General features: G+C 33.2%; 52 protein-coding genes. 1 reads left to right on the plus strand and 51 read right to left on the minus strand.

Annotated elements, in window-relative coordinates; genetic code table 11:
- The first annotated feature begins 238 nt into the window (after positions 1-238).
- Positions 239-1,396, plus strand: a complete 1,158-nt coding sequence (locus tag P9M13_06740; protein ID MDP8262981.1) for an AAA family ATPase — start codon at positions 239-241, stop codon at positions 1,394-1,396.
- Between the two features lie 114 nt (positions 1,397-1,510).
- On the opposite strand, the gene P9M13_06745 is transcribed toward P9M13_06740, so the two are convergent.
- The 51 genes from P9M13_06745 to P9M13_06995 form a co-directional block, all read right to left on the minus strand.
- Positions 1,511-1,612, minus strand: a complete 102-nt coding sequence (locus tag P9M13_06745; GenBank protein ID MDP8262982.1) for a CoA-binding protein — start codon at positions 1,610-1,612, stop codon at positions 1,511-1,513.
- The gene (locus tag P9M13_06750; protein ID MDP8262983.1) at positions 1,609-2,418 is read right to left on the minus strand and encodes a YdcF family protein; all 810 of its coding nucleotides are present in this window, start codon (positions 2,416-2,418) and stop codon (positions 1,609-1,611) included. The genes P9M13_06745 and P9M13_06750 overlap by 4 nt, the downstream gene beginning before the upstream one ends.
- Positions 2,419-2,716: 298 nt before the next feature.
- On the minus strand, positions 2,717-2,938 hold the full coding sequence (locus P9M13_06755; GenBank protein MDP8262984.1) for a type II toxin-antitoxin system HicA family toxin: 222 nt from the start codon (positions 2,936-2,938) through the stop codon (positions 2,717-2,719).
- Positions 2,931-3,152, minus strand: a complete 222-nt coding sequence (locus P9M13_06760; GenBank protein MDP8262985.1) for a type II toxin-antitoxin system HicB family antitoxin — start codon at positions 3,150-3,152, stop codon at positions 2,931-2,933. The genes P9M13_06755 and P9M13_06760 overlap by 8 nt, the downstream gene beginning before the upstream one ends.
- 274 nt (positions 3,153-3,426) lie before the next feature.
- Complete coding sequence (locus P9M13_06765) at positions 3,427-4,491, minus strand: DUF4325 domain-containing protein (protein ID MDP8262986.1); 1,065 nt, start codon at positions 4,489-4,491, stop codon at positions 3,427-3,429.
- A gap of 312 nt (positions 4,492-4,803) precedes the next feature.
- A complete protein-coding gene (locus tag P9M13_06770; protein ID MDP8262987.1) occupies positions 4,804-5,670 on the minus strand; it encodes a nucleotidyl transferase AbiEii/AbiGii toxin family protein in 867 nt (288 codons plus the stop codon).
- A complete protein-coding gene (locus P9M13_06775) occupies positions 5,667-6,293 on the minus strand; it encodes a hypothetical protein (protein MDP8262988.1) in 627 nt (208 codons plus the stop codon). The genes P9M13_06770 and P9M13_06775 overlap by 4 nt, the downstream gene beginning before the upstream one ends.
- Before the next feature lie 168 nt (positions 6,294-6,461).
- Positions 6,462-7,115 (minus strand): EpsI family protein, encoded by a 654-nt coding sequence (locus P9M13_06780; protein ID MDP8262989.1) that lies wholly within the window; start codon positions 7,113-7,115, stop codon positions 6,462-6,464.
- Positions 7,108-7,947 carry an exosortase/archaeosortase family protein gene (locus tag P9M13_06785; protein ID MDP8262990.1) on the minus strand — a complete coding sequence of 280 codons (840 nt, stop codon included), beginning with the start codon at positions 7,945-7,947 and terminating at the stop codon, positions 7,108-7,110. The genes P9M13_06780 and P9M13_06785 overlap by 8 nt, the downstream gene beginning before the upstream one ends.
- Before the next feature lie 10 nt (positions 7,948-7,957).
- Positions 7,958-9,637, minus strand: a complete 1,680-nt coding sequence (locus P9M13_06790) for a hypothetical protein (protein MDP8262991.1) — start codon at positions 9,635-9,637, stop codon at positions 7,958-7,960.
- A gap of 23 nt (positions 9,638-9,660) precedes the next feature.
- Positions 9,661-11,508, minus strand: a complete 1,848-nt coding sequence (locus P9M13_06795) for a nucleoside-diphosphate sugar epimerase/dehydratase (protein ID MDP8262992.1) — start codon at positions 11,506-11,508, stop codon at positions 9,661-9,663.
- Positions 11,509-11,514: 6 nt separating this feature from the next.
- The gene (locus tag P9M13_06800) at positions 11,515-12,558 is read right to left on the minus strand and encodes a glycosyltransferase family 4 protein (GenBank protein ID MDP8262993.1); all 1,044 of its coding nucleotides are present in this window, start codon (positions 12,556-12,558) and stop codon (positions 11,515-11,517) included.
- Between the two features lie 15 nt (positions 12,559-12,573).
- Positions 12,574-13,560 (minus strand): NAD-dependent epimerase/dehydratase family protein, encoded by a 987-nt coding sequence (locus tag P9M13_06805; protein MDP8262994.1) that lies wholly within the window; start codon positions 13,558-13,560, stop codon positions 12,574-12,576.
- A gap of 111 nt (positions 13,561-13,671) precedes the next feature.
- Positions 13,672-14,799 carry a UDP-N-acetylglucosamine 2-epimerase (non-hydrolyzing) gene (wecB, locus tag P9M13_06810; protein MDP8262995.1) on the minus strand — a complete coding sequence of 376 codons (1,128 nt, stop codon included), beginning with the start codon at positions 14,797-14,799 and terminating at the stop codon, positions 13,672-13,674.
- A 31-nt stretch (positions 14,800-14,830) separates the two neighbouring features.
- Positions 14,831-15,898, minus strand: a complete 1,068-nt coding sequence (locus P9M13_06815; GenBank protein MDP8262996.1) for a polysaccharide biosynthesis protein — start codon at positions 15,896-15,898, stop codon at positions 14,831-14,833.
- Position 15,899: 1 nt separating this feature from the next.
- Positions 15,900-16,757 (minus strand): SDR family oxidoreductase, encoded by an 858-nt coding sequence (locus tag P9M13_06820; protein ID MDP8262997.1) that lies wholly within the window; start codon positions 16,755-16,757, stop codon positions 15,900-15,902.
- Positions 16,754-17,992 (minus strand): glycosyltransferase family 4 protein, encoded by a 1,239-nt coding sequence (locus P9M13_06825; protein ID MDP8262998.1) that lies wholly within the window; start codon positions 17,990-17,992, stop codon positions 16,754-16,756. The genes P9M13_06820 and P9M13_06825 overlap by 4 nt, the downstream gene beginning before the upstream one ends.
- Before the next feature lie 42 nt (positions 17,993-18,034).
- Complete coding sequence (locus P9M13_06830; GenBank protein ID MDP8262999.1) at positions 18,035-19,162, minus strand: glycosyltransferase; 1,128 nt, start codon at positions 19,160-19,162, stop codon at positions 18,035-18,037.
- A gap of 129 nt (positions 19,163-19,291) precedes the next feature.
- The gene (locus P9M13_06835; GenBank protein MDP8263000.1) at positions 19,292-20,401 is read right to left on the minus strand and encodes a radical SAM protein; all 1,110 of its coding nucleotides are present in this window, start codon (positions 20,399-20,401) and stop codon (positions 19,292-19,294) included.
- A complete protein-coding gene (locus P9M13_06840) occupies positions 20,398-21,495 on the minus strand; it encodes a hypothetical protein (GenBank protein MDP8263001.1) in 1,098 nt (365 codons plus the stop codon). Before P9M13_06840 ends, P9M13_06835 begins: the two co-directional genes overlap by 4 nt.
- Before the next feature lie 454 nt (positions 21,496-21,949).
- Positions 21,950-22,795 carry a glycosyltransferase gene (locus P9M13_06845; protein ID MDP8263002.1) on the minus strand — a complete coding sequence of 282 codons (846 nt, stop codon included), beginning with the start codon at positions 22,793-22,795 and terminating at the stop codon, positions 21,950-21,952.
- The gene (locus P9M13_06850; protein MDP8263003.1) at positions 22,785-23,723 is read right to left on the minus strand and encodes an NAD(P)-dependent oxidoreductase; all 939 of its coding nucleotides are present in this window, start codon (positions 23,721-23,723) and stop codon (positions 22,785-22,787) included. Before P9M13_06850 ends, P9M13_06845 begins: the two co-directional genes overlap by 11 nt.
- Positions 23,723-24,163: a dTDP-4-dehydrorhamnose 3,5-epimerase gene (locus P9M13_06855; protein ID MDP8263004.1), complete on the minus strand. Its 441-nt coding sequence runs from the start codon at positions 24,161-24,163 to the stop codon at positions 23,723-23,725. Before P9M13_06855 ends, P9M13_06850 begins: the two co-directional genes overlap by 1 nt.
- Entirely contained in the window at positions 24,151-25,242 is a 1,092-nt protein-coding gene (gene rfbG / locus P9M13_06860; GenBank protein MDP8263005.1) for a CDP-glucose 4,6-dehydratase, read from the minus strand. Before rfbG ends, P9M13_06855 begins: the two co-directional genes overlap by 13 nt.
- Positions 25,243-25,247: 5 nt before the next feature.
- Positions 25,248-26,015, minus strand: coding sequence for a glucose-1-phosphate cytidylyltransferase (gene rfbF, locus P9M13_06865; protein ID MDP8263006.1), 768 nt, complete (start codon positions 26,013-26,015; stop codon positions 25,248-25,250).
- Between the two features lie 119 nt (positions 26,016-26,134).
- Positions 26,135-28,048 (minus strand): hypothetical protein, encoded by a 1,914-nt coding sequence (locus P9M13_06870; GenBank protein ID MDP8263007.1) that lies wholly within the window; start codon positions 28,046-28,048, stop codon positions 26,135-26,137.
- A 25-nt stretch (positions 28,049-28,073) separates the two neighbouring features.
- A complete protein-coding gene (locus P9M13_06875) occupies positions 28,074-28,715 on the minus strand; it encodes an HAD-IA family hydrolase (GenBank protein MDP8263008.1) in 642 nt (213 codons plus the stop codon).
- Between the two features lie 12 nt (positions 28,716-28,727).
- Positions 28,728-29,630 carry an NAD(P)-dependent oxidoreductase gene (locus P9M13_06880; GenBank protein MDP8263009.1) on the minus strand — a complete coding sequence of 301 codons (903 nt, stop codon included), beginning with the start codon at positions 29,628-29,630 and terminating at the stop codon, positions 28,728-28,730.
- Positions 29,605-30,270 (minus strand): DapH/DapD/GlmU-related protein, encoded by a 666-nt coding sequence (locus tag P9M13_06885; protein ID MDP8263010.1) that lies wholly within the window; start codon positions 30,268-30,270, stop codon positions 29,605-29,607. The genes P9M13_06880 and P9M13_06885 overlap by 26 nt, the downstream gene beginning before the upstream one ends.
- On the minus strand, positions 30,267-31,331 hold the full coding sequence (locus P9M13_06890; protein MDP8263011.1) for a histidinol-phosphate transaminase: 1,065 nt from the start codon (positions 31,329-31,331) through the stop codon (positions 30,267-30,269). Before P9M13_06890 ends, P9M13_06885 begins: the two co-directional genes overlap by 4 nt.
- A complete protein-coding gene (locus tag P9M13_06895; GenBank protein ID MDP8263012.1) occupies positions 31,324-32,145 on the minus strand; it encodes a sugar phosphate isomerase/epimerase family protein in 822 nt (273 codons plus the stop codon). The genes P9M13_06890 and P9M13_06895 overlap by 8 nt, the downstream gene beginning before the upstream one ends.
- Positions 32,145-32,885, minus strand: coding sequence for a hypothetical protein (locus P9M13_06900; protein MDP8263013.1), 741 nt, complete (start codon positions 32,883-32,885; stop codon positions 32,145-32,147). Before P9M13_06900 ends, P9M13_06895 begins: the two co-directional genes overlap by 1 nt.
- Complete coding sequence (locus tag P9M13_06905; GenBank protein MDP8263014.1) at positions 32,882-33,883, minus strand: radical SAM protein; 1,002 nt, start codon at positions 33,881-33,883, stop codon at positions 32,882-32,884. The genes P9M13_06900 and P9M13_06905 overlap by 4 nt, the downstream gene beginning before the upstream one ends.
- Entirely contained in the window at positions 33,884-34,801 is a 918-nt protein-coding gene (locus P9M13_06910) for a phosphoglycerate dehydrogenase (GenBank protein MDP8263015.1), read from the minus strand.
- 42 nt (positions 34,802-34,843) lie between these two features.
- Positions 34,844-36,406, minus strand: coding sequence for an oligosaccharide flippase family protein (locus P9M13_06915; protein ID MDP8263016.1), 1,563 nt, complete (start codon positions 36,404-36,406; stop codon positions 34,844-34,846).
- A 186-nt stretch (positions 36,407-36,592) separates the two neighbouring features.
- A complete protein-coding gene (locus P9M13_06920) occupies positions 36,593-37,753 on the minus strand; it encodes a hypothetical protein (protein ID MDP8263017.1) in 1,161 nt (386 codons plus the stop codon).
- Between the two features lie 21 nt (positions 37,754-37,774).
- Positions 37,775-38,467 (minus strand): acylneuraminate cytidylyltransferase family protein, encoded by a 693-nt coding sequence (locus P9M13_06925; GenBank protein MDP8263018.1) that lies wholly within the window; start codon positions 38,465-38,467, stop codon positions 37,775-37,777.
- Between the two features lie 24 nt (positions 38,468-38,491).
- Positions 38,492-39,571 carry a sugar phosphate nucleotidyltransferase gene (locus P9M13_06930; protein ID MDP8263019.1) on the minus strand — a complete coding sequence of 360 codons (1,080 nt, stop codon included), beginning with the start codon at positions 39,569-39,571 and terminating at the stop codon, positions 38,492-38,494.
- Positions 39,572-39,585: 14 nt separating this feature from the next.
- Positions 39,586-40,749, minus strand: coding sequence for a UDP-N-acetylglucosamine 2-epimerase (neuC, locus tag P9M13_06935; protein ID MDP8263020.1), 1,164 nt, complete (start codon positions 40,747-40,749; stop codon positions 39,586-39,588).
- The gene (gene neuB, locus P9M13_06940) at positions 40,742-41,770 is read right to left on the minus strand and encodes an N-acetylneuraminate synthase (protein ID MDP8263021.1); all 1,029 of its coding nucleotides are present in this window, start codon (positions 41,768-41,770) and stop codon (positions 40,742-40,744) included. The genes neuC and neuB overlap by 8 nt, the downstream gene beginning before the upstream one ends.
- Before the next feature lies 1 nt (position 41,771).
- Positions 41,772-42,407, minus strand: coding sequence for an acetyltransferase (locus P9M13_06945; GenBank protein MDP8263022.1), 636 nt, complete (start codon positions 42,405-42,407; stop codon positions 41,772-41,774).
- A 2-nt stretch (positions 42,408-42,409) separates the two neighbouring features.
- On the minus strand, positions 42,410-43,594 hold the full coding sequence (locus P9M13_06950) for a LegC family aminotransferase (protein MDP8263023.1): 1,185 nt from the start codon (positions 43,592-43,594) through the stop codon (positions 42,410-42,412).
- On the minus strand, positions 43,573-44,574 hold the full coding sequence (locus P9M13_06955) for an NAD-dependent 4,6-dehydratase LegB (GenBank protein ID MDP8263024.1): 1,002 nt from the start codon (positions 44,572-44,574) through the stop codon (positions 43,573-43,575). Before P9M13_06955 ends, P9M13_06950 begins: the two co-directional genes overlap by 22 nt.
- Positions 44,575-44,589: 15 nt before the next feature.
- Positions 44,590-44,964, minus strand: coding sequence for a MarR family EPS-associated transcriptional regulator (locus P9M13_06960; GenBank protein ID MDP8263025.1), 375 nt, complete (start codon positions 44,962-44,964; stop codon positions 44,590-44,592).
- Positions 44,965-45,064: 100 nt separating this feature from the next.
- Positions 45,065-45,805, minus strand: a complete 741-nt coding sequence (gene truA / locus P9M13_06965) for a tRNA pseudouridine(38-40) synthase TruA (protein ID MDP8263026.1) — start codon at positions 45,803-45,805, stop codon at positions 45,065-45,067.
- A gap of 222 nt (positions 45,806-46,027) precedes the next feature.
- A complete protein-coding gene (locus P9M13_06970) occupies positions 46,028-47,002 on the minus strand; it encodes a polysaccharide deacetylase family protein (GenBank protein ID MDP8263027.1) in 975 nt (324 codons plus the stop codon).
- A 10-nt stretch (positions 47,003-47,012) separates the two neighbouring features.
- Positions 47,013-48,071, minus strand: a complete 1,059-nt coding sequence (locus tag P9M13_06975) for a hypothetical protein (GenBank protein ID MDP8263028.1) — start codon at positions 48,069-48,071, stop codon at positions 47,013-47,015.
- A 355-nt stretch (positions 48,072-48,426) separates the two neighbouring features.
- Positions 48,427-49,191: an SDR family oxidoreductase gene (locus P9M13_06980; GenBank protein ID MDP8263029.1), complete on the minus strand. Its 765-nt coding sequence runs from the start codon at positions 49,189-49,191 to the stop codon at positions 48,427-48,429.
- A 17-nt stretch (positions 49,192-49,208) separates the two neighbouring features.
- Positions 49,209-49,448 (minus strand): acyl carrier protein, encoded by a 240-nt coding sequence (locus tag P9M13_06985; protein ID MDP8263030.1) that lies wholly within the window; start codon positions 49,446-49,448, stop codon positions 49,209-49,211.
- Between the two features lie 16 nt (positions 49,449-49,464).
- Positions 49,465-50,463, minus strand: coding sequence for a ketoacyl-ACP synthase III (locus tag P9M13_06990; GenBank protein ID MDP8263031.1), 999 nt, complete (start codon positions 50,461-50,463; stop codon positions 49,465-49,467).
- A 78-nt stretch (positions 50,464-50,541) separates the two neighbouring features.
- Entirely contained in the window at positions 50,542-50,865 is a 324-nt protein-coding gene (locus tag P9M13_06995; GenBank protein MDP8263032.1) for a nucleotidyltransferase domain-containing protein, read from the minus strand.
- Positions 50,866-51,137 lie beyond the last annotated feature (272 nt).

Below are 51,137 nucleotides of genomic sequence, written 5' to 3' on the forward strand. Positions count from 1 at the left end.
GAGATAGTCATCTTTATTAAAGAAAGTTTGTTGCCGTCTATTACCCCTCTGGATAATATGATGAGGAATATCAGGTATTATAATTCGTGCTATTCTAACCATGTTAAGTATTATATTTTAAATAAATAAATTCGTCAAATAATTTAGTATGGTGTCCCTGAAATACTAACACATTGACAAGTTTTCCGAAATTGACTATACTCCTAAATAGTAAGACTAATATGGAGTTTATTCCGAAATGGAAAACATTAAAAGAATACTAAAATTAAAACTTCCAGAAAAGCAATCTGCTTTTTTATGGGGACCCAGAAAAACAGGTAAAACCACGTATCTAAAAAATCATTTTCCGCACAGTTTAATATACGACTTTTTGAAAACAGACTTTTTTTTTGAAATTTCAAAAAATCCAGCACTATTACGTGAACGTATACTCGCAAAAGACAAAGAAATCCTCCAGTATCCAATAATATTAGATGAAGTACAAAAAGTTCCTAAAATACTTGATGAAATACACTGGTTGATTGAAAATAGGAATTTAAGATTTATTCTCTGCGGATCAAATACCCGAAAACTGAAAAGAGGACATGTCAACCTGCTGGGAGGAAGGGCATGGCGTTTTGAAATGTTTCCTCTGGTAAGCGCAGAAATTAAAAAGATAGACCTTTTACGAGCATTAAATCACGGAATGATTCCAATACATTATCTGCAAAACGATTACAAAAGATCATTAAAAGCTTATGTTCAAGACTATCTAAAAGAAGAAATCTTTGCGGAGGGGCTAACACGAAATCTTCCCGCTTTCACGAGATTTTTAGATGCCTTTGGATATTCACATGGTGAACTTACAAATTATTCTAATATTGCGCGCGATTGCGGGGTAGATTCAAAAACAGTAAAGGAATACTATCAAATTCTTGTTGACACACTGTTGGCCGTAAGAATTGAACCTTTTAAAAGAAAGCAATCCCGCCAAATTATAACCAAATCTTCAAAATATTACATTTTTGATGTAGGAATAGCCGGATTTCTAACAAAACGACATCTCGTAGAAGAAAAAGGGGCAGAATTCGGAAAAGCGCTTGAACACTTTATACTCATGGAAATTGCTGCTTATCGATCTTACAGTGCATTAGATTTTGAAATAAACTTTTGGAGAACAAAGTCAGGAATTGAGGTAGATTTCATATTAAACGAAGGAGAAATTGCTATAGAAATAAAAGGATCAAGCCGGATTGATAAAAAGGACTTAACCGGACTATCTGCCTTTATGGATACCTATTCTCCAAAAAGATGCATCATTGTCTGCAATGAAAAGGAAAAAAGACTGCATGGAAAAATAGAGATAATTCCGTGGAAACAATTTCTAGATGGACTGTGGAACAATACTATTTTATAAATATACGGAAAGAGTGAGTAAAGCGGGGGCAGAATGGCAGCCTGCGAAATTAATATAAAAATGCGCAGACTAAAGTCTGCGGCTACCTGTGCTTTTTGTTTTACCCCGGTTTACTCACCGGTTACAGACTTCATGCCCTTTTTCTTTTAAAAGCGTCACGGTCTGATAGGAATACCGATCAGGTTTATTTGACGCTCCTATCACTGCCACTTTCATACATTTACCTCTTTTGGGAATAAAGTATCAGTATATCCCGCGACATAATATGCGATAAGTCCAAGCCATTCGTGAGCAATGGAATTGAAAAGTCTTATATTTTCAATTTTCGGCCAAAACGATGATGCTTTTATCTTATTATATTTTTCTGTTTTGGTTTTAAAATCTACCGGATATGGTATTACTTTTACCCCGACCTTATTAAAACAGCCAACTGACCGCGGCATGTGAAATGCGGATGTAATGAGCACCCATCTTCCAGACCTGCTATCAGGTACAGTCTTTGCAAACTCTACGGCACCTTCATAGGTATTACGTGAATTTCTCTCAGCAATGACCCTATCTTCATCAATTCCAAATTTAACCGCCAGCCTCTTAGCATAATCTGCTTCCCGCAGACCATTACTTTGATCAAAGGTACCTGACCCACCAACGATGATTAACTTCGCTTCTGGATGCTTTCTTGCAAGAATAACACCCTCAATTATCCTGTCCGCATTACCACCAAGCTCCACAAAACCGTCTCGTGATGCTTCCATATGAATAATACCAGCTTCGACAATGATACCCGTAATTTCTTCCGGTATTTTTCCCTTCTCGATTCTGTTTTCCAATATCTTCGCTAAGTATGGTGTCAACAAGCTCTGTCCGGTTACAAAAATGAGGAGCACTCCAATGCCTATAAAAGTATTTCCTACCCTTTGCCCTTTTATTAATAAGAAAAAAAGACCTGCAAGCAATAGGATTATAATCACATTGAAAGGATTCACAAAAAACCAGAGTATTTTAGAAAACACAAAAAACATTTTAAACACCTGTATCAAAGATTAATCGTCAAAAGTATATTAAAAATAAATCGCACAACGCAAAGCGAAAACCGCAAGCCGAGCATTATTGTTCGGTATCTTTCATATGTTCAATTATAGGATACATCTCTTTAAAAAACTCTGTCATTGTTTTCATACTACCACTCACGCTTTTATCTATATGTGCGGAATTATAAGTGAACTGGGGTATAGAATTATAAATATGTGCCTTCAAGGAAAAATTGCTCTATCTTATTACTAATTTGTTATTTTTTTAATAAAACCGTCTCAAATTTCATTAAATTTCAAATTCACTTCTTGGAAGGCCTGATTGGCGAATAATTGATTGTAATGTTCCTATTCGAATTTCTTTATGATTAGGAACGGGTACAGTGGTTGTTCCCTGAGATGTTCGTTTTTGCATTGCAATATGACTTCCATGCTGCCTTACCTCAATAAAATTATGATTGGCAAGAATTTGACAGACATCTCGTCCCGAAAGAATGCGTAATTTACCCAACAGCCACCTCTAAATGAGTTATATAAACTTCTTCATGAAATCTTCCTTGTATCTCTTGCCCCGAAGCTGTTTCTAAAAATAACTGAATCGCTTCAATTAAGTTTTTTCGGGCTTTTTCTATTGTATCACCTTGACTTGCGATATCTAATTCTGGACATAAAGAAACATATCCATTATCTTCCCGCTCTATAACTGCTGTTAATTGGTATTTCATTTTGTTCCCTCCCCCCATTTTTTTATTATTATACTATGCCGGATTTTATCATAAAACACATGTACGGCGATATTTTTATTTATAATAGCATAAAATAAGCATTACGTATAATATGGATTTTTCAACAGCTTCTATCCGCTCCCCAGGAAATTTTATTAACCAATATGCCACATTCGCTTCTTTTAACTTTCTGTTGTCTCGAGATCCATACGCACTATCTATTGAAAGAATTTACTAAATACCACATTATTTTTGATAAAACAAAAAACATACTTTACTCCTCAGTATCTTTCATATGCACACCTGTCTTTGAACATTGTGCCCTTTTAATCATGAAAAGCGTGTTCTCGTTTGCATTTTCTACGCAAATCTTTATATCCAAATGACTAGATTGCCATACTCGAAATATCTCATCAGCAAAAGCTTGCCCAACAGTTTTGATCCCTTTAAAATCGAGAATGATTGTTTTAAAAGCGTCAAGCCCTGTCACTAATCTCCTTGCCTGAGAACGAGAAACGTATTCGACGCCAAGTTGGTAGAGCCGTACAGTTACCTTTGTTTTGCTGAATTCAAAGCTAGAATCCGTGTATTGCCTGAATATTTCATCAAGGTGCCGTTTTGTGTTGAGGCTGATAGAGAAAACAACTTTAGTCCCAATACGTTCTTTTATATCCTTTACCACAATATCCTCTAACAGGTTATCAAATATGAGTTTCTTATGAGAACTTTGTATAATGAATATATCAGCGGCTTTTGAAGTAAAGAATATGCCTTCTCCGCTATGGCTTTCAGGAGCAGTTGTTTGTTTCCCTTTAAGCAAATCCTGTATAGCTTCCATTTCACCATTCAGGTTTTTCTTACGAATAATATTATTGAAGAGACCTATACCTGTATCTGTTACTTCAAAAGACACAGTATCTTGACCTCGATCAACTGTTGTTTTTATCTTTTTAGATATGGAATGTTCGATAGCATTGTTGAGCATTTCAAGAAACGCGTAGGATAAGATCCCGGATACATTTTCCGGCATATCTAAGAAAATACCTGTTTGCTTTTTGATGTCTTTGAGAACAGCGTCTTCTTCTACGGGCTTTTGATTATTTATAAGACTTGTTATGTTAAGTTTCTTTTTTTTCGCTTTAGTAACGGCCTGTTCTGTTGCCGGAACATATTTTGCATTGTTTGCCTTTCCAATCAAAACGATCTTTCCTTCATCTCTTAATCTTTGAAAAAATCTGTTTACATACCCCCTCGAAAAGCCCGTTATTTTTACAATCTCAGCGGAACCAACCTCACCTTTTTCATGTAAAGTCTTTAAAATAAGGTTTCTTATATCCATATCCATCCTCTCACTAAGTATACAACTTTTTATTATTACACAAAGAAATAGTTGTATACAATATCACTAATACAATGAAAAATAGGCCTATTATGTTTACAACTTTAGTATATTTTAGAATTGGAAAGTTGTCAACACATATAGTTAGAAAAACGTAGTGCGGAACTTATCAGCTATAGAGCAGATCTGCCGTCACGTTGCGGCAGAAGCCCACCTAATCACATACCAAAAACCGGGCATACGATATATCTATCTGCTGATCAGGCACTTAAAAAGAGTGTCCCGTTTAAATCCGGCCATGTCTAGTACAAGCTAAGCAACATTAATATTATTACAAACTTCTTGAAAAAATCCCTCTGACCATATTTTCAAAGAAGCTCGATCCAATAATAGATTCTCTACATCAATTTTGGCCCTATCAAAATCTACGGTCTTAATCTTTTCACGAAGCATTTGTTTTAGGTATTCTTCCGTCAAAGATTCATCCAGCTCAAGATGACCTGTCTGTTTCATTCTACTTTCCAAATGTTTAATACTAACAGGCACTTTCATTCCAAGATACCAGACTAAATCATACCAGTCCCGTCCCTTTACCCTACTAGCCCACGACCTACATAATAAGGCATGCATCTTCCCTGCGAAAAGACAAGGTAGCGTATATGTGTTAACAGAAAAAGGTATTGGTTGAAAAAGATACTTAGCCTCAGTCTGGAAGTTCCCCGGAGGATTTTTATCAACTTCTAGCTTAATTTTTATTATTTTCTTTGAATGGATTTTTTCTCTTAAAGAGCTCACAGCATCAACAACTAACAAATTTTCCAACGTTCCAGCCTTAATAAATGCAGAATCAATATTAGATTCAATCTTCTTCTCTTTCTTTTCAACTGTTGTGTTAAAGCCAAAGCTTCTCAATTCTTCTTCAAGTGCAGCACAGTAATTTCCAAAAGAAAAATCTTCATCCTTTTTTAAAAGCGAGAAATCTAAATCTTCTGAAAATCTATTAAGTCCATATAATATTCTTAATGCAGAACCACCGTAGAAGGCGGATTTTTCAAAAAACTTCGATCGCCAAAGTCCAAGCAATGCTATTTCCTGAACAATTTCTTTTAAGGCATTTTCGTAGTCATTTATACTCTGACATTTATATTTACCCAACATCACCTTCAAACCCTCATTCATTTTAATTCCTCCAAAAATTTATAAAGAAGACTAACATTTCCTCCATAATACCTGGCTAGTACTTTTACCTTATTCATATCAAACCCCGCAAGAACAGTCTTTTCGATTCGTAAATTATCTAATAAATATTCTTCTATTTGACACACGTTGTTTATCTTATTCTGAAAATACAACATATCTGAAAGCGCCTTTTCTCTTGTCGCGATTAAAATTGAATGATATTTATCTATATCATGAACAGTTATTCCATATGGATAAATCGAAGAATTTATATATCTATAAGAAAAAGCACCTACTGGAGTATTGAAAAACTTTTTTCTTTTATTAGTAATACTTGTCACCGTTTCTACACGCTCTGGAATTAAATCATAATAATAGAGAGCATACTCAAGAGAAATATATGAAGGACCATATATTAAATTCGCCAAAACCTCGTTCGAATAAGGCTGTCTAGCCCATTCAGGGCCAAATACGTAAAGTCCTTTCTTAACACGAATAATTAAGCCTTTTTTCAGAAGATCATGTATTTTAACACGTGGATTTTTGTATTCATGAAGTAAATACTTAAGGAAATTGTAATCAAATTCTTCTGTCAAAATTGAATTTCTAATACTTAACATCACAATACGCCTCCAGTATGTTAGCATTCTACATACTTACTGGTTTCTTGTCAAGTGAATTTGGAGGGATGAAGATTAGACTTCTAACGTGGCAGGTACTCGGACAATAGAAATTAGTCAATCAACGACGAACAATGAACGACAAACTATTGATAAAAAAAGTGTTCCGATTTACCCTTCTGTATCTTTCATATGTTTGATTATTGGATACATATCTTTAAAGAACTCTGTCATTGCCTTCATGCTATCATCTACACTTGTTACAATATGTGTCGATAATCTTACCATAGCCCATTTAAATTTTTTACCATACATAACACGGTAAGCAGAATTATATAACACACCTTTGTAATGCTTGCTGAAATTATTATGATATATCGGATACCAGTACCAAATCAGCTCTCTCTGCACACCCTTATCTTTTGTTGGAATATGCGTCACTATAACATTAACAGGAACAGTTTCTCCTCCCAAATAAATATTATCGACTTTCATTTCTTCTATTATCCACCCCTGAGCTGGAAGACAATCTGTTGGCGGATGAAGCGAACTTTTTAGATCGCTTACAACCATAGTTATTTCAACGTCATTTCCCGCCTTATCCTGATACACTCTTCTGGATATATCGCTCTCCGGCAATCCTTTTATTTCTACTTCGGTTGGTCCGAGATCTTTTAACATCTTCCAGTTATGTATATCTCTTTTGTTGTAGTAAAATGCCGTATTAAAATTAGCGCCATCCTGACATTGCACAAATGGGGTCATATAAAGTACTGCATTTGCTATTATTAATACTGCTATAAACACATATAGTTTTTTATTCACTCACAACATCCTTCTTGATTTTTATTCCATCCAATATTTTTTTCTCAACGTAGAGCAAACCCAATGACATAATAAAAAGAAAATACCCTGAATAATCATGATATATTGATAGTGCTATATCCTTATTAAGGCTTTTAGCTACAAGTCCTATAGATACCACTCTCAATATATTTACAAATACCGCTATAGGGATTGCGGATAAACTTAAGACTATTCTCTTGATAATACTTTTCTCCGTTATATACGCAAATACGACTGCAAGGGCAAACAAAGAAACAAGAGAATTAATTCCGCTGCACGGTGCTGCAATATCAAAAGAGAAATAATCCAAATAAATACTTGTCCCCTTTTTCATAACATTAAAGCCAAGCATATCAAAAATTCCGACAGAAACAGAGGTAACAAAAAAACGTAGTGGGACACCAATAGTTTCTCTCATAAAACCAATAGGTATAACAAAAAAAGTATATGCAATAGGAAACCACAATAAAAGTAAATATCCAAAACCAAATAATAATACAATCGAGGACAGCATAAATAGGATAAATGAGACGTGATACATTTGCGACAGACCTGAACGTAATCCGGCAAAATAAATCAGTATACTAAAAATAACACCCGCAAGACCAATCCAATTCGGTTTAATAGCTACTGATTTTAGTTTATCAAAATTCATCCAAATAATGTAGGCCGAAACAAGAAAAATAAATGGGCCCAACGAATCTCGAGCAAAGCTAAAACCAATTGCGGATATATACTTAAAATCAAAATAAAATAAGATACCCGCCAACACAGCACTTATCGCTAATAATATTTTTGAATATAATGACATTCTTTGCTTTCTATTTCTTCAATGCGTTATAACAGCTTAAAATTTGTTCCACAATCATCTCTCTGAACTTTACCAAATCAGATTCTGTAAGTTCTTCCAACGCCCTAAGACAATCACAATTTATTTTTGAATCAATGTAGTTTAACACATTTTTACTCTCTTGTATTAATTTCTCGTTTTGCTTATAGATATCTAAATATTTTTGGGTTCCAATGCTTTTTAATTTTACTACTTTGTTATACGGAATGAGTTTATCGATATAGGACTCGAGTGTCGCAATATACTTCATATCGTTAATACCTTCTATTATTGCCTCCCACTGCAAAGTATCAATCGGCCCTTCTTTAGATGGATATGTAACAAGATGTGGCCGCCATTTCTTCCCACACCATTCCCAAGGTGTAAAATCATCATAAGGATCCTCCGTATTAAGCATTTGATAGCAGTATGGAAATATACCGTCAAGTTTTGATTTCCAAAGATAGAAACCTGACATGAAGCGGGCTGTTTTTGGCCTCTCTTTATTGATTTGCCAGTAATACAGCTCTTTCTTCTTATTCTTATTAATTGTCCCTTCATTTAATCCTTTTATATAGGCATCTATCTCGGGATCACAAAGTGAATAAATTGGAACATCTATCGAGTCCCATATCATATCTGCATATTTTTTCTTTATCGCAGTAGTAGTTACCCCCCCTTGCTCCTTAATTCTAAGAAACATATCTCTGCACTGTTCAGCTTTTTTTGGATTATTCGGCTCATCTAATCCATAATACATTAATGGAAGCAGTTTGTTTTTTTTAATGATTGCATTATTCGTTTTCACTACATCTCGCGGCCCACCCAAATATGGAATTCGTGAAGTAAATCCTACATCTTGGTACAGCATTAATATTTTAGTCAGATATTTCTTGCCGGAATAGATGCTTGCCCCCGTAAAGCCATGTGCCTTGATATTCTCTATTTGTTTTATAAAGTCTTTTTCATTTTCGTACTCTACTCCACTATTTGGATCAAGTTTTGCACGATAATAGATTAGAAAATCTTTTTTGGGATCCACAAGTTTAAACGGAAGAACATTTACTTTTAACTCAATAGATTTATTCTTTTTCCCTGATATAAATACATCAACAGCTCCCTTGTATTTCCCAGTCTTGGCATCATCAGGTATTTTTACAGTTATCCAAAATTGCTTTGAAGTTTCTTTTGAAATATCTGTCCTAATCTTACTAATCCCCCCGGCAGAAGGCCTTCTGCCTTTTAATATAACTGAATCGTCATACAGTAAAAGTTCTGGAACATCCACAGGCTCATCAACCCACATATTATCACCTGATTGCTTCCACACCTTAACAACCCTTACATCGATATTATCTCTTGATATAAGATCTTTTGAAGATTTAAGATCCGTCATACGTATTGATATATCTTTAAGAGATTTGTGTGCGTATATCGAAAATGTACTACAGGCATATTCCCCACGAACGGCATTAATGCTGCAGAAATCGATAGATTCATTTTCTGTGGGCTTATATTGATATGTGACTTTTTTGAAAGGAGTTATCGAATATACTGTTGCTTCTTCATAATTATCGGTATCAACCTTACATCCAGCTATTAAGAATATGACGGTTGTTACTAATAATGGTCGAATGCATTTAATAAAAGAAAATGAATTTTTATGCAGCATTATTGAACACCTATGCAGGAACATTATGGTGATGTTGAAGAGGTAAATTCGGGTACTATCTCATGCAATATTTCAATACATTCGCGAACGTTTCTCTCTTGCGACGCATTCTCAAGCTTTTTTATACATTCATCTATTCTTTCAATGTTAAGAAACCCTTTCTTAACATGAAATATTTTTGCATTTTGTGTTTTTTCTGCTTCTTCATATTTATACCATAATTCCTCTTTGAGCTTCTCTCCTGGGCGCAAGCCAATGTACTCAATCTCTATATCATGACTACCTGACAGCTCTATCACATTTCTTGCCAGTTCAAGTATCTTTACAGGTCTTCCCATATCCAGAATAAATAAATCCCCATTTTTCCCGATAGCAGAAGCCTCTAGTGTTAACTGTACTGCCTCAGATATGGTCATGAAAAACCTTTCTATGTCAGGATGAGTTACTTTTACGGGACCTCCATTTTTTATTTGTTCTTCGAATAATGGGATCACGCTTCCATTACTACCTAAGACGTTACCAAAACGAACAGCAATGTAAGAAGTTTTAGATTTACACCCCATATGCTTTATCAAAAGCTCGCATACTCGTTTTGTAACACCCATAATATTGACAGGACCTACCGCTTTATCTGTAGAGATTAAAACACATTTCTTCACTCCACACTTATCTGCAATCTCTATGACATTTTTTGTACCGAAGATATTATTCTGTACCGCTTCAATAGGATCTTTCTCCATCATGGGTACATGCTTATACGCAGCAGCATGATAAATGATCTTAGGATTTGTCTGTGTTATCACTTCTTTCAATTTAACCTTATTCTGCACATTTCCCACTCTTGAAACATATTTTATATAGGGAAAATATTCTGCCATTTTAAGCTCTGTTAGAAACAGATTGTTTTCATTATTATCGTAGAGAACAACAGTCGAAGGATTAAACTTCGCTATTTGCATGGCAAGCTCGCTACCGATAGAGCCGGCCGCACCAGTTATCATCACATTATTGCCTTTTATATATTTTGATATCGTCTCTAGATTAATAGATACAGCCTCTCTAAACAACATATCTTCAGGATTGACCTTATGTATTTGACTGTATAATTTGCGTTGTATGATATCAGTCATCGAAGGCAGTGTCATCGTTGTAATGCTGTTTGCAACACAAATATCTGAAATTTGTTTAATTGTTGCTTTATCTGCGGTCGGTAAAGCAATGATCACTTCTAAAATTGAGTTATCCACTATGAGGGCGTTAAGACCAGACAACATGCCAAGAATAGGGCAACCCATTATATTAAGTTTCTGTTTATGTGGATCATCGTCAACAAAACCTACCACTTCATACTCCATTTTTTGATTATTGCGAATTTCTTTTAAAAGCATTACGCCTGCATCCCCAGCACCCACAATAATTGTGTTCTTTTTCTTGGATTTCACAGTCATAAAGCGCCATTCCCTAAAAAACCGCACGGCAACACGCATTCCACCAATAAGCATAATTGATATCATCCAGTCCAATATGAACACAGTCTTAAAAATAATGACATTATGCCTAAAATAGAATAAAAGGAATAATACGAGCGCAGAAATAGTTGAAGCTATGGTAAGTTTAAACAAGTCATATATTGTTGTATAACGCCAAAGCCCTAGATGCATTCCCAACATATAAAAAACTATCAATTTCACAATAACAAAAGTTATTGATGTTTTGATAATCAATAGTGTCATTTGTGTCGGAATTCTAAACTCAAAGAAAATCAATAAAGCGCATACAAATGATACTATCATCAAAAATGAATATGCCAAGAATACAAAAATCTGTCTATTCTTCTGCATCATGTTATAGAGCCGATTAAAATATCTCATTTATAATTATTCTCCAATAGTACGTTTTGCTTCTAATTCCTTTATTATCACCCAATAGCTTAACAAGGACAATATTACAAAAGATAGTAATGTTACAACAATCTGTGTTTTATACCCAGATAATAAATACACAATCGATAGGATTCCTAAAACAATCGATATAGCACACATAAACAAAGTCACGTGTTTATGTGTATACCCGCAAGAAATGGCTCTTTGATAGAAATGCGTCCTGTGAGCCTTATACCATTTCTCTCTCTTTATTATTCTAATAAAAAGCGTAATGGCCGTATCATATATAAAAGCCCCCATTACTATAGTTATGGGAAACAATAATATCGGCTGCATTACAGCAATAACCGCTATATAAAAACCTATTACCGTACTACCCACATCACCCATGAATATTTTTGCATTTGGGAAATTAAACCATAAAAATCCTATAATTGCAGAAGATAAAACTATACCCATTATAATAATACTAGGCTCTTTAATTATATGCCCCATAATAGCTATAAAAACACCTGTAATAACACCCTGCAAGCCAGCAAGGCCATTTATGCCATCCATAAAATTATAGGAATTAATGAATCCTACTATCCATAGGATATATATTCCCACGGCAACTATACCTAGTGATACTTTAATACCATAAATAACCATGTACTCAGGACGACCGACAATGAATATGATGCTTAGAGCTAAAAAAAACTGACAAACAATCTTCACCGTTTCTGACAAGGTATGCTTATCGTCCAAAAAACCTATAAATGCTAAAATAATGATAGAGACAATATATCCATAGAGTTGAAACACTGATATGATCAGAATTCCAGCATAGAATGATAACGTTAACCCGCAAACTAAAGCGCAGACTATACCTATACCCCCACCTCTTGGAACCGGATTTTCGTGAGAGCTTCTTTCATTGGGTATATCTATTAACTTTAACCGCTCAGCATATTTGATGACTTTGTTAACTATGTTGTAAGAAATCAACATTGTTAGGGGAATTATGAATAATATTTTTAAAATAGTTATGGGATTCATTTCAGATTACCAGTTCTAGATAATACCTTCTTCACGCATCCACCGTACTTCTTCCCTAATACCATCTCTCAAAGTATAAGGTGGCTTATACCCTAAATCGTTTTTGATCTTCTCAGAGGAAAATGTTAATGAAGATGATAATTTCAGGACACGATCACTATCTATAGGAACCTTATTACCAAGAAATATTTTTGCAACATCTCCACACCACCCCAGCACTTTAACTACAAAGAGTGGCACATGCAGAGGTCTCCATTTGATTCCTAATTCCTCGCATATTGTATTTACAAGATAAACAATTGTGTAGTCATCTTGATCCTTAACGCAAAACACTTGTCCTCCGGCACCGCACTTCTCTTCAAGAGCTAACCATACTGCATCAACAATATTTTGTGAGTAGATCATGCTTCTTTTTGCTAAGCCCTTCCCGAAATAAAAAAATCTTTTTTTACTTATTGCTTTTATCAATCGTTTTACATTGCCTTTATCGTACGGTCCATACACAACTGGCAACCTAAAAACCACAGCATCATAACTGCCCTTTTTCGCTTCCTTCAAGAGCACTTCTTCTGCTCTCAACTTTGAAATTCCATATGCGTCTTTAGGCATACAAGGCGTGTTCTCATCATCTTCTTTGTTCTCTGACTTTCCGTAAACCATTATAGTAGATAAATATATAATTTTCTTAACTTTTTGCATCTTTGCAACATTTGATAATAATATTGTCCCTTCGTAGTTTACCTGAAAATAATCAGCTTCTTTTCCGGAAGGATCGTGCGCCTTCCCAGCAATATGTAATACTGTATCTACTTCTGACAAAAAACACAAAAGAGCCTCTTCATTAGTTATATCCCCATAATAAATATTTACTTTTTTGATAACCTCTTTACTTAGCCTGCTAGAACTTCGCACCAACACGTTGACATCTCTTTTGTCCTCCAATAACTTGGCCAATATTTGACTTCCAATATTACCCGTAGAACCTGTTATTCCGATTTTCATAATTATCCCAGCTTAGCAGCATTTTGTGTGGACAATACACTATTGAACTTACGAATAAGATCGACAGTCATCATTGTAGATGTTTATAGACACCATAGATATTGTTTTACTCTATTTCTGCCATACAAACCGATTGACATAATCTGTATAGCTCATAATTGTGCGCAATACTTTCTTCGAAACATTCTCAACATCGTAATCTTCAACTATTCTCAGTCGCTTATCCGTTCGAGAATACTGCGACACAACGATATCAATAGATTCTATGACACGCGCAGCCTTGAGCCCACACATTATCAAAACACCTTCATCCATACCCTCCGGACGTTCATGTGAATAACGAATTGTTACCGCAGGAAAATTTAAAATCGATGATTCTTCCGTAATAGTGCCGCTATCGGATATCACACAATATGCATGCATTTGCAATTTTACATAATCAAATAAACCTAAAGGGTTCAAGAATCTGACACGCTTATCAATTTTCCTATTTTTATTCCCTTCGAGGTGACGCCTAATACGAGGATGTGTAGTCACAATAATTGGTTTACTGTATTTTCTAGCAATGTCGTTAAGCGTGTCTAGTAAATCATTGAAATTCTCTTCATTTTCGACATTTTCCTCTCGATGTGAACTAAAAACAAAGTAATCATTTTCCTTTATCTTAAGTCGTGACATCACATCTGATGCGTTTATAGAAGGCATGTAATACATTAAGATCTCTTTCATAGGAGAACCTGTTTTGATGATCATTTGTGACTTAATCCCCTCTGAAATCAAATATCGCCTCGCATGCTCTGTGTATGGAAGATTAATATCGCTTATATGATCAATGATTCTGCGATTTATTTCTTCAGGAACTTTTTCATCAAATGAGCGATTACCCGCTTCCATATGAAAAATAGGTATTTTCTTACGTTTTGCTGAGATCGTACACAAACAACTGTTCGTGTCTCCAAGAATCAGTAGAGCATCAGGCTTCTCTTTTTCAAATATCTCATCAGATTTCGAAATAACATTTCCTATTGTTTCTGCTGCATTTTCACCGGCTGTATTTAGAAAATAATCTGGTTTCTTTATTTCAAGCTCCTTAAAAAAAATTTCATTTAACTCATAATCATAATTCTGCCCGGTATGCACTAAAATATGATTTGTGTACGTATCAAGCTCATGAAGGACCCTCGACAACTTAATAATTTCTGGCCTTGTACCCACAACGGTCATTATTTTTATAGCCATATATCTCCTCAATATACGTTTTATATCCAGATTAACGTAACAACTCTTCCCCTTTAGTTAAATCAAAGTCTTCAATAAAAAGCTTATGATTCTTCAAAAGAGTGTGTGTTTGATTATAATCCATAACTGAATCTTCCGAGCTAAACTCCTTTGTTAACACAAAAGGCTTTTTTTCTCCTTTTGTTCTTAATTCTGGGAGCATAGGACGTATAACATAATAGTCTCCGCGTTTTGTACAGTGATGGATCTCTTCCTCGGATATCAAGATTTCATGCATTTTTTCACCTGGTCTCACATCAGTTACTTTAATATCAATACTTCTCTCGCCTATGAGTGCTTTTGCAACATTTAATATTGTTGCTGAAAGAGCTATCGGAATATATGTCTCCCCTCTCAATGCATCTCTTATGGCGAAAAATACAGTATCTACGGCTTCATTCAAAGTAATCAGAAAACGTGTCATATTGTTATCTGTAATGGTAACGGGGCCACCTTTTTTTATCTGATGATGGAAAAGAGGTATCACAGAACCACGAGAAGCCAACACATTACCATATCGCACACAGATAAAGCGAGTGTGTGGATTTAAAATATTAGCTGAAATAATTACTCTCTCTTGTATAGATTTGGTCATACCCATAACATTAACTGGTTTACAAGCTTTGTCTGTACTAATCGATATAACAGTATCTACCTTATAATTGTTTTCATTTATGGCTCTAACAATATTGATAGCTCCCATACAATTAGTAAGTACAGCCTGCTCTGGAAAATATTCACATGATGGCACTTGTTTTAAAGCCGCAGCATTAACAACAATATCCACATCTTTTACCGCAGAACATACATCAGAGTAACTACGAACATCACCAATTCTAAATTCTAAGATGTTTTTAAAATTATTATAAATTACTTCATCTGTAGCTACGAGCTTATGTAAATAGCTCATTCTCATTTCATGTTGTTTTGCTTCATCTCTTGAAAAAACTATTATTTTTTTGGGGGAACCCAGTTTTCCGGTTAATACTCTCTGTATAAACGTCTTTCCCATAGACCCTGTGCCGCCAGTTACTAGTACTTTCTTATTGCTAAATATCATCTCAAACCTCATTTTTAGTGTTTATTTCATTAATCATTTTATCCCAAGAGGGAGGATTATACCCTTTGAGTCTTCTGAAACGATTTGAATTAAGACTCCTATCACAACAAAATTCATCATCAGTAACTATCTCAGTATCTAAGTTCATTTTATCCTTAATGAGCAATAAAAGATCATACTTACTTATTGGCTCACTAGAAATATGGTGCATTCCCGATATATCAGTATATTCCACAAGAATTCGTTCTATTATACGACTCATTTCAGTAGTTGTAAAACCAGAAAAAATAGCTTTTTTATATCCTTTTACCTGTTCCTTTTGCGACAGGAACCATTCTAATAATCCTTTTTTTCGAGAAAGCTCTCTACCAATAATAGATGTTCTTATGGTAACACAATGCAGGTCGATGACTTCACCGAGCAACTTACTCCTCCCATACAAATCATCACTATCCGGAAAATCATCCTCAGTATAATTTCCTTTCTTTCCAGAAAAAACACAATCTGTGCTCATATGAATCATACGAGAACCATATTTCTTGCACAATAATGATAATTGATGAGGAAACAGCGAGTTTATTTGAATACTCGGGACATTTTCTGTAGCCGCCTCTCTCTGCTTTACAATTCCAATCGCATTAACAACAGCTTCAGGTTTAAATTCAGATAGAACATGCTCGACCTGGTCGATATCACAAATATCTACATTATAGAATGTGTTTCTATCATCATATATCCCATATTTTTTATACTCCATAGTATTGAGTCTTAGAGTTACCGATACATCGTGAGATTTTCTTAAATGTAAAAAGAGTTGATGGCCTAGCATCCCATCTCCCCCTACAATCAATATTTTCATATTATTTTATCCTTATTAAAATCTCTTATCATCTGATTTAAGCGTTCTAAAAGCATTTCTCTTTCGAATTCTTTTTTGAAGAAAGCTCTTCCTCTACAGCCCATCTTCTTCATATCATCTACAGGCATTCCATAAAAACGTAGTGCAATATCAGCAAGTGCTTCAGGATTTTCAGTCGGACAAGTTATTCCTGCTTGCGCTTCATTCACTATTCGAGCTCCTTCACCATCAAGTGACCCAATAATCGGTTTTCCGCACGCAAGATATGATTGTACCCTAGACGGTATAGTTAATGCAAATATTGGATCCTTTTTTAGAGATACTAGCATTACATCTGCCAAAGAAAAGAAATAAGGCATGGTGTTCTTAGGGTGCCTTCCTATTAAGTGAACTACATCACTTAATCCTCTATTTTCAACCTCATTCTCTACCCAAGATTTCATTCTTCCATCACCGATGATAATCCAGTGAATTTTATCGTTTTTTGTTTTTACGATTTCAGCAGCTTTTATTAAAGTCTCAAAACTTTGTGCCTTCCCGATATTCCCTGCTGTCATTATTTTAAATCCATCCGGCGATACTAAATCAAGACTACTTTCATGCTGTTTTATTTCCCTTGTAAAATAATCCTCTACACTATTAGGATAATATTCAATCTTATCTTTTGCTCCCCCCCATTTTATTATTGATTCTGTAAAAGCCTTTGACTGTATAAGTATTTTATCACAATTTGAGTAAATATATCTCACTAAATGCCCAATAAAATTAATTATTCTTGATGATTTTACAGTATCCGTTGCCGATACACTTTCTGGCCAAAGATCCTGTACCCAAAAAAAGATTGGTATTTTTCTGATTTTTTTAAGCACAATAGCGGGAATACCTATAAATATAGGTGATGGTTCAAAAACTAATTGCGCATCATACTGTTCTTTGCATATTATTGGGGCTATCAATGTAGATACAAGTGTGAAGAAGACATAATTTATAACTAGACGTATTTTACCACTCTTCCCTCTGGGAATTAATGGAACTCTAATTATTTTTATCCCTTTATAAAATTCTCTGCTTTTCTTAAAAAAACCGTACCCTTCATAAAAAGAACCTTGAGGATAGTTCGGCTTTCCAGTAAAAACCGTAACTTTACAGCCCTTTTCAATTAACCCAACAGCAATGTCATTAATTAAAAAACTTTCTGGCCAAAAATATTGAGTAAGTATAAGTATATTCATCATCTACACATAAGCAATCGTTATGATCGTGCACTGCATTAAAAACTATACCAGTTCTTCATACATATCTATATATTTAGAAACAATTGAATCCCAGGAATAATTATCAATAACATATTTTTGTAATTTTTTCCCCATCAGTGGCAGCGTATTTATATTCTTTAGCATTTCGCGCAATCCACCACCAATACTTTCAACAGTAGCACTAACAACCTTTCCCCCACCAATATTCTCAATTTCCGAAAAACCACATTCTTCTGTAATAAGTACTGGAGTCTCGGATGCTCCTGCCTCAAGTGAAACAATTGACATTACATCTGATCTTGATGGGATCACCACTAAGTCAGCGGCATTATATGCCATTGACTTAACATCATCAGCAATATGCCCAATAAATACAACTCTATCTTTAAGCCCACTACTATTTACAAATTCATATAATTCATTATACATACCGTCATCCGGACCAGCAATAACAAGTTTAATATTAGGAAATTCATCTTTAATTTTCAGAAAAGCCTTTAATAATAAATCCGGTCCTTTTATAGAATTCAAACGACCTACAAATAATATAAAAGGATATTCACCAATTTGATACTTTTCTCTAAAACGCTCATCATCCTTACCTAAGAATAATGTTGGATCTATTCCATTAGGAATAATTGTTATTTTTTCCTCATCAATCCCCGCGTCCACAAATAAATCTTTCTCTTTTTGTGTTGTAGCAATAGACACACTCGCATTCCTAATTATTTTATTCCCAATAAATACATTATATAAATGCTTTAAAAGTTTTGACCGTCCATACACTATAAAAGCACCTGCCGGACAAAACACGTAATGTTTTTTCATGCGTCTTGCATAAAAATATACTAGAGCATTAATAAATGTCCAATGCCCCATAAGATGTATTACATCAACTTTTTTTATTAGTCTTTTTATTTTTTTAGGATAAAATAATGGAAAATACAATCTTTTAACAAGACACGGCAATGCAATTACTTCCACATCTTTTAATTTGCTAATATGCTCTGGATTCAATCCGATATCAAGAATTAGAACACTGCATGCTATTCCACTATTGCTGAATGCCTTACACATATGAAAATTTCGATCTGCCATTCCTCCGCCATTAACCAGATCAAGAGTTGTATTTACGTTTAATATTCTCATAAATCAACGCTCCCTCTCTACCGACACCATACATATACCATTTCGCAAATCGATCAATTCCGTCCCTAAAATATACAGGCTCTACGAAACCCGTATTTTTTATTACACATAGATATATAAATTATTTGATTATAATTTGCCATTATCCATTGACATCTTCAATAAATTGTATTTTGCCGTATAATGGGTCTGAGGATTATCAAATGAGTGAAATGGGGCACACAACATACAGGAAGGATAATGTCGTATTTCTCGTAATTTTTGCATTTTCTCTCCAAACCACACTGACTCAAAAGTATCATTATACACATTTCCCATGACAACATCTGCAAGATAGCAGCAGCATGTCATATCCCCATTTACCTGGACAAAACACCAGTCATACGGGTACATACAATTGTTTATAGTAAGACCTAAATCTTCACCAAATCTACGATAAAATACCTCTATTTTGTGTTTGCTTGCTACTTTATCAACACTTCTTAATGTTTCGTTATATTCGTTTTTAATATTTAGTAACGTATTTTTTTCTGATTCCATATTATTGCACATATATTGACCAAAACTAACCTGGCTAACTTTTAAAGATTTAGCTAATTCAACAAAAGCTGGCATCTCTTTATAATTTCTAACATGAACAACAAAATGCAATTTGGTTGATTTAATATCTTCTTCTGAAAGATTCGATAATAAGCTTTTAACATTATTGATAGTTTTATGAAAGTCTCCCCCGCTCATTTCTCTATTATAAGTGTCTTCTTCTGCAGCATTTAATGAAATTACTAATCTTTGCACTCTCCCTTTTAATAAATCAGAATATTTATTGGCTAAAGTGCCATTTAGAGTCTGAGATATTAACTTCTTTTTATTATTATTTTTAAATATATACTTGAGAACATCAGGGTATTCAGGGTATAAAATAGCTTCGCCCCATCCAGTTAAATCAATCATTTTTGCATGTTTAATAGGGTTTATGAGTTTTTCCAAGTTTTCATAATTCATATCTGAGGCTTTATAATTATTACGATCACAAATACTGCATCGTAAATTACACCGCGTTGTTAGGGAAATTGCAAGATATTTTGGGTATTCTGATATTCGTTTTTTATAATAAAAAGGAAGCGTATTTAACAACGCACACTTCTTCCTATTAATTTTATTATATATCCTAAAAAATCTTTCCTTAGATTGACGAGATAAATAATTATTAACAATTCTTCTCCCGAGAAATTCAATCATATGCATACCTCATCTGTACTAATATATTTATTATTGTTATTCAAAGTCTTAGCTAACCCTTTTTTACGAACTCTATTAGCTAATAATATCATAATGGCAATATTTAATAAATAATATGGTTTAATCCAATCACCATAGCCCAATGCTTGTATTGTTGAAGCAATAAACGCCGCGGCAACTCCTCTATATATATGATTCCCTGACTGAAGCAGTAATAACGCATTTTTGTATATTAAGTTATAATAAATTATAATGAGTATTAATATGGCAGGAAACCCACCTGCCACTGCCCAAAATAGAAAAGCATTACAACTTCCCATCATTTTTTCGTTATAAACAAATCCTACTCCAAACGGATGACGCAATATTGTCTCCATTACAAATTTCGAACCAGCAGCTTTACGATCCAACCCACCAGTTCCCCCATGTTTATCCCTCACAAACGTTTTTTCTATTCTAGTACTATGCCCTCTTAAAACATCAAACATATTTTGTGATCTCTTCATTATATAACTAATCATAACAAAAAATATCAACAATCCAATAATAGATATAAATATTTGCGTCACCATGTTCCTTTTAAGATTTTTCTTGTATCTAAACAATAACAGAACGACAATCCCTCCTATAAACGCAAAATATCCGGCAAACGAAAACGTCATAATAAAAGCAATAATACACACAATACATATCAACAAATACATTTTCTTCTTTTCCATTAAAAAAACGCCTAATGATACAAATAGGGGATACATTAAGAATCCGGCAAAAACGGAAGGCTCTAAAAACCAACTTTGGACACGCAATATATTGCCATCCGCACCACCTAAAATTGCGTTTGCATAACCTAATATTCCATAACTTCTTTCAACAGTATTAAAATAACGTTCTAAATTAATGTAAGTAGGAGTCACCGAAAAATCATAATATATTATTAAAAAAAGTATTATTGATTGCACTGAAAATACAAAACCAAAATAAATAACAAATTTAATAACACTGTCAGGTAAGTTATTGAATTTTGAAAATTTTATTAACACCAAAGGCAATATAAGAAACATATAAAACAACTTACTTGTCGTTAATAAAGACATGACAAAACTTCCTTGAAATAAAGGATAAATCAATGTGCATGCAAATAATAAACAATAAAAAACCATAATTGACTTTTCTAACCTGGATGAAAATCCAGAATTTTGAAAAACCAGAAACAAACACGGAACAACCATTATTTTAATAACTCTATCTATGAGCAACGAATGAATTAAAAAAGCAGAATACTGAAAGATGTAAAAACTCAGGATCACAATTAAGATAAAATATATAAATTTTTTATTAGATTGCATATACATATTCCTATTCCTAAAAATATAAATAAACTTCCACTGGCTCACACCCACAGCATTACGAAGGCACATTGAATCCTATTTTGCCTTGCTATTCTATTCATATTTTCTATTAAAAGCATCTTTAAAACAACCGTAGATATTCAAAACGTTATAACTTCAAAATAATCACCCAGAGTACTAGTCATACCTACTATATCTCTCAAATATCTATAATGCTGCCATAGTGTTTTTTTATACCGAAGAAAGGATATATTTTTCTCACAACAAGAAGACAGAAATCAATTGATAATTTTAGATATTTAATTAACAACAAACCTGCATCTATCTGGTGTCGTCTTTTTCTAATAACTTCTAATAGTTTTAAATTTCCTTGTTTTGTAACTGCCGAGAGACTATCTTTATGAAGTCGATAAACACACAATGGTTCATCTATATAAGAAATATTTTTCCTAAAGGCTATTCTCAACCAAAGATCGAAATCTTCAACAGTTAGTAAACGTTTATCTTCATCAAAATAATAATTCAGATCTTTTCCTCTGTTTCTTAACATTACAGTTAAGCATCCTATATAATTATTCGAAATAAAAAGGCTTTTGAAAATATTTCCTGATTTTAGACTTTTCTTTTTTGGAATAATTTTAATAATAGTCTTATCCTTCATTACAAAAAATCTTGAATACAATAAAAACACATCTGGATTATCACCCATAAAAACAACTTGCTTTTCAAGTTTGCAATCTAACCAATAATCATCAGCATCTAAAAAAGAAATATATTTGCCGTTTGAATTATAAATTCCAATATTTCTAGGTCTTGCAGGACCGCCAGAGTTATATTTAGACGTAATTAATCTTATTCTCTTATCCTTATCAATATATTTTCTCACAATATCCCTGCTATTATCAGTCGAACAATTATCTACAATTATCATTTCCCAATTGCTATATGTCTGTCTTTGCACAGATTCTATAGCTTCACCTATAAATGATTCTGCATTAAATAACGGGGTTATTATTGATACTAAAGGAATCTCTTTATTCAACATTTTTCTCCAACAAGCTAAATATTTCATTCACTTCATTATATAAATTATCATGGATGTTAAATTTAATCACTGACTTAAGCTTTTTATTGCTTACAAATACATTCGCATCATAAACAGTTCTATCGTCCTTATTTACATATATCCTTACTTTTTTATTATATCTTTTTTCATAAACTTTTTTAACAATTTCTGCTATGTCATTCATTATTAATGTTTTTTCTGAACTTACAAGAAAACTATCATTAATTGTGTTTTTTGCCTTTAGTAACTTATGCACTATACTACAAACATCCCCGATCCATATAAAGTCCCTTCTTACTGTTCCATTTGAATTTAAAACTATTTCCCCTTGCTCATACGCCATTTTTGCTAAATCATTTAAAACAAGATACCATTTTGTTGAATTAATATGCTTCGGAGCACCATAACAGTTTGTTAACCTCACAGTCGTATATGGAAATTTATATAAATTATAAAATTGTTTAAGATAATATTCAGCAAAAAGATGCGTACTTGCATAATCACTATATGGATTAAACTTCATGTTTTCGTTTATTATACCATTGTACTTACCATACACATGAAATGTACTAAAATATATAAATCTATTTAATTTATTGCATTCATTAAGTGCCTCTATAATATTTCTCGTCCCTAATGCATTTACTAATAATGCTTTTTTATCATAATTTTTAATGAATTGATCATTAATACTGGCAGTATGCAAGCAATAATCATATTTGTCTTTCAGTTCAGACTTTAATTGTTTTAGATTCGTTATGTCTGCTTCTATAATTTTACATGGAATTTTTATAGGATTATTCTTTATTCTTTTTGATAAAATACATATTTCGTATTTTTTCTTATAAAAATAATCTGCAAGCCATAACCCTAAATAACCAAAACCACCTGTTATTAATATTCTCATTATAAATCCCAATCATAACATATTTCATTTATTTCTTTCTTCAGGCATTCATTAGGATCGTGCTGAATACTTGCAACATTTAAAACAATGTTCTGCCCATTACCAATACCCTTAAAACCCATCCAAATATGGGGAGGAAGAGTTAATCTCTGATAATTATGAAGAGATAAATTAACCTCATAAAACAAACCCTTAGACACACTGTCTACTCTGTCATCATACATGACAAATTTCACCTCACCACATGGCACTATGAGATTTAGTGTCATTGCAGTATGTTTTTTCCACGCTTTTACTTCATTATAAATTATTGTTGAAAAATAGGCCTCCCCAAAACCATTATATCCAGAATCATTTTTTTTCATTCCATGCAAAATATTCCCTTTTGGATTAGATATAATACTTAAAGGGGCAAGCTTAACATCTTTCATTTCGTCCATGACAACCCTTTCTTACAAGCTAATTCTTCATAGCATTTTATCTGATTCATAGTAAATTGATACATATCATCTTTATTATATAATTTATGATACCATACACTTGTATACTCTACAGTTTGCTCATAATTCAATGTTGGCAACCATGATAATAACTGGAATGCTTTATCACAATTAAGTTTCAACAAATGCGCTTCAGAAAAATCTGCATTGGAATTGATTCTGTAGGCTTTACTATTATCATTATATCCCCAATAAACACCCAAATCACCTATAAGTTTACTAACCGTGTGATTTTGATCTGCATGTGGTCCAAAATTAAAACTTTCACCGTTCAAATTTTTTTCGTTAAAAAGAATTCCTGCTAAAGCAAGATATCCACTTAATGGTTCTAACACATGTTGCCATGGTCTCGTAGCATTAGGTTTTCTTATTTCTACTTGATTCTTGATACTCCAAGCACGCATACAATCTGGAACAATTCTATCAGAAGCCCAATCACCACCCCCAATTACATTTCCAGCACGTACAGTTGCTAATTTTATATTAGACTTCATGAAAAAGGAATGATAGTAAGACTTGCATATTAACTCCGCAGCACCTTTTGACCCACTATAAACATCCTTACCACCCAATCTATCTATTTCTCTATACCCCCACAACCATTCCACATTATCATAACACTTATCACTTGTTATTATAATTGCTACACACGCATGATTGCATTCTCTTAATCCTTCTAAAATATGTGCTGTCCCAAGAACATTGGTTGAAATAGTCTCTATAGGATTCTTATATGATTCTGATACTATTGGCTGAGCTGCCATATGAAATATAAAATCAGGCTTAATATCCCTAATGATCTCGATAGTTTTCTCTTTATTTCTAACATCTACCTCATAATACTCCAAATTTTCACTTAAATTCAAACATTCAAACATTGAAGGGTTAGTAGGTATATCCTTAGAAAGCCCGTATACCTTTGCACCTAGCTTCAAAAGCCACAATGATAACCAACTACCTTTAAACCCAGTATTACCTGTAATTAATATCTTTTTATTGCAAAATACATTTGTAAACATGTTATTCACCATATTTTCCATTTAGGATTATCTGCCCACATCTCCTCTAACTGGTTTTTATCTCTTTGAGTGTCCATACACTTCCAAAATGTTTTATGTTTATATGCATACATTTCATTATCTAACGCTAATTTCTCAAAAGGCTCTTTCTCAAGAACAACATATGGATCACTACCAAGATAGTTGAATATTTCCGGTTCAAAAACAAAATATCCTGCATTGACCCATGCCCCATCCCCCATAGGTTTTTCATTAAATTTTTCCACTATACCATCTTTGTTGCATTGAATCATCCCAAACCTACCCTCAGGTTGAACTGAAGTAATCGTTGCAATTTTACCCTTCTCCCTATGGAACTCAACAAGTTTGGCTATATCAATATCAGACACTCCATCTCCATATGTTAACATAAAGGTTCCATCAATATATTTTTGAATATATTTTAATCTTCCGCCAGTCATTGTGTCATATCCTGTATCAATCAAAGTAACTTTCCAGTCTTCCGACGTATTATTTAGTATATTCATTTTATTATTTTTTAAGTCAATTTCAACATCACTTTGATGAAGAAAATAATTTGAAAAATATTCTTTAATCAAATACCCCTTATACCCTAAACATATAACAAAATCATTAAAACCATAGTGAGAATACATTTTCATAATATGCCATAATATTGGTCTATTTCCTATCTCCAGCATTGGCTTAGGTTTAATAGCTGTCTCTTCACTTAATCTAGTCCCTAACCCACCAGCTAATATTACCACCTTCATAATTTCCTCCTAATTTGTTTCACAATTCAAATACTGAACAGAATGTCTATAACTCTTTTAGCTACTATTGCTAATTCACATACATATTAATTATTTTTACTGAAATAAATATTAATACTCTATTTATTATCTGCTATTATTTTAACAACATCTTTCATTATACGCTCTGATGACAATCCATCTGCTTTATAAAAGCATTTTCTCAACACAAATTGACGTACTTCATCGCTGGGGATATATTTTGAAGGATTATAAATAAAATCCTGCATTGCATTCCTCAAATCTTGAATACTAGAAAACTTTGGAATTACTGATATATCCCTAAATACTGATGCATCACATCCGCATGTAATCCACTGCATCACTGGAATACATCTAAGCAATGCCTCTTGGGCAACTGCTGAATATGAAAACACAATTAAATCGGCGCATTCCAAATTTTCATCTAGGCTGCCATTTGTTATGCATATTCTATCTTTATAGTTAAAATATTCTGGATGATCCTCAATTCTTGAAAAGGGATGATTCCTCAAATATAGTTTTATGTTCTGAATATTTTTTGTAGCTTCACATACAGCTCCAATCATTTCTATTTCACTATTTTTATCTAACGATGGAACTAACAATATGTTAGTGGTCTCTTTATGTTTTGTTGTTTTTATTAATCTCTCATTAACAATGTGTTCATATCTTGATGATCCTGTTAGCATTACTCTATCTTGAGGAAATCCACTCTCTATAATTATATCTCTACCTAACTCTCCCATAACGAACCAATAATCAGGAGTATACATCTTACATCCGTCAGGTTCCCCCTCATACTCCGTTCTTTTATCAATCACATTAAAAGTCGTTTCACGACTATAACTCCCATGCTGTATAGAACAATTGATAATATTCTCACCTGAAGTATTTGCGGCACAATAAAGAGCTCTAGAATGCACAAATAGTTCTAAGAAACTTATTGTTACTTTAGGTTTATATTTTATCAAGCACCTCTTTCCTGCAATGTACACCAAATAATGGTGAGGAATGCCGGAATTTACAAAACCGTACTTTAGTGGGTAGTCAAAAAGAGAATAATAATTTAAATCATTTCTAATAAACTTTTTTCTAAATGATTCGCATTTTAAATATTTGACATATGTAAAAAATGGTCTTAAATCAAATATTGCTCTTGCTAAATCAAGAACACCAAGAAAGCTCTGCATTATAATTAGATTATTGTAATGAGCAATTGGTGCAACTATATCTTTTAATTTATCTTTTCGCCGTGTATGTTCAACAAATGGATCAAACCATAAAAACCATCCAATATTAATGTTCTTTGCGCTTAACTTATCTGGAAGAGATTTAAAATAACGATCAACTAGTCCATTACAAATCTCATCGTACTTTATACTCCAATCCCAAAACCCATAAAAAATAGCATCAAACCTGCTCTCCGCAATTTGTAATCCTTTAATAATTCTCCATTTGTGCAAATACTTATAACAGTATTTAACTCGACTCAGAAATCCTCTTATGTATAGATATTTATTTTTGTATTTTTTTCTCCCATTAATATGAATAATATTATACTTATTTTTTAATACATTAATTACTTCATTAAATCCTCCACAAATAAATATTTGATCTGGGGTTATACTCTTAATCATTTCCTCAATCACTAATATTTGAATAATATAATTGTAGGTGGGATCACTTTCGAAATTTTTAAAAGACACATTATGAAGCCACCAAAAAGATATTTCTCCTCTCATTTTAAGTGTTTCACGCAATGTAGTTCCATTATTTTTGTCTCTTCTTGCGATTCCAATACCAGCAACAATATCTTTATAAATATTAATGGCCCTCTCTTTTACGTGTTGAGATAACTCTCTGAAAGAATAAACACTCACAGAAGAGTCTGCCCTCAATTCCTCCTCTTCCTTTATTTTAAGGAAACTAAGAATTACTTTGGCTTGTATATGCTTGGGAGGTTTTTCCCAACAGACATAAAGTGTTTTCGCTGCATTTCTTAATACGTTCATATTTCCTAAGGTAGATTTATTTGTATTACTGTTTATTTTCTACATGATTAATAGCCAACTCAAGTGAATTTAAATCTTTTATCGCTAAACAGTTATATTCATGTGGCTTCACACCAACATAAACAAAATTTACATTTACCTTCTTTGCTGCATTATAATCAGTCGCAGCATCACCAATAAATATTACCTCAGAAGCAACGCACTGTTCTCTTTTAACAACTAAAGACAGCAGATCAGCTTTTTCTCTTGGTGATCCGTATGCCTCTGCAAAATATCGAGTTAACTGTTTCTCTTTAACAATTCTTTTAAGCTCCTCTTCCGGTGTCCCAGAAACAATATAGAAACGATATTTATTTGAATTATTTTCAAGAAATTCTTTTGCCCCAACAATAAAGGGAGCCCTTACAACCTCTTCTACAACAAGTGAGGCAAAATCACTGCAAAGTCTATCATATGTTTCAGTACTGAGACTTTCTCTAAGAATACTCTTATAATAATACTTAAACTTCTCTGAGCGCGATACTCCACCATTTTTCAAATGGTAATCCACAACCTTTTTAACGACTTTCTCACCTCTATGCTTAAAGAGTGTCGCAAAAGCTTCGGTCTTTACATTAACAGAGTCAACAATAACCCCATCAAAATCAAATACTATCGTCTTAATCATATCATCTATCCCTCAATGTTTTATATGCGCTTTATGAAGATCTGAAAGACAATGCAACAATCCCTGGCCTAAATCTAAATAATAACTTGATATCATACGTCTGCCTATTTTTGGATGGAACTGATATGGCGTAATTTTATAATGACAGTCAGATTTTGATTCAACATATTTTATATTTACATTATCGTGCATCATCTCTTTTATCATATCCAATAGATCTTTGATTTTTATCTGTTGACTGCCTGTAACAATCACTATCTCATTATTATATTCATTATCTAGTGCATCTACAGAACATCGTGCTGCATCGTATATATGAATATACTCTCTTATTTCTTCGCCGTCACCATCCCTAGTAATAGTTCCATAAACCAATGCCTCTTTTAAGATCTTATGTATGAAATTATTCTCTCCCGATCTTTCACCGTATAGAGAGCCATAACGCATAATAGTATAATTTAATCCGTATACTTTATGATAATTTTCTAATAGCAACTCACAAGCCTGCTTACTGCTTCTGTAAAAAGAACCGGAATCACTATATACATAGAGAGAACTTGCATACATAAACCTCTCGACTTTGTTCGCTACACAACTATCCATTATGTATGTATTTCCAAGGATATTATAGGAAACAGTTTCAACTGGTTTTTTTATTGCCTCATCAATATCTGCGATCCCCGAAAAATTATAAACAACGGAACAGCCCTTTATCGCTTTGTCGACAGCGTCTCTGTCAAGAATATCGCCAACAATCATAATCTGATTACTTTTTAGATAGGGAGATTCTCTGATATCAAATATAATGACATCATGTCCTCTTTCAGAAAGAAAGTCTGCTACATGACTACCCACAAAACCTGCGCCACCGAACACAATTACTTTTAATTTATTTTTTTTCTTTATATCTTTCATGGTCCCCCCACCACATAAAAGGCCTTTCAAAAAAACCCTTATGACATTTTAGATCTTTTATATCCTTAATCTTTTTTGCAGGATTGCCCGCAATAACAGAAAATGCCTCTACATCCTTTGTCACAACTGCACCCGCAAAGATCTGACTATGTGTTCCTATTCTTATTCCGGGCACAATAGTAACATTAGCCCCTATCGAAACATAAGATTCAATATGTGTTTCACATGAGCATTCCTCGTATCGTGGGCATGCAGGATGAATATCATCAGTAAAAACAACATGTGGGCCAATAAAAACATCTGATTCAATTATCACTCGCTCAACAAAACTATGTGAATGAATTCTTACCCTGTCACCAATTTTGTTGCCATATTCTATTACAGTCTTTGGGCCGAATCGGCAATTGTTGCCAATTAGATTTTTTCGTGCTATAAATACGCCATCTCTCAATTCAACATTATTTCCAATTGTAACTCCCTTGCATATTGTTACTCTTGAACCAATATATACATTATCGCCAATAACCAAACATTCTCTATCGTTTCCATTTTTTCCGATCTGACCAATAATTGCATATGGTTCTATCTGCTTATTAGCCCCGATTGTTACATTATCATAACAAATATATCTTTCTCTCATAATAACACATCACCTACAGCCTCAATAAAGCACTGCATTTGCTCTTTATTTCCTATAGTAATTCTCACCCATCCTTTAAGAAAATCCTGAGTAAAAGGTCTTCTTACTAAAATATTTCTCTTGTACATTTCATCTTTAAAATACTGTGATTGCATCCCCTCAGTTAGTTTAAGTAAAAAGAAATTTGTGTGTGCTAGAAACACTTCATATCCCTTTTCTTTTGCTCTTCTGGCAATATATTCTTTTGAATCCTCTATCATTTTTACATAATTTTCCATAATATCAATCTTTTCCAGCATGTACTCGCCAATAGCAATTGCTAACCCCGTTACCTCATGCATAGGTTTTACTTTTGTCAGCATACTTACAAGCTCATTGTTTGCTACAATATACCCCAATCTAACTCCCGCCATTGAAAACGCCTTTGAAAACGTTCGTATTATTATCAAATTGTCAAAATCTTGCACATAATTAATAACACTGGTTCTACAAAAATGAAAATAGGCCTCATCTATAATGACAAGTGTTTGTGTTTTTTGTGCTTTTTTTATAAGTGTTATAATATCTTTTTCTAAAAATTCAACACCGACAAAACCATTCGGATTCTCTAAAACCACCATGCTGATTTTATCATTTATCTTATCGATAAAATCATACAGATCAAAAGATAAGTTATTTGCAAACGGCACCTCAATTTTTTTCACACCAAATATATCAGCATAAATGCTATACATGGCGTAAGAAGGCGAATGCATCAGAATAGAATCACCATCATTAATAAAAGTTTCAAAAACCGTTTTTATTGCAAGGTCTGACCCTGTCGTAATATACAAGTTCTCCCTATCAACATTTAAATAAGTAGCCAATTTTTTATAGAGAGGATCAGGCTGTGGATATCCGCAAATGGTCAATGAATTAATGTATTCCTTCAGCACTTTTAAATCTTTTTCTTTAAAAGGAATCGATCTCTCATTTTTGTCTAGTCTTATCAAAGTGCTCCTATCTACGTAAGAGTCCTCTACCCTATGAACATCTCTTATATTATCTTTTACTTTAAACATGTTCTATAACCCCCTGATATTTATTCTTGACGTAAGCAACACTCTGTCGAATTACATCTTCATACATTCCATAATTACGTCCAACTTCTAGGCTTATAGCCCCTGAATAACCAATACTTTTCAAATTTTCGCCGAATACTTTATGGTCGTACCCAGAACTCCCTGGAGGGGAATTTCCCGGGTCATTTACATGAAAATGTTTAAGATATTTACGGGATTGATACACTGCATCTTTTACGTTAACATCATCAATTATTAAAGATTTTGCATCTAGCATAAGTTGAAAATTAGGGTGATTAACTTTTTTAACGAGCCTTACCCCATCTACATAAGAAGATATATAGTCAGTCTCATTTTTACTTAAAGGTTCAATACACAAAACTACATCAGAGCCGGCAATTCTATCTGCAACCCTTTGAAAAAAAGAAATTGCTATACGATCGGCCTCACTAACAGTAAGATTTCCTCTTGCCCTATTTCTCGGCGAACCAAGAACCATTAAAGGACAATCAAGTTTTCTTGCAAGTCTTGCCAGATTAACAAGATAATCAAATAATCTATCTCTGGAAGATTCATCTTCAAAGAGCTTAAGGTCTGGTCTTGTAAATAAAAGTGCGTGAAAACTAATTATTCTGAGATTGCTCTCATTAATCTGCTTTCTTAATTCGTTAACCTCATGATCGGATACTTCCACTGGTTCTTTCCACATCAGATTAGGAGCAAGTTCAATTCCATAACAACCCAATTTTTCTAAAAGTTTAAAATAAAAGGAATTATTCTCATTACCCCACATAATGTTAGATACCGTAATCATCACTTCTCCTCCACCCTTCCGTTCATTTTTAACCAATATTCTACCAAAGGAAGCTGCCATTCATAATCAACGTCACACCCACCCCATTGCTCCAAGGGAAATATTTTCTGCCCCATCCACTTCTGAGGAAGCATGCCATAGTTCAAATCTTCAAGACAGCGTTTTTTGACAATTGAAGCACCCATATCTGCGAAGCACACATCACCTTGTGAATCTCTATCACAATTCAGTGTTTTAGGATCACCAAAAGTTTCAAATGGAACAAAAGGAGATAGAAGACCCTCTTTATTTATCTTTCTAGCCCTTAAAGGGCTCCACATGTTATATTTTGAAACAGTTACGGCTGAGTCATATTCAGGATTTTTCTTTAATACTAATATCCCTTCTTTGATTTTCTCGCTTGTCACAGTAGGTGCATTACAAAATAATAGAACCATTATCTCAATATCTTGCCCCGGATTAAGTTTTTTTATCTCTCGGTACCCATGCGCATAGGAATCTTCTCCAAGAGCTTGGTCAGTGCAGAGCTCAGGAGGCCTTATTATAACACCTACTCCAAGTTGTTTAGCGATATCCATCAACTTTTCATCATCTGTTGATATATATACTTTGTCTATTAGATTGCAATCTAACGCTGCCTTCATAGGATAATACGTCATGGGCTTTCCTAAGACATTATATGTATTTTTCCCTGGAAAACCTTTACTTCCTTTTCTCCCTAATAATAAAGCATTAATCATTTCAATTCTCCTCTTTTAATCAGCAATTTCTTAATTTCACTATCTCTGAGATAACATCCGTTACAACTTGCAACCTCATGAGCCTTTCCGCACTTATGTTTCTCTCTCAATAAATTAAGATACACTGAATTCCAGGCTTGCTTAATCGTAATGTTTTTTACATTTCCAAGACTCAGCTTTCCTCGATCGTCTTCATTACATGGAAGAATAGTTCCGTCCCACCATACGACCATTCTTTGGAAAAGTTGATGACAAGCCCAATTAGACTGAAAATCTTTGAGACGATTACTTTCTTCCTTTTCTTCCTTAAAATCAATTAAACACACCTCATCAGCAATTTGCCCCCAAAAAGAACTATACTGCTCCTTATTTCTTTCAATTTCATCTAGTCTAACAGACTGAACTCTTAAAAATGGCTTTAAAACACCTTTTTTCTTTTTTAAATCTTGAAGATTTTTGATATTCTCAACAACTCTATCAAAATTGGCTCCAACCCTATTTTTTTCATAGAACTCCTTATCAGTTCCCTCAACAGAAATAGATATGCGATCTAAACCAGCGTCTATAATACCTAATTGAACTTCTTCATTCAGAAGCATAGCATTTGTATTAAAATAAACATCGACAAGCCCAGCTTCCTTAGCATACTTCACCATTTTCAAGATATCTTTATGAAGCAAAGGTTCTCCTCGATCATTAAATTTAACACCATAAAGCCCATTATTTTTACCTTCATCAATGATTCTTTTCACTAGATCATATTCAATATACCCACGCTTTACTTCACTATTAAAATATGTGGTCGCGCAAAATTTGCATTTCAAATTGCAGTTATTAGTTACCTCTATATCAATAAATAATGGAAAGTCACTTACTAAATAATTTACAGGATTAGACTCCCATTTCTTTCTATATTCACGATAAGTTGAATCATCCTCTTGAGGATTACGCTTTTTTGCAATTGAATGAATATTTGAATTTACGTTAATTCCCATCATTTACCTTTTAATATCTTTCAAAGCATTAATTAAATTACAAACAGCGTTTATTTCCATTTCAATTCTGCTCTCACGTGCATACGATCCTATATGCGGAGTTAATATAACATTATCTAGTTCTGTAAGAGAACCGTAATATGGTTCATCTTTAAAAACATCGAGTGCAGCACCTGCTAAGTCATTATTTTTCAACATATCGTAAAGAACTGCTTCATCAATAACTCCACCTCTAGAACAATTTACTATCCAGGTTCCTTTCTTCATAAGAGAAAGTTCATTTTTCCCAATAATCGGCATATTTGTGCTTGATGGGGATAAATGCAAGCACAAAATATCCGACCACGAACAAATTTCCGGCAAACACAACTGTGTCCCTATGGGATGATTGTTCACTACATTATCACAGTAAGCAATTTCTGCACCAAAACCATGTAAAAGCTCACCAACTTTTTGACCTATGCGCCCGTACCCGACAATTCCAATGTTTTTACCCTTAACTTGGCTCCCCATTCTTTTTTCCCATTTTCCAACTCTGATGAGACGATCCATTTGAGGAATTTGTCTCAACAAACCAAATATTAAACCAACTGTTAACTCGGCAACAGCATTTGTTGGACCATGAGGTGTATTTAATACTTTTATGCCTCTATTATTAGCTGCACTAATATCCACATTATCAAGACCAACACCACATCTGGATATTACTTTGAGATTATTTAACCTACCAATAACATCTTTATCCAACTTTTCAGTTCCAGCAATAATCCCTACAACATCATGCCCGAGTTTTATTATTTCAGTATTTATCAATTTTCTTTTAAAATGGTTTTGAACAACATCATAACCAGCATTGACAAGCATTTCATATGGGCTCATATCATATTCACAAAAAGATGTAAGCGATACTAATATTTTCATATTACTCCTTATGTCTTCAATTTTAATTTCAGAAATATTATTTTACAATTTATTGTTTACTATATTATTCCTAAACTTACTTATTAATAAATTTCTCGCTTTATTAATGTCTATCCTTTTCAACCCAAATAATGGCGGATAAATGTAAAATATAATAAATACTATAATAGTATAAACTACACCCGAAATAAGTATACTTTGTATATATTTACCACTTGATCCTAAAAAAAACTCGACAGAGACTGTCACTAGATATGAAAAAAACAACAAGCACACTAAAGTTAATATCTGATGCATAAAATATTTCCAAAACGATATTTTAAGGAACTTTGCATTAAAAAATAACTGCACATTAACTACTAAGAATTGTATGACTACCATCTTTACAGCCAATCCAATGGCGCCCATATTAAGTCCGCCTAAATTGTTCGGCGCAATTAGAAAATATGTTACAGGCATACCTATTAATAAAAATATAACACCTATATTACGAAACAATTGTGTTTGACCGGAAGAATAGAATACCGACGCACTTAATTGACCGTAAGTTTGATGAATTGGGTAAAGAGCCATAATTGTTACCACCCATAAAGCCTCTTTATACTTATCCCCCCCGAGTATATAAATCACTTTGCTTGCTTGGAATACTATAAAGCATGAAAAAAATGCGGCAATTGAATATAAGACAGGAATGTATGTACGAAAGAATATTGCCATTTTACTAATATCATTTTTACCAAAAGAAATTGAAAATTCTCTCATTAATAATGGTGTCATCGCGCTTGTAAAGAGAAAACATACAACTCCTATTTGATACGAGAACCCATAAAAACCCTGCTGCACACTACCACTAAACTTTTCTAACATCCACCTATCCATAACAACACATATTAAAGCCGCGGATGAATATATAAATAGTGGATGACAATATGTGTAAAAACTTTTTACATGCGATCTTAATGCATCTAATGATATTTTCCAACTATTCTTAGGAAAACACTTACTTTGATATATAATTTTTACTACAAGAATTGATAGTAAAAGAAAAATAAAATACTGATAAAGAAAATAATTTACTAAACTCAACTTTCCGGTAAAAAAAAGTATAGATAAAAACAATAAACCAATAAGCTTCTGAATGATCTTGGCGATTTCTGCTGAAACAGTTAAGCCATATGCATCTGCCATACTGTTAATTACTTGCACAACCCACGCAAATAGGCCAAAAAATGCTGCTAAATAAACATATAAAATACTCTGATTTGGCCAGATTCTACTGTCAATTGAAGTTATATTTGCACATATGACGAAACCGATTACACTTATCCCTACTAAGATCACCAAACGAAAATAAAACAAGACAAGAGTGTAGTCTTTTTGAGAATTTGAAAGTTTCGTATAAAAAGCAGTAGAGCTCCCCATATTAAAAAAATTTGTCAATTGACTGAAGAAATTTGTCAAAAAGCTATAACTTCCATAAGATGATGGGCCAAGCCCTCTTGCCACAAACGCTTGAGATATTATACCGATGCCAAAGGTTACAATATTTGCGCATATTTTATAAAAATATCTTTTATTAAGTGTATGTTCAGTCTTTATATTCATTATTTTTTATTCTATTTTGCAAATCATTAACTAAAAATACTAGCAATGACTCCTATTCTTAGGGGGAAAACTATCCGCTATTTCCTTCATTTTATTTTCGACCTAACTATTCTTAACAACATTATGTAAAGATAACTAAATAGTGAATTTATTAAATTAGCGTCATATTACACGTACTATATATTATTATACATACTCTTTTATGCGATTAGCAAATATCTGCCAAAACTGTGTTTCCGGACTATCACATCTCTTTATATAATCATTCTTATATTTTGAGTAAGCACTTTTATTTACAATAAGTTCATTTCTAAGAGATTCTTCATAATCATGGTCGATATTGATCTTTATTCCTTGCAGATAATTTACCATTGAATCTACAGATAAAGCCGTAAAGCTTTTTTCTAATTTATCCGTAGTAAGAAATATTATTGGTTTTTCAAATAAAACGGCATAATTAATAGCAGTACTCGCGTGTGACAATACGAATTTTGAATCTCTGACTAAGTCTATTGTTTTATTCTTAACAATCCTCCTTCCTCCGAAATAATCAGACTGTTCTTTATATTCAGAGCGAGGATGAGCTGCAATAACAACAGTCACACCATATAGTCTCTCAACTACGGAAAAACATTTACAAAGTAACGGATAATATTCATTCGCTGTAATTGGATGCTTCATACCAATACGTATAAAATCAGGATGAAAAGGAAGATATGAATCAAGAAATACAGCAGTATTTGAATCAACGGAAATTGAATTATTCTTATTTCTTAAATAAATATCATAGTCTAAAGTATGCCCCCACAATATTTCTGTCTTGTTATTTGTGGGATACTTATAGGATGTTGACTTTTCTCCACCTGCAAGAATTATTGATACAGGAGATATTCCTAGAAAATAAAAGGGAATTCGTATAAAAATATAATTAAATACTATTAAAAATATACTTTTTTTTGTTTTAGCAATAATAATTCTTTTTCTCTTTACGCTATTTATTGGAGGTAAAACAAGTGCCATTAAAACTGCATATTTCAATTTCCTAACTGATAATGCTTTATAGATAGCTAAAGAATTAAAGCAATACCCCACAAGACATACCACATAACAGTTTTGATCTAAACATAAAATCGCCGAGATTGTATTCTTTTTATTGAAGTATTGAAAATACCCTTTATATTCTTTAATCTCAGCATCGATTTCTCGATTACATCCAGGATGCATAAATGGAGTAAAATCCCACACCTCTACAACGAAACCATTATTAATTAATAAATCTATCCCAAATCTATCATAATCCCTTTTATTAAATGAGGATTCTACAAAAAATATTACTTTATTAACCATTTATCAGCACTTCCATATATCTTATTTAGAATATTTTAGATAATACTCTGCAAGCCTTAAATCAAACATATCATCAATATCAATGCTTTTATCTGCATCCATAAGAAATAATTCAGTTTCGCGCTCGGAAATCAAAGTTTTCTCTCTTAAAATAAATTCTGTATTGGTTATATATATTGCACCATTAATATGGCAATAATTACCACAAAGCTGTCGCCTATACTTTTTTCTATTGGCGTTCAATACAAAGCTCCATGAATCATCTCTCAACTCTAAATTTAGGACAGGATTCTCTCTACACTGATGCACGCTAATTAGACTTTTACTGTTTTTTGAAACATACAATTCTACAGCCTTATCTATGTCTGTAGATTCTCTAAGCGGAGACGTAGGCTGTAAAGTCAAAACGCAATCAGGCATTTGTCTCCCAGTTTTTGAGTACCATTCTAGCACATCGATTATTGCATCTATTGTTGGAGACTCATCAGTTGCTAATTCTGATGGCCTAACGTATGACACCTTTAAACCTAGCGTCTCACTAAATTCTATTATTTCAGGATCATCACTAGATAAAATAATATCATTAACATACTTACTATGTTGAGCTGCTTCAATTGTATATTGTATGAGTGGCTTGCCATTCAAAAGCACTAAATTTTTTTTAATAATTCCCTTGGAACCACCCCTAGCCGGAATAAACGCTAACACATTCATTTAAAACACCTGTTTTGTAGAACTTCAAATAGTTTCTGATTCAAGCATATAACTTTCTGCATTTTTATATTCTTTCCATTGTCCAATGTCAATCCATCCATCATATATCGGATATACAGTTATTTTTTCTTTATTTATCAATTTCGAAATTAAGTCGTTCATGTCCATATACTTTCCCTTCTTCAAGTATGATAGAATCCTAGGTTCCATGAGGTATATCCCAGTATTTATCACATAATCATGAGTAGGTTTTTCAGATAAATTAATTAGTTTTTCATCTGACATTTCCAAGATACCATATGGTATTTTATGCTCACTATGACTTCCCACTATCGTTAAAATAGCATTATGCTCTTTATGCCATTCCAGTACCTCTTTATAATTAATGCCCAGTAATGAATCACAATTAACAACGAAAAATGTATCTTTTAATTTATTCTCAAGTAATTGCAAGCCCCCAGCAGTTCCTAAAAATTCATTTTCTTCAACCCAATCAATTAAATAATCGCACATATTCTCTTTAAGAAATAATTTTATATACTCTTTTTTATAGTTTAAGGTGTACAAAAACTTCCTAAACCCACATGTGTAAAACTTTTCCATTATATGTTCAATAACCGGTTTGTTTCCAATTGGTATTAATGGCTTAGGAAAAACTCTTGTAAAAGGATCAAGTCTAACTCCTTTACCTCCTGCCATAATTACAACCTCATTATCAAGAAATGAGTTTGTAACTATATGCGTTTTATTTTCCAAAAACTCTGTCCAGAAATATACATCAACAATTTTCCCTGCACCGTTTAAGACTGGTATTTGCTCACATTTGTTTTTCACCATCATTTCTTTAACTTTTTGCTCAATATTCTGCATATTGGAGCGTACTGAAGTAAATTTTTTTTGCATGATATTCTCGATACTATCTTGAAACTTTACACCTTTTATTATACCTCTCCTAATATCTCCATCCGTTAGTGTACCAATGAGTTTAAAGTTTCTATTTGTTACAAATAATATTTTTTCAGCAGTCTCCGTAAGCATTTTCATTGCTTGCTTTAATGTGATATTTGCAGAAACTAATAATCTATCTAATTTATTTTTTTTCATTTATCCACCATATTTTACTGTTCAATATCAAAGAATTTCTTCTTGAGCAGACTCTCTCCCATATTAATGCTCTTGAGCACCTCTACTATTTGTTTACTGGTATTACCATTACCGTATGGATTTTTTATCGCCGATAAACTATTCTTAAATTGAGGGGATATTGCAATTTTTATTGCTTCAGCAATATTTTCATCCCTACATCCTTTGACATCAATAACATTGTTTGCTCGTATCCTCCCCTTTTGCCTGTTTCCTATGTTTACTACCGGCAAATGAAATGATGGCGCTTCTATGATGCCACTCGATGAATTTCCAACCATAATAGATGCATATTTTAAGAGTGACAAATAATGCAACTGTCCAATAGACTCTATTATTTTAGTGTTCTTAATCCTTGTTTTTGTATATTCTTCAATGCGCTTTAATATTATTCTTCCTTCAGTGTCTGCATTCGGCAAAGAAAAAAGCCAATACATATCCTGATATCTATCCAAAGATTTTAATAAAGCATCTATATGTTGTTTTGCTTTATTCTTTTCTAATGTCACAGGGTGATATGTTACAATGCCATATTTTTTACCCTCAGGAATGCCAATATTTTTATAAATGCTTCTGTTTTTTAACGGGAGCTTAACGATATTTTCGATCCCTGGTGCCCCAAAGCAAAAAATATTTTCTTTTCTTTCGCCCATTTGCATGATTCTCTTTCTATATACTTTTGTTGATGCAAAATGAATATGACTCATCTTTGTAATTGCGTGCCTAAAACTTTCGTCAATAGCTCCTTCCGTTGTTTCCCCTCCATGTATATGAGCAACAGGAATTCTGAAAGGTACAGCAGCAGACACTGCAGAGAATATCTCAAAACGATCTCCCAAAACGAGAATAATATCCGGTTTAATACGCTCATAAGCATTCCCAAAAAGGATCGTACCAAGCCCCATTGATGAAGATATGCTTTGAGGTGTATCTGATGAAAGTAATATTTCTATCTTCTCAGTTATAGGAAATCCATCTTTTTCTATACGATTAACTGTTAACCCAAATTCAGGAGATAGATGCATTCCTGTTACCATGAGCTGCAATTTTAACACTGGATCTTTATGTACAGCTTTAATAATACAATAAAGCAATCCATATTCAGCTCTTGATCCTGTTATTATCGCGATTTTACGCATGCCTAATATCTTCCCATGTTATTGTGGAATCAGCTGATATATTTTTCCTTACTTCCAAGCCAATTACCTCATCTTTGAATTCCGGCAGAATACCATTCCCCGGACGTTTTATTTTAATATCGCTCGAAGACAATATTTCTCCTACTTTTATATCCCTAACTGATACCAAGCTTTTTCTTGCGACAGTCCTAATATCATATTCATTATGCACAGGCTGTTTAATTCCATTTCCAAAAGATACTTCAACATTTCTTATTGCCTTAATCATAGCATTCAACTCTGTTGGATCAAGAGAGGCTTTATGATCAGGACCTTTCATATTTTTATTAAGGGTAAAATGTTTCTCTATAACGGTTGCCCCTGTTACGACTGCAGCAATTGCCACCTCAATCCCAAGCGTATGATCAGAATATCCAACAGGTACACCAAAAGTTGTTTTCATAGTTTTCATTGCTAATAGATTAGAATCGCTTGCTGCTGCGGGATAATTTGAAACGCAATGCAATAAAGTCAGCTGTGGTTTTTTGATCTGGCACCCCCAAACTTCATGTATCCAGCGTATTGCTTTTTCGACTTCCTCTAAATAAGACATTCCCGTAGAAAGTATGATTGGTTTTGTTTTTGCCGCTATATACTGGATGAGCTGCTTATTTGTTATTTCGCCTGACGGTATTTTAAATATTGATACGCCGATGGCATCCAATAAATCTGCTGAAACTTCATCAAATGGTGTAGACATAAAAATAATGTTCTTTGATTTACAATATTTGGCAAGTTCATTATATGCGTCTTTATCTAATTCAAGTCTCTTCAACATTTCTATCTGTGGTTCATCAACCCCAATATTCTCAGATTGATACCTAGCCATACCAGCTTTAGCAATTACCAGACTACTAGCTTTAAACGTCTGGAACTTAACAGCATCTGCTCGTGCCTCAACAGCTGCATCAATAAGCTTTTTTGCTGTTTCAACAGAGCCGTTATGATTTACACCCGCCTCCGCAATAATGAATGTTCTCACCTTACCTGTACTCCCCTTTTATCACAAAATTATCAGGAACATCTTTAGCCACAACGGCACCTGCACCTATAAGTGAATTCTTTCCAACGCGAATACTCTGTATCACTATAGCCCCTGCACCTATAAACGATCCTTTACCTACTTCACACCCCCCACAGATAGTTGCTCCTGGAGCTATATGGGTATCTTTTTTAACTATGCAATCGTGCTCAATAATCGCCCCAGTATTTACTATACAATTTTCGGATATGAACGAATCAGACTGCACTATCACACCCGTCATTATTTGAACTCCTTCAGCTATATGCGCTGATTGCGACACATGTGATGACGGATGAATTAATGCTGGCATCAAAAACCCTTGTTTTTTAAGATTCTCAAATAAATCACTTCTTTTATGATCATTATTTCTAACTGTACCCACCGCGACACAAGCATTTTTAATTCCTTTTACATATTGGTCAGAAACGATATCGTCTCCACCCAAGACATTAACACCGCATACCTCAGAGCCAACTTCTTTTTGAGGATCGATAACACCCGCAATTTCATAAATAGCTTGTGCCTTAATTAATTCGATGAGCACTTTTGCATGCCCTCCGCCGCCAACAATTATAATTTTTTCTTGTGCACTCATAGTTAATTACTCAGGTATTTTTTAATAGTTTTAGTTACATACTCAATATCTTCATTTTTTATCCCAACGCTTGAAGGCAGATTGATACACTGTTCAGAGACCTCTAGTGCATTAGTTATGTTATACGATTCATTACTTTTATACATAGGAAGAGTATGGATTAATTTCCATATAGGTCTCGCATGAATATCATTCTGTATCAAATAGTCCAAAAGCGGTCTTTTATGTTTTTGTCCCACCTTAATTGTGTTAAGCCAAAAATTACTCAACGACCAAGTTTTTTCGCATAAAACTTCTATAACATCAGAATCTGATAACAGTTCCTTATAGAGCATTGCATTTTTCCGTTTTACTTCAACGATGTCATCCAATTTCTCAAGTTGAGCTATACCCATAGCTGCCTGGATATTAGTTAATCGATAATTGTATCCAATCTGGTCATGATCAGATGTAAGAGAATCGCTTTTAGCCTGTGTTGTTAGGTGTTTTGCATGATGTGCCTTTTCATCATCATTCGTTACGATCATACCTCCCCCACCAGCAGTTATGATCTTATTGCCATTAAATGAAAAACACCCAATGTCACCTATCGATCCAGTTTTTTTATCTTTATACTTTGATCCCAGACTTTCTGTTGCATCCTCAATAACAGAAATATTATGTTCTTTAGCAATAACCATCAAAGGATCCATATCAACAGGATGACCAAATATATGTACAGGAGCTATTGCTTTTATTCTTCTTTGTGTTTTCTTGTTATAGGTAAAGCCATCTGTCCTTTTTTCGCACTCATTACGCAAAAAATCAGTAACTTTATTTATATCCATACATAAAGTGTTAGGATCACAGTCCATAAAAACCGGCTCTGCATTACAATACTTAACGGCATTGACCGGTGCAACAAAAGTAAGTGTCGGAACAATTACTTCATCGCCTTGTTTAACGCCACATACTAATAAAGATATATGTAGTGCTGAGGTTCCATTAACAGTCGCAATACCATGCTGTGCACCACAATATGATGCAATATTATTTTCAAACAGATCAACGTACTTACCTACAGAAGATACCCAACCAGTATCAAGGCAATCCTTTACATACTTCCATTCATTCCCTGATATAACAGGTTCGGATAAAGGTATAGATCGTTTTTGCATATTTTCCTTTAAATATTGTACATGTTCCATTTATACCTGCTTATATTATTCTTATCTTTAAACCACTCGATAGTTTTTTGTATGCCGTCTTCTAAAGATACCTCTGGAACCCATCCAGTTAACTCTGTTATCAAAGCATTTGAGCACAGTAATCGTTCGACTTCACTCTTCTCAGGTCTTATTCTAGAATTATCAGTAATAATTGTTGGTTCAACATTTATTAATCTACCTATAAGAAGTGCGAGCTCTCCTATACTAATTTCTTTTCCTGACCCAATGTTGACTACTTTACCGATTGCATTTTTACAGGTACTCAGTGCAATATATCCGTAGCATGTATCTGTCACATAATTAAGATCACGCGTAGGAGATACCGCCCCTAGTTTTATCTCTTTTTGGCCATTAAGTAATTGAGTTATTATTGTCGGTATAACTGCCCTTGCAGATTGACGTGGCCCATATGTATTAAAAGGTCGTACAGTTACTACAGGAAGATCAAATGAACAATAAAATGACTCAGCAATTTTATCAGCACCAATTTTTGATGCAGAATATGGTGACTGTCCTTGCAGTGGATGTTTTTCATCCATTGGTACGTACTGTGAAGTCCCATATACTTCTGATGTAGATGTAACTAAAACACGTTCAACATTATAGTCTCTACATGCCTGTAAGATATTCAATGTACCTTTAACATTCGTATCAATGTACACATCCGGAGAATGATACGAAAAAGGAATGCCTATTAACGCTGCTAAATGAAATACAATATCGACACCTTTCACCGCATTTCTTACTCCGTTAGGATCTCTGATGTCCCCTGCAAATATCTCAATATTTGCTAACTTTTCCTTATGTAACGTATCGAGCCATCCCCATGAGCTAAAAGAATTATAAAAAACAAATGCTTTAACCTTGCATCCTTGATCAATAAGTGACTCTACGAGATGACTTCCAATAAAGCCATCAGCACCAGTGATTAATACTTTCTTATTTTTTAGTGTATCCATACAATAAATATCCTCTTATTGAAGTATTGTTTCATACTTATTAGATTCATTATTCTCTACTTCATTTTTTAACGTTTCTATCTCGATCTTCAACCTCTCATATTCTGTAACTTTTCTTTTAATAAAATTAGCAGCCAAAACAGTTTTCGTCTTAATGCCCTCAGGAGTTAGAACATACATATATGCTATTTTATTATTAGAGTTTTTGAAATTGGTGGCTTTGATTATGCCCTTATCGATAAGAGCTTTTAAGATAAAATTGGTTTTACCAAGACTTATCTTATGTTTTTGGGCAAGAAAGCGCTGGGTGATCTCGGGATTTAGCTCGATATCTTTAATTATCGAATATGCTTCTTCACTGTTTAATATGCTGTTTTTTTCGTTTTCCATATTGTCCAATATTTGTTCGTTCAACAAGTGAACAGACATTATTGCATAGGGGGGTAAGATAGGTCAATAGATTTGTTCAATAAATGAACAGATTATTAATTTAATAGAAAACTTTCACTAAATAGAGCCCTTGAGATGGTGCTGTAGGAACGGTCATAGACCGTTTTTTGAGTTCTAAAAGCTTCTTTATATCGTTTGGGGTAATCTTACCTCTCCCTACTTCAATAAGTGCTCCAACAATGCTTCTTACCATTTTATAGAGAAAGCCGCTTCCTTTGATATCAATAGTAATAATATCCCCTTTTCTCTTTATCTTGAGATATATGATCTTCTTTATAGGAGAGCCCTGATCTTCGCCGCTATCAGCGCTAAATGAGGAAAAATCATGTGTTCCTACCATATATTTGACTGCAGATAGCATTTTTCGTTCATTTAGCCGGCAAAGCTTAAAATGATACATGTAGTCCCTATGTATAGCGGGAGCAATTTGGGTATCACTTATGATATATCGGTAATGCTTTGCCTTCGCATCAAAACGGGCATTAAAGTCTATTTTTGCTTCTTCTGCTTTTACTACTCGTGTATCGTCGGGTAAATAAGAATTTAAACCCATTTGAATGTTTTTTAGGGGTAGTCTTGATTTTGTTTTAAAACTTATCGCTTGTCCATAGGCATGGACACCGCTATCAGTTCTGCTTGAATACTCTATTTTTGGGGTTTCTTTGGTAAGCTTCTTTATTGCCCGCTGGATTTCCTGCATGACCGTGCGATCTTTTGGCTGTATTTGCCAGCCACAGTGGTGTGTCCCATCATATTCAATTGTAAGTTTTAGATTTCTCATAGGTGCAATATCTTTTTACGTATCTTTGGTGTCAGCAATAACTAATATATATCAAAAATTGGTCATAACTATTTTTAGATATATATACTTTTGGTCAACAATTTATCTGGAGTGGTAAAGTCTCTTTAAAAAACTTCTTTTTTGGTCTTCCAGGATTTAAACACTGTAACAAACGTTTTGTCAATATTTTATAGTGCCAGGCACTTAATTATTAGAGGATGTTTACTTTTTTGTCCACAAGTTAGTTCTCGCGTTTTCTACTTTTGGAAGATCATTTGTGTCCAGCCGTTCCAAAGTAAATGCGTTATCTTTGTTCAAATTGGCAATATCAACTTTTGTGGTCAGAGCAAATTTACAATGTTTTTTTCTTAATATATCAATTAATGAACTATTACACGCACCATATGGATAACACATCACCCAATTATCAGTCGATGAGCCTACTTCCTTTAGAAACTCAAGAGACAGGTCTATTTCCTGTTCTTGTTTCTCAGGTGATAAAGTATTTAACCAGTAATGGTCATATCCATGGCTTCCTATATACATTCCATTACGAGACATACATTTTAATTGATTAATATTCATATATAACTCTCTTGAAAATGCACCTTCGTCATTAGTAACATATTTATTGAATAATTTATCTACAATTATATTTCTTAATTTTACTTTTAATTCAACTTGTAATAGGCGTTTAATAAAAATAATATCCTTCGAATCAAACCGATCTACTTGAGCAAGCTTGGAAAAATAATAATCATTGCTTTCAAGAGAGTATTCTGATCTATATTGATCAAGGTAATTATATACATCATGAAGAAGATCATCGATATTTGAAACTGAGGCAAGTATGAAATGTATTTTATTGACATCAAGAACTTCATTTTTAAGGATTGCTTTTGCAGGTGGAAAAAAACATCCTTGAATGCCTTTTTCCTCTAAAAGCGGAAATACTGTTACAAAATGATCAATATAAGCATCATCGAATGTTAATAAAATTGCATTAGATGGAAAACTCTTCATATTTTCATAATAAATAGCATCAATACAATCTTCAATCGTAACAAATTGATAGTATTTCTCCATATATGCAAGCTGTTCCTTAAATTGACTTGTCAGTAGCCCCTTGATTTTAGGATATCTTGTGTATTGCAATTCTCTAACAAAATGATACATCACAATTGTAATTTGTTTCATCTCGGCCTCCTCATAAAATTAAATTCGGTCGATCTTGGTCAGAATCACCTTTAAAAATACAAAAGTTGAAATCATTGTCACATTTATAAGCGTAGTCTAAATCGATATTTTTCTTCTCAAATGGCTCAAAATAATTCGGTATAATAACCTCACTGGTTGAGTCTCTTTTAATAAATCCACTAGTAGTCAGGTTTATCTCTTTAATCCCAATATTGTAAAAATCAATATACTCAGCATTATAGTGCTGTAATAATCTTTGAAACTCGCCAAACATTCCGAATAATCCCTCAGCATTACCAAAATAATCAACTATTCTCAACGCATGATATGAATCGTGAGAAGATAACCTAAAAACTAATATTCCAACGATAGAACCTTGGCTCTTTATCCCATATACATGGTAGTTATATATTGGATGGCAATAATATCGATGATAAAGATAACCAAGGGACTTTTCTGGTATCTGAGTATTTGGTATAAAGTTTTTAAATTCTCCCGATAATTGAAGAAAATCTGATTTTCTGTATTGAATCAATTTCTTTTCATTTTCCATCGTTAGCCCACTATGATATTGCCCATGAAAATTACCAATCAAATAAAAATCAGTTATCTGCTTATTGACAAGATACCAGTGATTCAAAATTCCTACTTTATAACCCATGTATTTATAAATTCGTATGACTCTAGGGTTTAAACCAAACGCAGAAATAGAACAAGGCTGTTTATTAGAGGCTAAAAAACTCAATAATAATAGTCCCAATCCTGAATGTTTAATATCATCTCTGATCATCCAAATAGCAAGCCACAGATCAATATTCTGGATTGATTTATCAAAATGGCATGTTGGGATAAAACCTAAAATTCCGTGAATTTCATTTGTCTTAAGATGTTTAGCGATAACAAAATTATAAAGTTGATTTTCCTCATCGTAGTGTTGCCAATCCATTAATTTTTTACTTGTCGTTAGAGCATGATTGCTTTTCCAGTGATCTTTTATAAATCGTTGAAGTTCTAACAATTCAGTTTCTAAACAAATGTGTATACTATAATTTTCCAATGAGCCCCCCATGAAAACTCCTTATCTTCTTTAACCTTTCACTATACTGTTGGTGATAAGATACCATATTTTCCAACTTTAACATCATGCCCATAAGATGCATAAGCATTCCTCATGATAAAATCATCTAATCGAACATTATCGCTTATTAAACAATATGGACATATAACTACGCCTTCTCCTATTTTTGCTGTTGGAATTATCAAGAAAGTTGAAGAATCAAAGAAATAAATTTCGCTCCTCTTTTTTTATATCTATACTATAATTATTTTTTCAACGTATTTAGACTGATAATTATTTATTTCCATAATTATGCCTTTCTTATAATCAATAAATTACAATACTTCTGATATTTATTGTAATTTACTTATCTTGCACTATATCCCCCATCTACAATTAAATTAATACCAATTATCCATTTTGCAGCATCGGACAACAAAAATGCACAAGCACTTGCTATGTCCTCTGTTTTACCTAAACCCAAAGGATGCATATTTATAATTAATTTCTTGGATTCCTCTGAAAGATTCTCAAACATTTTATTTGACATCTCTGTTTCCACCACTCCTGGAAGTACACAATTCACCTTTATGTTTTTGGGTGCCAACTCCAGTGCCATTGCCTTTACGCCTGAGGTTAATGCTCCTTTTGAGCTGCAATAAGCAATTTTTCCTGACTGTCCTAAAATCCCCATAACTGATGATATAAATACAAAACTTGCTCCTTCTTTGTTTATATATTTTTTCTTAGAAATAATTTTAGCTAATTCAAATCCTGCGATTACATTTACCGAAAATATCTCTTCATAATAAGAGGGTTTCATACTCCTTAATGGTAAGGTCACTTCTGTCCCTGCAGAATGAACAAAACCAGATATTCTGCCTATTTTATCCACAGCAGTATTTACAACTTCTTCTAATTTAGCATATTCTGTAATATCTTGAGAAAGAATCAGATGATTTCCCTTTTTTAATTTATTAAAAATATCTTTAAGTCTTTCCTTATTGCGGGCAATTAAAATTACATTAGCTCCTAATTGGCTTAAAGTTATAGCACATTGCCTTCCAATACCCGAAGAAGCACCAGTAATAATAATATTTTTATTTTTTAAGTTAAAGATAGGATTCACCACAATTAAAATAGTTCTCTTTATTCAAAATGCTCTTTCCCTATTAAATCTATTAAACTTTTAATTGTTGTTATTTTAATAAAATCGCTAGATGGTATCTGTTTACTAAAATTCTTATCAATCATAGCAATAATAGATAATACACTTAAAGAGTCATATTCTTCTAACTCTTTTAAATTAGTCTCTAAAGTAATTTCTTGATCTTCATCTTCTATTTCTAAAGCTTCTTTTAATTCATCCATAAAATTATCTACTTTCATTATATCTTACTCCTTTTTATGTTTTAATTATTGTTCCTCCCCAGGAATATCCTACACCAAAACCCACTAAAAGAACCTTATCTTCCCTTTTAATTAATTTATTATCTAACGCATCTTTAATGGCTATGGGTATAGTGGCAGAAACAGTATTGCCAGTATGTAATAAATTTAAATAGAACTTGTCTTTGGGAATGTTTATTTTTTTTCTCAGATATTCATTCATGTATTTATTGGCTTGGTGAAAGATTACATAATCTAAATCATCTAAGTTAGTATTATTTTTTTCTAATGTTTCAGACACTACTTTGGGAACAGCCTTAATAGTAAAATTAAATATTTCTGGTCCATTCATATATATATCATTGTCTGTCCGGATGCTACCTGAACCATCATCAATCTCCTTAGCATTAGGATCATATCTTTTTCTTAATCCGCCATTGGGCACAATAAGATTTTTATATCCACTTCCATCGGTACCTAAAACAAATTCACCTATATGTTCTTCTTCTGATTTCTCAATAATAGTAGCTGCTGCAGCGTCACCAAAGATAGTTCTATTTCCTTTATCCTTGGGATGAATATGTTTGTTATAAGTTTCGGAAGTAATTAATAAAATGTTTTTAGCAACCTTTGATGTTATCAGAGATTTTCCCAAGGCAAGTCCATAGACAAAACCAGAACATCCTAAATTATAATCAAAAGCTCCTATGTTTGTTCTAAGACCAAGTTTATCTTGTAGAATACAGGAGCTAGAAGGCAGAAAATAATCCGGGCTTTGGGTACATAGCATTAATAAATCTATTTTGCTTTTATCATAATTTGTTAAAATTTTATCTGCTGCCTTAAAGGCTAAATCTAAAGCAGTTTCATCTTCTTTTACGATATGTCTCTCTCTTATACCTACCTTTTTTTTAATTTTTTCCGAGGACCAGTCGGGAAATTGTTTGGCTAATTGATCATTAGTAATAATTTTTTCTGGTAAATAATATTCTATATTGGTTATTTTTGCTCCCATAATAAATTCCTTTTTACTATTTTATTTTATACGAATTTTAAAGATTATGTATTTTATTTTTTGTATAACTTAATTTTTTTAATACGTTTCTTGGACATAAAGTGTCACTTCTTTATTCAAAATCTCTTTAATAAAAGGGCTATCTTTTTCTAAACATTCTTTTACTTCACTTGGAGTATAAACAATTATATCCATAGGAAATATCCGGTCGGAAAATATTTTCTGTACTTGGCGAGATCTTTTATCTCTTCTCAAATCTGATTCCATAATAAGAAATAGAACAAAATCACTGTCTTCGGCAGGATTTCCCCATGCATATGAACCGAAAAGAATAACCTTTTGCGGATGAAAATTCTCTTTTATCTTCTCAGTTATTTCATTAATTATTTCTTTATTATTCATAATCTAAACCTATTTAAATTTTTTGTCTGTATTTTAGACATCATACAACATGATATTTAAGGGGCTCCCCAATGTCAAGACCAGTTTTAAAGAAAGTTAAGATATAATAGTAGTAGTGGTTTCTCTTTCTTTTTTTGCTTCTTTTTTTCGTAACTACTCAGGTACCCTGTATAGTATTGGCATAAAGGGTTTGTCGGCAATGGCATCAGAGAGAACTCCAATGGGATTAACAGAGTTCTTTTTTGCGGTTGATATGTAGCTGCGGATACGGC

The organism is Candidatus Ancaeobacter aquaticus (assembly GCA_030765405.1).
Lineage (GTDB): Bacteria > Auribacterota > Ancaeobacteria > Ancaeobacterales > Ancaeobacteraceae > Ancaeobacter > Ancaeobacter aquaticus.

Excerpts from the sequence above, each read along its gene's own strand:
- P9M13_06740 (MDP8262981.1), top strand. The coding sequence starts at position 239 with ATGGAAAACATTAAAAGAATACTAAAATTAAAACTTCCAGAAAAGCAA.
- P9M13_06745 (MDP8262982.1), bottom strand. The coding sequence starts at position 1,612 with ATGAAAGTGGCAGTGATAGGAGCGTCAAATAAACCTGATCGGTATTCC.
- P9M13_06750 (MDP8262983.1), bottom strand. The coding sequence starts at position 2,418 with ATGTTTTTTGTGTTTTCTAAAATACTCTGGTTTTTTGTGAATCCTTTC.
- P9M13_06760 (MDP8262985.1), bottom strand. The coding sequence starts at position 3,152 with ATGAAATACCAATTAACAGCAGTTATAGAGCGGGAAGATAATGGATAT.
- P9M13_06765 (MDP8262986.1), bottom strand. The coding sequence starts at position 4,491 with ATGGATATAAGAAACCTTATTTTAAAGACTTTACATGAAAAAGGTGAG.
- P9M13_06770 (MDP8262987.1), bottom strand. The coding sequence starts at position 5,670 with ATGAATGAGGGTTTGAAGGTGATGTTGGGTAAATATAAATGTCAGAGT.
- P9M13_06785 (MDP8262990.1), bottom strand. The coding sequence starts at position 7,947 with ATGTCATTATATTCAAAAATATTATTAGCGATAAGTGCTGTGTTGGCG.
- P9M13_06790 (MDP8262991.1), bottom strand. The coding sequence starts at position 9,637 with ATGCTGCATAAAAATTCATTTTCTTTTATTAAATGCATTCGACCATTA.
- P9M13_06795 (MDP8262992.1), bottom strand. The coding sequence starts at position 11,508 with ATGAGATATTTTAATCGGCTCTATAACATGATGCAGAAGAATAGACAG.
- P9M13_06800 (MDP8262993.1), bottom strand. The coding sequence starts at position 12,558 with ATGAATCCCATAACTATTTTAAAAATATTATTCATAATTCCCCTAACA.
- P9M13_06805 (MDP8262994.1), bottom strand. The coding sequence starts at position 13,560 with ATGAAAATCGGAATAACAGGTTCTACGGGTAATATTGGAAGTCAAATA.
- wecB (MDP8262995.1), bottom strand. The coding sequence starts at position 14,799 with ATGGCTATAAAAATAATGACCGTTGTGGGTACAAGGCCAGAAATTATT.
- P9M13_06815 (MDP8262996.1), bottom strand. The coding sequence starts at position 15,898 with ATGATATTTAGCAATAAGAAAGTACTAGTAACTGGCGGCACAGGGTCT.
- P9M13_06820 (MDP8262997.1), bottom strand. The coding sequence starts at position 16,757 with ATGAAAATATTGATTGTAGGGGGAGATGGGATGCTAGGCCATCAACTC.
- P9M13_06825 (MDP8262998.1), bottom strand. The coding sequence starts at position 17,992 with ATGATGAATATACTTATACTTACTCAATATTTTTGGCCAGAAAGTTTT.
- P9M13_06830 (MDP8262999.1), bottom strand. The coding sequence starts at position 19,162 with ATGAGAATATTAAACGTAAATACAACTCTTGATCTGGTTAATGGCGGA.
- P9M13_06835 (MDP8263000.1), bottom strand. The coding sequence starts at position 20,401 with ATGATTGAATTTCTCGGGAGAAGAATTGTTAATAATTATTTATCTCGT.
- P9M13_06840 (MDP8263001.1), bottom strand. The coding sequence starts at position 21,495 with ATGTCTTTATTAACGACAAGTAAGTTGTTTTATATGTTTCTTATATTG.
- P9M13_06845 (MDP8263002.1), bottom strand. The coding sequence starts at position 22,795 with ATGTTGAATAAAGAGATTCCTTTAGTATCAATAATAACCCCGTTATTT.
- P9M13_06850 (MDP8263003.1), bottom strand. The coding sequence starts at position 23,723 with ATGAGAATATTAATAACAGGTGGTTTTGGTTATTTAGGGTTATGGCTT.
- P9M13_06855 (MDP8263004.1), bottom strand. The coding sequence starts at position 24,163 with ATGGACGAAATGAAAGATGTTAAGCTTGCCCCTTTAAGTATTATATCT.
- rfbG (MDP8263005.1), bottom strand. The coding sequence starts at position 25,242 with ATGTTTACAAATGTATTTTGCAATAAAAAGATATTAATTACAGGTAAT.
- rfbF (MDP8263006.1), bottom strand. The coding sequence starts at position 26,015 with ATGAAGGTGGTAATATTAGCTGGTGGGTTAGGGACTAGATTAAGTGAA.
- P9M13_06870 (MDP8263007.1), bottom strand. The coding sequence starts at position 28,048 with ATGAACGTATTAAGAAATGCAGCGAAAACACTTTATGTCTGTTGGGAA.
- P9M13_06875 (MDP8263008.1), bottom strand. The coding sequence starts at position 28,715 with ATGATTAAGACGATAGTATTTGATTTTGATGGGGTTATTGTTGACTCT.
- P9M13_06880 (MDP8263009.1), bottom strand. The coding sequence starts at position 29,630 with ATGAAAGATATAAAGAAAAAAAATAAATTAAAAGTAATTGTGTTCGGT.
- P9M13_06885 (MDP8263010.1), bottom strand. The coding sequence starts at position 30,270 with ATGAGAGAAAGATATATTTGTTATGATAATGTAACAATCGGGGCTAAT.
- P9M13_06890 (MDP8263011.1), bottom strand. The coding sequence starts at position 31,331 with ATGTTTAAAGTAAAAGATAATATAAGAGATGTTCATAGGGTAGAGGAC.
- P9M13_06895 (MDP8263012.1), bottom strand. The coding sequence starts at position 32,145 with ATGATTACGGTATCTAACATTATGTGGGGTAATGAGAATAATTCCTTT.
- P9M13_06900 (MDP8263013.1), bottom strand. The coding sequence starts at position 32,885 with ATGATTAATGCTTTATTATTAGGGAGAAAAGGAAGTAAAGGTTTTCCA.
- P9M13_06905 (MDP8263014.1), bottom strand. The coding sequence starts at position 33,883 with ATGATGGGAATTAACGTAAATTCAAATATTCATTCAATTGCAAAAAAG.
- P9M13_06910 (MDP8263015.1), bottom strand. The coding sequence starts at position 34,801 with ATGAAAATATTAGTATCGCTTACATCTTTTTGTGAATATGATATGAGC.
- P9M13_06915 (MDP8263016.1), bottom strand. The coding sequence starts at position 36,406 with ATGAATATAAAGACTGAACATACACTTAATAAAAGATATTTTTATAAA.
- P9M13_06920 (MDP8263017.1), bottom strand. The coding sequence starts at position 37,753 with ATGGTTAATAAAGTAATATTTTTTGTAGAATCCTCATTTAATAAAAGG.
- P9M13_06925 (MDP8263018.1), bottom strand. The coding sequence starts at position 38,467 with ATGAATGTGTTAGCGTTTATTCCGGCTAGGGGTGGTTCCAAGGGAATT.
- P9M13_06930 (MDP8263019.1), bottom strand. The coding sequence starts at position 39,571 with ATGAAAAAAAATAAATTAGATAGATTATTAGTTTCTGCAAATATCACA.
- neuC (MDP8263020.1), bottom strand. The coding sequence starts at position 40,749 with ATGCGTAAAATCGCGATAATAACAGGATCAAGAGCTGAATATGGATTG.
- P9M13_06945 (MDP8263022.1), bottom strand. The coding sequence starts at position 42,407 with ATGAGTGCACAAGAAAAAATTATAATTGTTGGCGGCGGAGGGCATGCA.
- P9M13_06950 (MDP8263023.1), bottom strand. The coding sequence starts at position 43,594 with ATGGAACATGTACAATATTTAAAGGAAAATATGCAAAAACGATCTATA.
- P9M13_06955 (MDP8263024.1), bottom strand. The coding sequence starts at position 44,574 with ATGGATACACTAAAAAATAAGAAAGTATTAATCACTGGTGCTGATGGC.
- P9M13_06960 (MDP8263025.1), bottom strand. The coding sequence starts at position 44,964 with ATGGAAAACGAAAAAAACAGCATATTAAACAGTGAAGAAGCATATTCG.
- truA (MDP8263026.1), bottom strand. The coding sequence starts at position 45,805 with ATGAGAAATCTAAAACTTACAATTGAATATGATGGGACACACCACTGT.
- P9M13_06970 (MDP8263027.1), bottom strand. The coding sequence starts at position 47,002 with ATGAAACAAATTACAATTGTGATGTATCATTTTGTTAGAGAATTGCAA.
- P9M13_06975 (MDP8263028.1), bottom strand. The coding sequence starts at position 48,071 with ATGGGGGGCTCATTGGAAAATTATAGTATACACATTTGTTTAGAAACT.
- P9M13_06985 (MDP8263030.1), bottom strand. The coding sequence starts at position 49,448 with ATGAAAGTAGATAATTTTATGGATGAATTAAAAGAAGCTTTAGAAATA.
- P9M13_06990 (MDP8263031.1), bottom strand. The coding sequence starts at position 50,463 with ATGGGAGCAAAAATAACCAATATAGAATATTATTTACCAGAAAAAATT.
- P9M13_06995 (MDP8263032.1), bottom strand. The coding sequence starts at position 50,865 with ATGAATAATAAAGAAATAATTAATGAAATAACTGAGAAGATAAAAGAG.